Genomic DNA, 57,671 nt, shown 5'->3' with positions numbered 1-57,671 from the left:
AGGGGCAGATCGCGGACCAGGTGCGTGCGGAACCGCGGGTCGACCGCGCCCAGCGTGCGCAGCGGCTGCACGAGCACGCGCACGTCGCCGCCGCACATCAGGCCGATCGACATGCCGTCATCGTCGGGGTAGCCGAAGGAGTGCAGCTCGGTCGCGCCGGACTCCAGGCACGTGAGCGCAGCATCGACGACGGCACCCTCGACGCAGCCGCCCGAGATGGACCCGATCGTGCGGCCGTCGTCGCGCACCGCCATAGACGTGCCGGCAGGGCGCGGGACGGATCCGGACACCTCGACGATCGTCGCGATCGCCCAGCGGTCCGGCTCGGTGAAGCACTCGCCGTATTCGTGAATGCGATCCAGCATGGGGCACCTCCCTCATCCAGGTGCCGGCCATCGGCTCCTGATCAGGCGGTGCATCGGGATGGTGCGGGAGGGGCCTGCACGGGGAGGAACTCCGGGTCACGATCCACGACGTCGCCGCCTGGGATGCCCGGTAGATGGTTCACTGTCGTAACCCGCCTAGGCCTGCGATGATTCTACGTCCCCGAGGCCCATCGTGCAAGACAAAAGTCCGCAATGCGGATTCAAGTTTCCGCTGTACGAACTTCGGCGATGCCTGGGGTCGGCGCGCCCGCCCGCTCGCACGGTGCGGTGTCGAACCTCGACCTCTGCGAACTGTGCGCCCGCGGTGCGGTGCGGTCAGATCCGCCGACCGCTGATGCTCATGGCGCAGCCGAAGAAGTGCCGGCGCACCTCGATGCGCAGGCCGGCCTCCGCACGGAACGCCTCGACGGCACGGGAACCGTCGCCGAAGCCGGCGAGATAGCGGTGCAGCATCCGGTACTCCGTCGGGTTCGAGAGCAGCAGGATCCCTGCAAGCGGCACGATGCAGCGCAGGTACGTCCGGTAGAGCATCCGCAGCGGTCCGCAGTCGGGCTCGGTGACATCGATGAAGGCGAAGGATCCGCCCGGCTGCAGCACTCGCGCGACCTCGGACGCCAGGCGCTCCAGCTGTGCGGCGTCGAACGTCTTCAGACCGTACGCGCTGACCACGACATCGACGGAGGCGTCCTTCGTCGACCCCGCCAGGGCGTCCTCCTGCCGCAGCCGCACACGCCCCCCGAAGCGGCCGCGACTGCGCGCCTCCGCCTGCGCCATCATCTGCGCCGAGAAGTCGACCGCGGTGATCTCCGCCTGCGGGAGCCGGCGCTCGATCTCGGCCCAGGTCTCGCCCCGTCCGCTCATCAGGTCGAGTACGCGACGGGGGGATCCGCTGGCGTGTACCAGGCCGAGCAGCTGTCGTCGCCACAGCGTCGAGAATCCCAGGGACAGGGCGATGTTCATCCGGTCGTAGGAGGCGGCCATGCGGTCGAACAGCTGGCGCACGTCCTCGGGATCGAAGAGCGGATCGGCGGGCGCGGGGCTGGTCGTCGCGCTCGTGGTGCTCTCCAGGATCTCGGTCATGGGTTGACGATACAACAGGAACTGAACATGTTCAATAATGACGAGGGTCGATTACACCCCTAGGGGTGAAGACAGCCGCCCGACCGATGAATAGCGTTGAGAGCGTTCAAGGCAGCGACTGGATCGTCTGACCGATCCCTCACGAGGAAGCGAGAGTGGAGATGAATCCTCTCCCGGTCGGAGATTCGAAGGCGTTGCGGGTCGCTCTGGTGAACGACTACGAAGTCGTCGTCCGCGGACTCGCCGCGATGCTGCACGCCTATCAGGACGTCGTCCAGGTCGTCGAGCTGGATCTGAACAAACCGGTCGCGGAAGTCGTCGACGTCGCCCTGTACGACACCTTCGCGTCGACGCAGGGTGACCGCGCCGATGTCCACGACCTCGCGGCGAATCCGCGAGTCGGGCGAGTCGTGGTGTACTCGTGGAACCTCGATGACGTGTTGATCAATGCCGCGATCACCAACGGTGCCGGCGGCTACGTGTCCAAGGGCGTCCCCGCGAGCCAGCTGGTCACCGCCCTGCAGCAGATCTGCGCCGGGGGCCCGCAGGTCTGGGTGGGCACGCAGGGGAGGCCCGCGATCACGGTGGGCGACTGGCCCGGCCGCGAGGAAGGGCTCACCGCCCGGGAATCCGAAGTCCTGGCGCTCATCACCCAGGGCCTGTCGAACGCGAAGATCGCCGACCGCACCCACCTGTCGATCAACTCGGTCAAGACATACATCCGATCCGCGTATCGGCGCATCGGTGCGACGTCCCGCACGGAAGCGGTCCTCTGGGGTGTGGAGCACGGCTTCCGGCCCGACCGGATGCGAGTCCGCCACCCGGAGGTCCCGTCATCGGACGACGGTGCCGAAGACGACGGGAGCGTCGCATGATGACGGCCGAGCTGCTCGAGCTGCACCAGATCACCGGGACGGAGTGGGTCATCCTCGACCGCCGCTACCCGGCTGATGACCCGCGGGCGACGGTCGCGAGCATCCTGCGGGCGGCCGACGGCGAGTGCGAGGTCACCTGGCTGGTCGACGTCGCGCTGCCCACCAGGTACGTCTGCCCGGCGAACGTCGTCGAAGACCTTCGCCGTGCGGTCACGCGCAGCGCGAAGCCGATCCCGATCCCTCATTTCGCGCCGGTCGGGATGCACCCTGCGCGGCGCTCGGGATAGGCGCCACGTGGGAACCATCTACTACGGCGGGTCGGCATCCCCGATCCACATCGAGGACCGCGCCCTTGCGCATCTCAAGATCGTGATCGCGACCAAGCTGCGCCGGGGCGAGAGCTTCACCGTGTCCTGGCCGCACTCGGAGGATCAGCCACCGGGGCGCAGCACGATCTGGTTGAACCCGGCTGTCGAGCTGAGGTTCGTCTTCGAGGAGCCCGAAGCACCCGAGCTGAGCCGGGACTATCTCGCGCAGCTGGCGAACTCCGCGAACTCATCGGGCGGCATACAGCTCACCGCCGAGGATGTCGGTCTCTGCGTGTGCTCGTCGCACCCGTGACGAAAGGAAGGGCGCCTGTCGATGATCTGCCGGTCGGATCCGGTGGCGCACGTGCCGGCGGGGAGACCGAGGGGAAGGCATCCGAGACGGCTAGCGTGGACGGAGGAGGACCCATGATCACCGACACCGTTCTGCGAACCCGACTCGACGAGATCTTCGCCGCCCGGGATCGCGGCCACATGGAGCCGACCATCGCGGCGTTCCTCGAGATCCTCGAGGAACATCCCGATGACCCTGCCGTGCTCTACGAGGTCGGCGGCGCCTATGACACCGACGGCCAGGAGGAGGTCGCGCTCGGCTACTACCGCCGGGCGATGGGGGCTGGTCTGGAGGGACGCTGGCTGCGGCAGTGCTATCTGCAATACGGCAGCACGCTGCGCAATCTCGGCCGCCTCGATGAGAGCCTGGCGGCGTTCGACGAGGGCATCGCGCTTTTCCCCGAATCGGAGTCGCTCGGCATCTTCCGCGCACTCACCCTGCACGCGATGGGCCGGCCCAGTGCCGCACTCGGCGCCGTGCTCACCGTGGTCGCCGACCGTTTCCCGACCGCGGAGGTGCAGCGCTACGAGGCGGCGCTCCGCGGCAACGCGGGCTACCTCGCGTCGCTCGACGACTGACCTCGTCGACCGCGGTGCTGGGCCGCGCGCTCTCAGTCCGTCGCGGCCGCCGCGTCGATGAGCTGCAGGATCCGGGCCGCGACGCTCACCGCGATCACCGCGGGCTGCTTGCCGGCGACCTCGGGGATCCCGATCGGGGTGGTCACCCGCGCGACATCCTCATCGGTCTGGCCCAGCTCGTGCAGCTTCTTCCTGAACCGCGCCCACTTCGAGGCGGATCCGATGAGGCCGACGGACCCGGGGCCCGGGGTGCGCAGCGCCTGATCGACGATCGCCAGGTCCTCGACATGGTCGTGCGTCATGACCAGGACGTGCGCGCCGGGCGTGAGGTCCGCCAGTGCGGCCTCAGGGACGGGGGCGTGCACGACGCGCACCCGCGCCACGGCGTCGCCCAGCGGACCCCGCTCTCCGGGGATCCCGATCCGCTCCTCGGCCAGCATCTCGGCGCGCGAGTCGACGAGCATGAGCTCCAGCTCGTGCCGGGCGAGGATGCGTGCGAGCTCGAGGCCGACGTGGCCGAGGCCGAACACGGCGACGGTCGGGGTGACCCGGATCGGCTCCAGCAGCATGGTGACCTCTCCTCCGCAGCATTGCACCCCGTACTCCGTCACGGCCTTGTCGCTCAGCGTGAGCGCGAGCAGCTCGGGCTCCGCGGATCCGTCGGCGAGCATGCGTCGCGCCTGGTCGATCGCGGTCTGCTCGAGGTTGCCGCCCCCGACCGTGCCGTGCACGGCATCGGGGGAGACCACCATCTTCGCGCCGCCGTTGCGCGGGGCGTGGCCGCGGACGGTCGCCAAGGTCACGATCACGGCGGGGATCCGCCGCGACCGCAGATCCTGGAGCGCGTCCAGCCAGTCCATGGTGTTCCTTCTCTTCGAGTCGTCCCCCTGAGCACGAGCCATGAGTCGTTCTCAGGGGGACGACTCGGAAGTGGGGGTCAGTCGCCGGCGGCGGCGACCAGGGGGCGCTCCGCGGCGGGCGTGGGGGCGGGCGCGGCGCCAGCCTCGGCGGACGCCGCCTCCTGTGCGGCGCGGACGGCCCAGAACACGGCCTCCGGCGTCGCGGGGGAGCCCAGGTCGACCGAGTGCCCGGCCGGACCGAAGGCCGCCACGGCGTCGCGGATCGCCTCGCGGGCGCTGAAGGCCAGCATGAACGGGGGCTCGCCCACGGCCTTGGATCCGTAGACGGCGCCCTCCTCTCGCGCGTTCTCGAACAGCCGCACGTGGAACTCCTCCGGCATCTCGGAGAAGCTCGGCAGCTTGTACGTCGACGCCGACTGGGTCTGCAGCCGGCCGCGGTGCGGGCCGTCGCTCTCATCCCAGCGCAGCTCCTCGAGCGTCAGCCAGCCCACGCCCTGCACGTAGGCGCCCTCGATCTGGCCGATGTCGAGCATCGGCGAGAGCGAGTCGCCCACGTCGTGCACGATGTCGACGCGGCGCACCCGGTAGGCGCCGGTGAACTCGTCCACCTCGACCTCGGTCGCCGCCGCACCGTACGCGAAGTACTTGAACGGGGACCCCTGCATGATCTCCGGATTCCAGTGCAGGCCCTCGGTGCGGTAGTAACCGGCCGCGAAGAGCTGCACGCGCTGGAAGTACGCCGCCTTGACGACCTCGCCCCAGGACACGCGATTCACCGGCGCGCCGAGCGCGGTCACGAAGCCGCCGCCGAAGCGCACGTCGCGCTCGTCGACGCCGAGCATGCGTCCGGCGACCTTCGCGAGCCGGTCGCGGATCTGCTCGCACGCGTTCTTCACCGCGCCGCCGTTCAGGTCGGCGCCCGAGGACGCGGCGGTGGCCGACGTGTTCGGCACCTTGTCGGTGCGGGTCGGGGCAAGACRCACCTGCTTCAGATCGACGCCGAGCGCGGTCGCGGCGACCTGCAGCATCTTCGTGTGCAGGCCCTGGCCCATCTCGGTGCCGCCGTGGTTGATCAGGACCGAGCCGTCCTTGTAGATGTGCACGAGGGCGCCGGCCTGGTTGAACGCCGCGAAGTTGAACGAGATGCCGAACTTGATCGGCGTGATCGACAGGGCGCGCTTGACGTGCGGGCTGGTCTCGTTGAACCGAGCGATCTGCTCGCGGCGGGCGGTCACGTCCGCCTCGTCCGAGAGCTGGCCCCAGATCGTCTCGAGGCGGTCCGCGTCCTTCACGAGCTGGCCGTAGGGCGTGGTCTGCCCGGGCTTGTAGAAGTTCTTGCGGCGCAGCTCGAGGGGATCGATGCCGAGGACCGGGGCGACCCTTCCCAGGATGTCCTCGATGAGGAAGACGCCCTGGGGGCCGCCGAACCCGCGGTAGGCGGTGTTCGAGGTCTTGTTGGTCTTCACGATCTGCCCGTAGGCGTGCACGTTGGGGATCCAGTACGAGTTGTCCAGGTGGCAGAGGGCTCGGCCGAGCACSGGCTCGGACAGGTCGATCGACCAGCCGCCGTCGCAGGTGAGGGTCGTGTCGAGCGCCTGCAGCAGGCCGTTCTCGTCGAAGCCSACCTTCCACGCGATGTGGAACGGGTGCCGCTTGCCGGTCATGGTGATGTCCTGCGTGCGGTTCAGGCGCAGTCGCACCGGGCGGCCGGTGAGCTTGGCGCCGAGGGCCGCGATCGCCGCGAATCCGTGCGGCTGCATCTCCTTGCCGCCGAACCCGCCGCCCATGCGCAGGCACTGCACCGTGATCTCGTTCGCGGGGATCCCGAGCACGTGCGAGACCAGGTCCTGGGTCTCGGTGGGGTGCTGGGTGGAGCACTGGATGAAGTACTGCCCCTCGGAGTCGCGGATCGCGAACGACGCGTGCGTCTCGAGGTAGAAGTGCTCCTGGCCGCCGAACTCCGTGACGCCCTCGAAGACGTGGGCGGATGCGGCGAGGCCCGCGGCGGCGTCGCCGCGCTGCACCGTGCGCGGGGTGCCCTGGAACGACTGCGCCTCGAGCGCGTCCTGGACCGTGATGAGGGACGGCAGCGGCTCGTACTCCACGGTCACCCGTTCGGCGCCGAGGCGCGCGGCCTCCTGCGTCTCGCCGAGCACCCACACCAGGGCGTGGCCGTAGAACATGGCCTCGCTCGGGAACAGCGGCTCGTCGTTGCGGATGCCGGCGTCGTTGAGGCCCGGCACGTCGTCGGCGGTGAGCACCCGCACCACGCCGGGCACGTCGTACGCGCCGGACACGTCGATCGTGACCTTGGCGTGCGCGTTCGTGGACTGCACCGGCCAGGCCGTCAGCACGCCGTGCGTCTGCTCCGCGATGTCGTCGGTGTACATCGCCGCGCCCGTGACGTGCAGGGCGGCGCTCTCGTGCGCGGCCCGCAGGCCGACGACGGGGTTCTCCGGGCGGTCGGCGAGAGTGCTCATGCCGACACCTCCTTCGACTCGATGACGGTCGCGCTGTAGAGCTTGAGCAGCGCGGTGTTGAGCATGAGCGAGCGGTACTCGCTGCTGGCGCGGTGGTCGGACATCGGGGTGCCCTCGCCGCGCAGGATCTCGGCGGCCGCCTTCACCGTGGCGATGTTCCAGGGCTTGCCGATCAGCGCGTCCTCCGTGGCGCGGGCACGCAGCGGGGTGGCGGCGACRCCGCCCAGGCCGATGGTCGCAGCAGTCACGAKSCCGCCGTCGATGTCGAGCGCGAACGCGACCGCGACGCTGGAGATGTCATCGAAGCGACGCTTGGCGATCTTGTGGAACGCGGTCGTGCTGGCCAGATGCAGCGGGATCCGGACGGCCTTGATGAGCTCATCGGGGCGCTTGACGGTCTGCCGGTAGCCGGTGAAGTAGTCGGCCAGGTCGACTTCGCGCTCTCCGCCGACCGACGCGAGCACGACGCTCGCACGCAGGGCGAGCAGGGCCGGCGGGGTGTCGCCGATCGGGGATCCGGTGCCGAGATTGCCGCCGATGGTGCCGCGGTTGCGGATGAGTCGCGAGGCGAACTGCGGGAACAGCTGTGCGAGCAGCGGGATCCGGCCGTCGAGGCGCTTCTCCACCTCGGAGAGCGGAAGGGCTGCGCCGATCTCGACGTAGCCTTCGGCGCCGGCGGCGACCCCGTCGGCGATGGTCAGGATGCGCAGCTCCGGCAGTTGCTCGATCGCGACGACGAGCGGGGCGCGGCGGCCGCGGATGTTGACCTCGACGCCGTAGTCGGTGGAACCGGCGACGAGCAGCGCGTCCTTTTCGTCGTGCAGGATCTGCAGAGCCTCGGGGAGCGTCGCAGGGCGGACGAAGCGGGATCCGTCGACCTCGGCGTCAGTCGCGACCGGCTCCGGGGCGGGCTGCGCGAGTCGCTGCTGCAGCGGGTCGTCCGCGTCGGGAGTGCCGAGCGTGTAGGCCGCGTCGCGGATCGGACGGTAGCCGGTGCAGCGGCACAGGTTGCCGCTGAGCGCGTGCAGGTCGAAGCCGTTCGGGCCGTGCTCGGGATCGTGGACCGGGCAGGCTTCATCGTCGGCGCCGATCGTTGAGCCGGTCGAAGCGTCGTCCGCGGGAGTGCGATCGGCGCGGTAGTACTCGCCCGCCATGCTACAGGCGAAGCCCGGGGTGCAGTAGCCGCACTGGGATCCGCCGGCCTCGGCCAGCTTCGCCTGCACGGGATGCAGGTCGTCGGGCGATCCGAGACCTTCGGCCGTGATGAACTCCTGGCCGTCGAGCGCGTAGACGGGCACCAGGCAGGCGTTGACCGGAGTCCAGGCGGTGCCGCCGTCGACGGTGGGGGTGGCCAGCAGCATCGCGCAGGCGCCGCACTCGCCCTCCGCACAGCCCTCCTTGCTGCCGGAGAGACCGTTGTCGCGCAGCCAGTCCAGAGCGGTGGCGTGCGCGGGCGTTCCGGCGAGCGGACGCTGCTTGCCGTTGACGGTGACGGCGATATCGGTCATGCGAATCTCCTCGAATCCGGCGACAGTGTGCGATGCGGCTCAGGCCGTGCCGACTCTCTGTGAGACGGAGCCTAGGCCTGGAGACTGCCCTGTGGGGGCATTCTCCTGTTCAGGAGCGCAACGCTGTGTGGTCAGGCGTCGTCGCCTTGGCCTTACCGCCAGTAGATTCGCGCTGTTTCCGATATACGGAAACCGTGTTCCGAAAACATCGACAGCCTAAGACGACGGATCGGCATCCGTCAAGGCGCGGCGCGCCGAAGCGCGACGACCCGTTGGCGCTCAGATCGCGTTCGTCACGGCCGAGATGTCGGCCACGACCTCGCGCAGCACCGGGATCGCCTGCTCGGCGAAGTCCTCGCCGACGCGCGACATCGGACCAGAGATCGAGACCGCGGTGAGCACCGGCATGTTCGGCACCGCCATCGCGAAGCAGCGCACGCCGACCTCGTGCTCGCCATCATCGACCGCGTAGCCGCGCTCGCGGCTCAGCGCGAGGTCCGCGAGCAGTGCGTCGATCGTCTCGAGCGAGCGCGGAGTGGAATGCGGCATGCCCGCGCGGGCGATGATCTCGCGCACCTGGTCGTCGTCGAGCTGCGCGAGGATCGCCTTGCCGACGCTCGTGGAGTGCAGCGGCGCACGGCCGCCCACCTCGGTGAACATGCGCATCGCATGCGGGGACGGAGCCTGCGAGACGTAGACAACACTGTCGCCGTCGATCGTGGCCAGGTTCGCGGTCTCGCCGAGGCGCGCGACGAGCGACTTGAGCTGCGGCATAGCCATCAGGCCGAACTGGCGGTTCGCGACCTCGCCCAGGCGCACGAGCTTGGGTCCCAGGGCGTAGCGGCGGTTGGCGAGCTGGCGCGCGTAGCCCTCCGCGACCAGGGTGCGCAGGAGGCGGTGGATCGTGGGCAGCGGCAACTCGGCGGCGGTCGACAGCTGGCTGATCGTGGCATCGCCACCGGCATCGGCGATGAGCTCGAGCAGATCGAAGACGCGCGAGACCGACTTGACGCCGGTGGAACTCTCAGCGGCCATGCGGATCCTCTCCTTCGAGATCCGGGCGCGATTATCCGCATGCCGGAAAGATGATTCCCGAGCAGAGTATCCCACGCGATGCGCTCAGGCGGTGAGGGTCACACCCCACTGCACCCTCCAGGTCTCACCGGGCGCGAGACGGCGCAGACCGCGGCCCGAGTTGAACGCCTCGGCGGGGGCGGACATCGGCTCGAGGGCGACCACGAGCTCTTGTCCCGGATAGCTCGTGCTCGTGTACGCCTGCAGGTAGTCCAGCCCCGGGCCCTGCCAGAGCGTGACCACGCGACCGTCGGGGGCGGTCAACGTGCTGCGCACGCGCCCATCCTCTTCACGATGGAGCGTGGCGAAGCCGGTGTCGAGCTGCACGTCGGCGAGGCGCCGGGGCGCGCGCAGGTCGGTGCCGTCGGACACGGGAGATTCGCCGATCGGCAGCAGCCGGTCGTCGGTCTCGAAGAACGTCTCGGCGGGGATGCGCAGGAGGAGCTGTTTGGGATCCGCTCCCGAGACGGTGAGAAAGGGGTGCGTTCCCAGTGCGACCGGGGCCGGAGCCTCGGAGCGGTTCACGATCGTGTGCTCGGCGGTGACGCCGTCGGGGCCGAGTGTGTAACGCACACTCGTCTCCAGCAGGTAGGGATAGCCGATCTGCGGCACCACGTTCGCGCGCAGCAGCACGCTCGCGTCGCTCTGCTCGGCGATCTCGTAGGCCGTGTAGCGCAGCAGTCCGTGGATCGCGTTGTTCAGCTTCGGCTCGGTGATCGCGAGCGCGCGGGTCTCGTCGCCGTCGACCCAGATGCCGTCGCGGATCCGGTTGGGCCACGGGACGAGAACGACACCGGAGCAGGAGGGAGCCGGACGGTCATCGGGGTAGGGCGGGACGACCGTGGTGTCGCCGACGACGAGGTGCCGGAGGGAAGCGCCGACCTGCGAGATCTGCGCGCGGACGCCGTCCGCCTCGAGGTGGACCTGGACGCCGGTCGGAGTGGTCATGCCGCCATCGTAGAGCGGCAGGGGCGCCGGGCGGGTTCCCAGGTGAATCCGGTAGAGTGGAAGCGTCGGCTTCGGGCAACCGCAGCCCCACGGGATCCCCGTCGGGCGCGGATGTGTGCGAACGTGTGAGCCCAGGGGCCGATGGTGAGTTCGGCGGACATCGCCGAGCGCTTCATCCATCACATGAATGGCCCCCGGCCGACGACTGCCCGGGTTTCCCCGCGCCCTACGAGGGCGGCGGGGTGCTGTTCTCGTGCGAGAACCAGACAAAGGACATACCCGTGCCCAAGAACCACAAGCCCAAGGGTGGACGCCCCTCGGCGAACTTCGAGCCGCGTTACGCGAAGAAGACCTCCTTCCACGATCGCCACAACCAGGGGCGCCCCGCCCGCGACGGCGAGTCCGGCCGCGGCGGATTCGATCGCGATGCCCGTCCGGCCCGCGACGACCGGCGCGTGGACTCGCGTCCCGGCAGCCGCTCCCCGAGCCACCGCGGCTACCGCCCCGAGCCGGCGGCGGGCGAGCGTGCGCCGAAGCAGCGTTGGTCTGCGCAGGAGCGCGCCGGCCGCGACGAGTCGCGCTCGATCCGCAACCGCGCCGAATCGGGACGCATCGACGCACCGCACCGCCGGGATGACCGCCCCCGCTTCGACCGGGACGACCGTTCCCGTCGCGACGACCGCCCGCGGTACGACGATCGCGCCGGCCGGACCGAGCGTCCGCGGTTCGACCGCGACGAGCGTCCGCAGCCTGATGACCGTCCGCGGTTCGACCGGAATGACCGTCCCCGGTACGACGACCGTGCCGGGCGGACCGAGCGTCCGCGTTTCGACCGGAACGACCGTCCGCAGCGTGATGACCGTCCGCGGTTTGACCGGAGCGATCGTCCGCAGCGTGATGACCGTCCGCGGTTTGACCGGAGCGATCGTCCGCAGCGTGATGACCGTCCGCGTTTCGACCGGAGCGATCGTCCGCAGCGGGACGACCGCCCACGCTATGACCGCGACGACCGCACTCGCAGCGACCGCCCGCAGCGCGACGACCGCGCGGGTCGCCCGTCGTTCGACCGCCCGCGGTTCGACCGTGATGACCGCGCCCGCCGGGACGATCGGGCCGAGCGCCCGCGCTTCGACCGCACCGAGCGCCCGAGCCGCGACGATCGTCCGCGTCGGGACGACCGCCCTCGCCGTACCGACGGACCGAGCCGCAGCGACTGGAACCGCACCGCGGATCGCGGTCCGAAGCACGAGCAGGTCGAGGATGTGGTGCACGAGCGCCTCGAGGCGCAGACCGTGAAGGCCGAAGAAGTCGCGGACGTGACCTTCGGCGATCTCGGACTCGGATCGAACATCGTCGAGGTGCTGACGAACATGGGCGCGGCGACGCCGTTCCCGATCCAGGCGGCCTCCATTCCCGCCGTGCTCGAGGGGCGCGACGTGCTCGCCCGCGGGCGCACCGGATCCGGCAAGACCATCGCATTCGGCGCTCCTCTCGTGGAGAGCATCCTGAAGGCGCAGAAGGGCAAGAAGCGCGAGTTCGGTCGTGCGCCGCAGGCGATCATCCTCGCTCCGACGCGTGAGCTCGCGCTGCAGATCGACCGCACCGTGCAGCCGATCGCGCGCAGCGTCGGCCTGTTCACCACGCAGATCTACGGCGGCGTGCCCCAGGCGCGCCAGGTCGGCGCGCTGAAGAAGGGCGTCGACATCGTGATCGGCACGCCCGGCCGCATCGAGGACCTGATCAACCAGGGCAAGCTCGACCTCTCCGACGTGCGGATCGCCGTGCTCGACGAGGCCGACCACATGTGCGAGCTCGGGTTCGTCGAGCCGGTGCAGCGGATCCTCCGCGCGACGGGGGAGGGCAGCCAGAAGCTGCTGTTCTCGGCCACGCTGGACCGCGARGTCGCCGCGCTCGTGGACGAGTTCCTCGTGGACCCGGCCGTGTTCGAGGTGGCCGGTGAGACGCAGGACTCCGGCACGATCGAGCACCGCGTGCTCGTGATCGAGCACCGGGACAAGGCGGAGATCCTCGCCTCGCTGGTCGACCGCGACGGACGCACGCTCGTCTTCTCTCGCACTCGCGCCTTCGCTGAGCAGCTCGCCGAGCAGTTCGAGGATGCCGGGATCCCCGCGGTCTCGCTGCACGGCGACCTGAACCAGGCCAAGCGCACGCGCAACCTGCAGAAGCTCACCTCCGGCCGGGTGAACGTGCTCGTGGCGACCGACGTCGCCGCGCGCGGCATCCACGTCGACGACATCGACCTGGTCGTGCAGGCCGATGCGCCCGACGAGTACAAGACGTACCTGCACCGCTCCGGCCGCACCGGCCGTGCCGGCAACGCAGGACGCGTCGTGACCCTGATCACCCGCCCGCGCGGTCGCCGCATGACCGAACTGCTGAACCGTGCCGAGATCGATGCTCCCTTCGAGGAGGCGCGCCTCGGCGACGACGTCATCGAGGAGATCGCCGGTCGCATGCCGTCGGCGGCAGGCCTCACGTCCTGAGCGCCGCGCGGCCGCGCGCCGCGCCATCACATGCAAGGGCCGGGAGCACCGGGTCCGGATGATTCCGGAGCCGCACTCCCGGCCCTTCCGTGCACCCGGGGGCCCAGCCGGGGAACGTGTCAGAGCGCGAGTGCCCAGTCGTTGCTGAGCAGCTCCTCGCCACGGAACGGGAACCGCCGGGTCGCGCGCAGCGTGAACCCCGCACGGCGGCAGAGCGCGTTCGAGGGCTCATTGTCGACGGAGGGGTAGGCGTGGATCTCGTCGTGCCGGCCGTCGTCGCGGACGATGGCGAGGAGCTCCTGGAGCGCCAGCCCCGCGAAGCCGCGGCCCTGGTATGCGGGGAGCACTCCCCAGCCGGTCTCCCAGACGACCTCACCGCCCTCGAGGGTCTCCCAGTAGCCGATCGTTCCCACGGATTCGGATCCGTCGACGATCACGAGCATGCGCCCGGGCAGGTCGTCCTTCAGGTAACGGAGATGCCGCTGCTCCAGTTCCTCCGCGCTCTCGGTCGCGACGAGGTGCGCCGTCATCGCGGGCGTGTTGAAGGCGTCGAGCAACGGCCGGTCCTCGGGCTGCCAGGGGCGAAGCGTGACCATCCCGCGACGCTACTCGCAACCTCCGACACCACGGAACGAGCGGCCCGAGGGGCGGGTCGTCGGAGGAGATCGGCGACGAAATCGAAACCTGAGAATTCGGACAAAATATTCTGCAGGATCCCGGGATCCTCGGTGGGCTCCCAGGGACAGTGATGCAGGATCGTTACCTTGTACGCCCGACCCGAGGCGTTGACGTCGCTACCCGAGCGGCGCTGAAGACTTCAAGGATCGTTACTTCGTCATGTCAAGAAACCCGTTCTTCCGCTCTGCCCGCAGTAAGACCGTCGCCATCGTGAGCGCGACGGCCGTGCTCGGCGCCCTCGTCGTCGGCGGTGCCGTGCTCGTCGCCCCGACCGTCGCCGCCGCCTCTCCGGCCCTGGCGCAGGTCGACGAYGTGACCGCCTACAACCAGCRGGYGCAGGTGCGYGCGGCKCTCGAYACCGCCAAGACCGCGATGRCSGACGCSGCCWCCGTGAACGCCGATGTGAAGGCCTCGGGCCTCGATCTCGGCCAGGCGCGCAAGCTCGTCGACGCGACCGGCCTGACTTCGGCGCACGAGGTGCTGTCGGACGCGGCATCGCACAAGGGCTCTGTGCACACCGCGCTCGCCGTGGCCGTCGCCGACTACTCCGAGAAGGTCGAGTCGCAGGTCGCCGAGGTCCGCACCAACCTGAACAACGCCGTCGCACAGAAGCAGGCGGCGGATGCCGCGGCTGCTGCGGCCGCCGCTGCCGCTCAGGCCGCCGCCGAGGCGCAGGCCGCGGCGAACACTCCGGACGGCGCCCGCGCCGCCGCGCAGCAGATCATGGCCAGTGACTACGGCTGGGGCGATGACCAGTTCCAGTGCCTGAACTCGCTGTGGAACAAGGAGTCCGGCTGGAACTATCAGGCCTACAACCCGTCCGGCGCGACCGGCATCCCGCAGGCGCTGCCCGGGGGCAAGATGGCCAGCGCGGGCGATGACTGGGAGACCAACGCCACCACGCAGATCAAGTGGGGCCTCGGCTACATCTCCAGCGTCTACGGCACCCCGTGCTCGGCCTGGGGTCACTCGCAGGCCACGAATTGGTACTGAGCCCGGTTCCACCTGCCGGTTCGGTACGGCCCTGAGTTCGCCGCGGCTCTGACCATGGCGCCGCTCTGAGCCGGCGCCGTGGTCAGAACAGGGTCGATAACGGCTCCGGGGCGCGCACTGCGCGCTCCGGAGCCGTTCTGCTGCCCCGCGCCGGGCGATCGTCGGAGTGCAGCGCCTCCAGCCCGTGCATCCGGATCAGTGGCTTGACTCGCCGTGCGAGCCACCGGCGATAGTCCTTCGGCGCCTCGGCCGCGGATCCGCGATACAGCACACGGTAGGACGACAGCAGATCGGGCCGGTGCTGCGACAGCCACTGCAGGAACCAGGGCTTCACGCCCTGCCTCAGGTGCAGTGCCCCGTAGATGACGTGGTCGGCGCCGGACTCCTTGATGCGTCGCAGTGCGTCGTCGATCGCGTTCACCGAGTCGGTGAGGTGCGGCAGGATCGGCATCAGGAACACCCCGACCCGGAATCCGGCATCGCTGAGCGCACGCACCGTGTCGAGCCGCGCCTGCGTGGACGGCGCCCCGTGCTCGATCGCCTCGCGCAACGTCTCATCGAACATCGCGATCGACAGCTGCACGTCCACAGGCACCCGGGCGGCGGCCTCCACGAGCACCGGGATGTCGCGGCGGATCAGTGTGCCTTTGGTGAGCACCGAGAACGGCGTCCCGGAATCGGCCAGTGCGCGGATGATCCCCGGCATCAGCCGGTAACGCCCCTCCGCGCGCTGGTATGGATCSGTGTTCGTGCCGAGCGCGACCGTCTCGTGCTTCCAGGATCCGCGGCGCAGCTCCTTCTCGAGCGTCTCSACCACGTTCACCTTGACCACGATCTGCGAGTCGAARTCSCGYCCCGCGTCCARRTCGAGATAGGTGTGCGTCCCMCGGGCGAAGCAGTAGACGCACGCATGACTGCATCCCCGGTACGGGTTGACGGTCCAGTCGAACGGCATCTTCGAGGGGCCGGGTACATGGTTCAGCGCCGACTTCGCGAGAACTTCGTGGAACGTCATGCCCGCGAACTCCGGCGTCGTCACGGTGCGGAGGAACCCCGTGCGGTTCTCCATGCCGGGCAGCGCCTGCGCGTCCGTCTCGTCGACCCTTTGCCCTTGCCACCTCATAGCAATATTCGAACATAACAACGATAAAGAGTCAAGAAGAGATCGTCAAAAACTTCGAATGTCGCGGATGTCCAGGTCCGCCGGTGAGAATGGACCCGTGGCAGACCCGCGGCACCCGACTCGCGCGCGCCGCATGGATCCGCGAGTGACGTTCCGGCTGTTCGTCATCCTCGGGCTGGCGGTCGCGCTGATCGGTGCGCTCTGGGCGCTTGCGGACGGCTCGGCCAAGGCCGGCCCTGGTGGGCACGCCGCGGCGGATCCGAAGCCGGCCGGGATCACGATGCCCGAGGCTGCCACGAGTCTCCCGTCCGTGCAGCTGCACGCGACGCCGGCGGCGAACCCCTGCGCGCAAGCTGGCGTGCAGCAGGCGCTGGCGTCCGGCGGCGACGACGCCGTGGTGACGGCATTCGGCGGCGGCGCGGCGTTCCGGGACGCGGTCGCCGCAGGCAACGCCCCGTGCATCGACCTGGCCGACCCGAGCCGGGACTGGGTCGTGGTGAACAAGACCCGGCCGCTCAACCCGGTGACCTACGCGCCGACTTCCCTCGGTGATCCTGCGCTCTCCGTCGACGGAGCGGGATCGCTGCGCTCCGACACGGCGCACGCCCTGGACCAGCTCTCCGCCGCGGCGGATGCGGCAGGCGTCGGCTCGATCGCGCTCGCCAGCGGCTATCGCTCGTACGACACCCAGGTGCAGACGTACTCGGGGCAGATCGCTCAATTCGGCCAGGCGCAGGGCGATGCCCTCTCCGCCCGCCCCGGCCACAGCGAGCATCAGACCGGCCTCGCCGCCGATGTGGTCTCGTGCGCGGGTGGCTGCGGCGACATCGACTCCTTCGGCAGCACGTCGGCCGGCGCGTGGGTCGCCGCGAACGGCTGGCAGTACGGCTTCATCGTCCGCTACGTCGCCGGCCAGACACCGGTGACCGGATACGATCCCGAGCCCTGGCACCTCCGCTACATCGGCGTACCCCTCGCGACGGCGTATCACGACGGGGGCTACGTCACGCTCGAGCAGTTCTTCGGGCTCGCCGCAGCTCCCGCGTACCTGGGCTGATCGGCATCGTCGGTCTGCGTTGCCGCGCCTGTTCGCGCGTCGGCGAAGGCGGGCCTCCAGCGCCCCTCGGCGCCGCTGGAGCGATCGCACAAATCGTGACACCGAGTCTCACCATCAGTGGGATGCATTCCCACAATTTGCGCCGAGATCCGCGATTTTCCGCATAGGATCGCGAGAGCGAAGACGCACACACGATCTGGAGGAGCGCGATGGAACGCGACATCTACGACGAGGACCACGAGGCATTCCGCGACCTGGTCAAGGACTTCATCAAGCGCCACGTCACGAACGAGGCCATCGAGCGCTGGGAGGCGGCCGGCGAGATCGACCGCGCGACCATGCTCGCGGCGGGCGAGGCTGGACTGATCGGGCTCTCCGTGCCCGAGGAGTTCGGCGGCGCCGGGATGCTGCAGGACTACCGCTTCCGCACCATCGTGATGGAAGAGGTCATCGCGGCCGGTGCGGGATCGCTCGCCGGCGCGTTCGGGATCCAGGACGATCTGGCCGTCCCCTACCTCGTGCACATGGGCACACCGGAGCAGAAGGCGAAGTGGCTGCCGCGCATGGCGACCGGCGAGGTGCTCGGTGCGCTCGCGATGACCGATCCGGGTGCCGGCTCCGACCTGCGCGGCATCAAGACCAATGCGAAGAGGGTCGACGGCGGCTACATCCTCAACGGCGCCAAGACGTTCATCTCGTCGGGGACCACGGCGGACATCGTCGTGACCTTCGTCAAGACCGGTGAGGGCAACCGTCCCGACGCCTTCAGCCTGCTGATCGTCGAGAAGGGCATGGAGGGCTTCGACCAGGGCAAGAAGCTCAGCAAGATGGGCTTCCACGGCTGGGACACGGCAGAGCTCAGCTTCACCGACGTGTTCATCCCCGAGGAGAACCTCATCAGCGGCAAGGAGGGGCAGGGTTTCATCCAGCTGATGATGAACCTGCCGCTCGAGCGCCTGTCGATCGGCGTCGCCGCGGCGGCTGCGGCTGAGGCGGCGACGAACTGGACCATCGCCTACACGAAGGATCGCGAGGCGTTCGGAGAGCGCATCGCCGACTTCCAGAACACCCGCTTCCGCCTCGCCGACATGGTCACCACCACCGAGGTGATGTGGGCGTACGTCGACCGCGCACTGCTCGCCTACAAGGACAGCAAGCTGTCGGCCGAGGACGCCGCGAAGGTCAAGTTCTGGACGACCGAGCGCGAGTGGGAGGTGCTCGACATGGGCGTGCAGTTGCACGGCGGCTACGGCTACATCATGGAGTACCCGATCGCGAAGGCCTTCACCGACGCCCGCGTGCACCGCATCTACGGCGGCACCAACGAGATCATGCGCGATCTCGTCGGACGTCAGATCGCTGGCAAGCGCTGATCGCCTGACGCGTGAAAGGAACGCCCTCGGATCTCCGGATCCGGGGGCGTTCTTTCGGTGATCGTCCTGCACAGGCGGGGCGCGCGCGGAGTTCCGCACCGGTTGCGCGAACAGGCCCGCAGGCGCAGTGCCGTCTCGCCAGGCTGGGCGGCATGAATCCTGAATCACTGCGCGAGCAGGTGCTCGAAAGCGACGATGACCTTCGCGATGCGCTGGAGCTGCTGCTCCAGCAGGCGAACCAGCGGCAGATGTGGCTGCTCTTCATCGACGGGAGAGGCCGGCTCGGCGAGCCCATCATGCCCATGGCCGACTACCCGAGCGATCCGCTCGAGACCGTGGTCGTGGAAGACCTCGGCGAGATCGGCCAGGCGCAGCTGCTCGCGCATCGAATGGGCCTGCTCTGGGAGCTCACCGGCAACGCCGCGGTCGTGCTGGTGTGGGAGCGGCCGGGCGGCGACGTCGTGGGTGGCGAGGAGGATGACGTCCGGATCTGGGCGCGGGCGATGCGACGTCGGGCGGCGGCGCTCGGGCTTCCGCTGCGGGCGCAGTTCTTCTTGCATGATCGCGGCGTGCGCCAGCTGCATGCCGATGACTGGGTCTGAGCGCGAGTCTCGACGGTCGGTATCGACGCCCCCGGATCCTCGGATCCGAGGGCGTTCTCCGTCTCTCGACCGGTGTCCTTCAGCCGTCGAAGGCTGGTTGAAAAAGATTGGTATTCAGTGTTGCTATGTACCGGTACTCAGTGTTACTGTCTACCGGTAGTCAACATCACTGAGTAGAAGAAGGAGGCGATCGCGATGGCGAGTCAGATGACCGAGATGCTCAAGGGCACTCTCGAGGGGATCGTCCTGGCGATCCTGGCCGAGCGATCGGCTTATGGATACGAGATCACCACGCGGCTGCGGGACGGAGGCTTCTCCGACATCGCGGAGGGCACGGTCTACGCGCTGCTGGTGCGGATCGAGCAGAGGGGCCTCGTGGATGTCGAGAAGGTCCCGTCCGAAAAGGGTCCGCCGCGCAAGGTGTACTCGCTCAACACGCAGGGGCGGGATCAGCTCGCCGAGTTCTGGAGGACCTGGAGCTTCCTCGCAGAGCACATCGAACAGCTCCGCCACACCGACAGCAGCACGACCGACACGAATGAAGGAGCCTGACATGGCCGCCAAGTGGATCGAAGCCCTCACCGGGTCCCTCGAACAGAAGAAGCAGTACCGCCAGTACAAGGCCCGCATCGAGGCCCTTCCCGAGCCCTACGGCACGGTCGCCAAGGCCACGGACCGCTACCTGATGATTGCCGGCGGCATCACCGACGGCGACGTCATGGTGACGATGCTCAGCGACCTCGCCGACCTCTGGGAGCGCGCGGCGGCCGACGGCACGCCGGTGCGCGACATCGTGGGCCACGACCCGGCCGAGTTCGCCGAGACGTTCGCCCGCGCTTACAACGGCAAGGTGTGGCTCGACAAGGAGCGCACCCGCCTCAACAAGGCGGTCGACGACGCCGCCCGGAAGGAGAAGTGACCATGACCACCCTCACCGCCCCCGCGATCCGCGTGCAGGGCGTCACCAAGGCGTTCAAGGACCTGCAGGTCCTGCGCGGCGTCGACTTCGAGGTCGAGCGSGGCAGCATCTTCGCCCTGCTCGGCTCGAACGGCGCCGGCAAGACCACGCTGGTGCGGATCCTGTCGACGCTGCTGAAGGCCGATGGCGGATCCGCGACCGTGCACGGCGTCGACGTCGCCTCGGCACCGAACGACGTGCGCGACGCGATCAGCCTCACCGGCCAGTTCGCCGCGGTCGATGAGATCCTCACCGGCCGCGAGAACCTCGTGCTCGTCGCGAAGCTGCGGCACCTGAAGGATCCGGGATCCGTGGCCGACGATCTGCTCGCCAGGTTCTCGCTCACCGACGCCGGCGGACGCCGTGCGGGCACCTACTCCGGCGGCATGCGGCGCCGGCTCGACATCGCGATGAGCCTGATCGGCAATCCGCCGGTGATCTTCCTCGACGAGCCGACCACGGGCCTCGACCCGCAGGCGCGGATCGAGGTCTGGGACACCGTCAAGGAGCTCGCGAAGGGCGGCACCACCGTGCTGCTCACCACGCAGTACCTCGACGAGGCGGAGCAGCTGGCCGACCGGATCGCGATCCTGCACGAGGGCACCATCATCCAGAACGGCACGCTCGCCGAGCTCAAGCGCCTCCTGCCGCAGGCGAAGGTCGAGTACGTCGAGAAGCAGCCCACTCTCGAGGAGGTCTTCCTCGCCCTGGTCGGCCCGTCCGCGGGCCCGGCCCCTGAGCCCGTCGAAGGGCCTGACACCAAGAAGGAGGCAGTGAAATGACCAGCCACGTCCTCAGCGACACCGGCACGCTCACCGGCCGTTCGCTCAAGCACATCCTGCGCAGCCCCGACACGATCATCACCACCGCAGTGACCCCGATCGCGCTCATGCTGCTGTTCGTCTATGTCCTCGGCGGGGCGATCCACACCGGATCCGACCAGTCGTACATCGACTACATGCTGCCGGGCATCCTGCTCATCACGATCGCCTCCGGCATCGCGTACACCTCGTACCGGCTGTTCCTCGACCTGCAGGGCGGCATCTTCGAGCGGTTCCAGTCCATGCCGATCGCGCGTTCGAGCGTGCTCTGGGCACACGTGCTCACCTCGCTGGTCGCCAACATCGTCTCGGTGGCGATCGTGGTCGGCGTCGCGTTCGCGATGGGCTTCCGCACCGGCGCATCCGTCGGGGCGTGGCTGGCGATCGCCGGCATCCTCATCCTGTTCACCCTCTCGCTGACCTGGCTGGCCGTGATCGCGGGCCTGAGCGCCAAGACGGTGGACGGCGCGAGCGCGTTCAGCTACCCGCTCATCTTCCTGCCGTTCATCAGCTCGGCGTTCGTGCCCACCTCATCGATGCCGGGTCCGGTGGCCTGGTTCGCCGAGTACCAGCCGGTGACGTCGATCGTGAACACCATCCGCGCGCTTTTCAACGAGCAGCCGGTGGGATCCAGCATCTGGATCGCCCTCGCCTGGATGGTCGGGATCCTCGTGGTCGCCTACGGCTTCGCGATCGCCATCTATCGGAAGAAGATCAGCTGAGCGCGCTCGTCTCATGAGCTCGTCGCCGGTCCGAACCGGATCGAACCGCCTTCGGCGCCCCGTGCGCCCGGAGGCGGTTCGAGGCGGTTCGGGCGGGATCAGCCCAGCGGTTCCGCCGCCGTCTCGCGCGCCGCGCGGGAGGCGGGAGAGGACGAGCCGATCCGCCAGTAGCCGCAGAAGCTGACCTGACCCTTGTCGACGCCGCGCTCGCCGACCAGAAGCTTGCGCGCACCGGAAGCCAGCGCCTGCTCGCCCGCGGCATAGGCGTGGAACGGCGCCTCGGGGAGAGCCAGATTGCGCAGTGCCGCCAGAGCGAGCACGCCGGGCCGGTCGGAGGGCGCGCGCACGAACCACTGCACGTCGATGCCGTCGGGATGCGGGAAGTCCAGCGCGTCCTCCGCGGACGGCGCCTCGAGCAGCACGGATCCGGTCGCATCCGTGGGCAGCGACGCGCAGATCCCGGCGATCGCGGGCAGAGCAGTCTCATCGCCGACGAGCACCACCCGGTCCGTGCCGCGCTCGGGGTTGAAGGTGAGGCCCTCATCGATCACGAGCACGTGCTCGCCCGGACGGCAGGTCTCGGCCCACCGTGAGGCCGGGCCCGCGGTGCCGTCGGCGGCGGAGCCGTGCAGCACGAAGTCCACGTCGAGCTCTGCCCCGGCCTCGGCCGCGGCAGGGCGGAACGCGCGCACGCTGTAGTTGCGCATGACCGGGCGCACGCCGTCGGGGATCCGGAGGAACTTCAGGTACCCCAGGGTGTGGTTGGCCTTGGCCGGCACTCGGCTCAGCGCCGCCTCGCCGCCGACAGGCAGGAAGAGCCGGAACCACTGGTCGAAGCCCATCGGCGTGAACCGTTCGATCTCGCCGCCGCCGAGGGTGACGCGGATCCAGTGCGGGGCGAGCCGCTCGGTCCGCAGCACGGTGAGGGGGACGAGCCCGGCCGAGGCCGGCTTGACCATCTTGCTGTATGCCATCGGAAACCTTTCATCTGTGTTTCGAAGTGCACAAATGGCTCCGAAATCGCGGTGCATGGAGCCATTTGCGCGCTTTGAATCCGGATCACGTCAGGATCAGGAGAGCCGCGGTGGCGGCGAGCATCAGGACCAGGAAGACGACGTCGCGCGCGCGGAACGGCACCTCGTGCCGCTCGGTGCGGGTGGGATGCGCGCCGAAGGCGCGCGAGTCCATGGCCAGCGCCACTCGCTCGGCATGCCGGATCGCGCTCGCCAGCAGCGGCACGATGTACCCCCAGCCGCGCGCGATCCGGGCGAACGGCCCGCGCCCGCCGTGCGTGCCGCGCACCCGGTGCGCCGCACGGATCACGCTCAGCTCGTAGCCGAAGCGCGGCACGAACCGATACGCCGCGAGCGCCGTGTAGCCGATCCGGTACGGGATCCGCAGCTGCTGCACGCCCGCACGCACCACGTCCGGCCCGGTCGTGGTGAGGCCGGAGATGAGCGAGAGCGCGAGGATCGCCGCCAGCCGCAGTCCCGTCGCGAACCCGGCCTCGAGCGCGCCGGCGTGCAGCTGCCATGCGCCGATCTGCAGCACGGCGGGGGTCGCGGCGACCTGTGCCGGATCCGTCCACAGCGCCATGGACAGCCCCAGCACGAGGATCCCCGCGGGGATCGCGAGCAGCAGCACCGCCCAGATCCGCGCGGTCAGTCGCGCGCCCGTCAACAGCACCATGTAGGCGAGCACCAGGAATGCGACCGGCGTCGCGAGGTCCCGCACGAACAGCAGCAGCGCCATCGCGGGCAGCAACGCTCCGAGCTTGGCGAGCGGGTTCAGGCCGTGCAGCCAGGCGCGCGCCGGTGCCGACGGCTGCTCGGCGTATGGATCCGGCGGGTTCGGAGGCGTGTCCGCGACGCCCGCGGTGACAGGCGGATTCGGGTCCGGGAGCACGTCGTCCCGCGGATCAGCACGTGACGCAGGAGATGACGAAGTGTCGGAGCCGAGGCTTGCGTCGGATACCCGATGCGCCCGCCTCGCGTCCAGCGGGCGCGAGGCAGTGCCGGTCTCGTCGGCCACGACCGATGAGACAGCGCGCTCGTCGTTGAGCAGTCCGCGCAGCGCTGGCGGGACCGCCGCGTACGCCGTCGGGAGCGGGATCAGGCCATCGCGCACGAGCGCCGGGGTGGGGCCGGCGGCGGCGACCGCACCGTCTTCGACGAGCACCGTATGGGTCGTGTGCCGCACCACCAGGTCGAGGTCGTGCGTCACGAGCACGATCGTCGTGCCGTCGGCGCGCAGCTCTCGGAACAGAGCGAGCAGCTCGTCGGTGCGGCGCAGATCCTGTCCGAACGTCGGCTCGTCGAGCACGAGGATGCGGGGGCGCGTGATGAGCGCGGTTCCCACCGAGAGCCGGCGCTTCTCGCCGCCCGAGAGCAGGTACGGGTGCGTGGCGGCCTTGTCTGCGAGGCCGAACCGATCGAGCATCGCCCCGATGCGCTCGGCGATCTCCGCGGGTGGGGTACGGCGCAGCCGAAGGCCGTGCGCCAGCTCGTCGAACACCGTGTGCGCGATGAACTGGTGCTCCGGGTTCTGGAATACGAAGCCGACGTGCGCGGCCAGCGTGCGTGGTGACGCGGTCGCCGGGTCGATACCCAGGAGCCGGACGGTCCCGCGCGGCGGTGGCACCACTCCGGCCAGCGCCTGCACGAGCGTCGTCTTGCCCGCGCCGTTCGGCCCGATCACCGCCGTGATCGACGCGGGCGCGATGTCGAGGTCGATCCCACGCAGGATCGGCGTTCGCCTGCGGACGACGTCCAGGCCGCGCACGGCGATGACCGGCTTCGGTGCATCAGCCGGACGAAACTCAGTCGATTCGGTCGGTTCCGCGTCGAAGAGGGCGCCAGCGGCCCGAATCGACTGAGTTTCGAACAGCGATGCGTCCACACCCACGCCGCGAAGGGCGCCCGCGAGCTCCGTCGCTGTGAGCGGAAGCGGGGCGATCGGATCCACCCTGAGCGACCGCAGCCGGTCGTTCAGCCGCCGCGCGGCGAGGGCGGCCGTCGGCAGGCGCACGCCGAGCGCCACCAGCTCGTCGGCGTGCTCGCGCAGAATCGACGCGGCGGGGCCGTCGAAGGCGACCCTTCCGTCGTCGTCGAGCACGATGGCGCGCGTCGCGAAGCCGGGCTCGACCGTGCTCCGCGGGCTCAGGAACCACTCCGCGTCGAGGTCGTGCTCGACGAGGACGATCGCGCGCGTCGGCCCGGCGAGGCTCGCAAGCGCCGCATGCACCTCGGCGGTGCCGGACGGGTCGAGGTTCGCCGTGGGCTCGTCCAGGATGAGCACCGGGGCGGACGTCGCGAGTGCGGCGGCGATCGCCAGACGCTGCTTCCCTCCGCCGGACAGCCGGTCGGGATTCTCGTCGCGGCGCTCCCACAGGCCCATGCGGCGGAGGGCGTGCTCGGTGCGTTCCAGCACCTCGTCCACGGGCAGGCACAGATTCTCGAGCGCGAACGCCGTTTCGTCCAGGACGGATCCGGTGACGATCTGCGCATCCGGATCCTGGAACACGGTGCTGACATCCCGGCTCAGCTCTGCGACGGGCGTGGTGGCGGTCTCATGGCCGCGGACCGCGACGGTGCCGGTGATCTCGGCGTCGAGCGAGTGCGGGATCAGCCCGCCGAGCGCGAGCGCGAGCGTGGACTTGCCGGATCCGGACGGGCCCAGGAGGAGTACGACCTCGCCGGCGTTCACATCGAACGAGACGTCGCGGACCGCGGGATCGCCCGCGCCGCGATGCGTGACCGTGAGATCGCGCACGCGCAGAAGCGGGGCGGAGGGCATGGGGTTCCGTTCGGGAAGGGCTGCTTAGGCAAGCCTAACCTAGTGGGGCTGGAACCCTCGGGGTGCAGGGCGTCGGCCAGCGACGTCGGCGAAAGGTCGACGCCGTGCGGGGGCGCTCGCGAGGGGGCGCGCTCAGTGCGGGGCGACGCCGGCGCGACGCAGCGAGATGCCGATGCGCAGGCCGATCGCGGTCCAGGCGATCGGGCCGAGCACTGCCAGCGGGAGGTAGATGATCCGCGCCCAGAGCGGCAGCTTCTCCAGGTCGACGACGAACCACACCACGACCGCGATGATCACGCCGATGATCACCGCCGAGACGAAGAACCTCCAGGCGCCCCAGGCGCGATACCGGGTGAGGGCGGCGACGCCCTCCTGGATGAGACCGAACAGCAGCGCGGTGCCGAGGAAGCGCGGGAACCAGATCGGGTTGAAGGCGCTCGCGACGAGCGCGGCGAGCACATGCGTGAGGAGTGCGACCAGCGGCCGGCGCAGCACCTCCTGCGCGATGATCCCCGGCAGCACATGCGAGCCCAGAACCAGGCCGTAGGCGAACGGCGCGCCGGCGATCACGGGGATCGTCACCCAGCCGGCGGCGGCGCCGAGCAGGCCCGTGGCGACCCCGATGGCGGCGCAGACGAGCAGGATCCGCGTGGGCAGCGGGGAGCGGGCGGGCACCCGTCCAGCGTACCGGCGCTCCCGGGCGGATCGGTCGGGAGCGATCCCCGGTCAGATCCTCCGGCGCCGTGGCATGAGGTGCACGGGCGGGATCGGCGGAGCAGGCACCCGCTCGTCGCCGTGACCGGCGACGTGACCGAACCGGTCGGATCCGGCTTCCCAGTCCTCGCGCGCCTGCGCGATCTCCTCGTGGCTGCGGGCGGCGAAGTTCCACCACATCACGAGGTCCTGTTCGAAGGGCTCGCCGCCGAGGAGGAAGAGCAGCGCCCCGCTCTCGCTCGACACGGTGACGTCCTCGCGGGAGTCGCCGAGGAACAGCACGTCGTCCGTGGAGAGCGCGGTCTCGGCCAGGTCGGATCCGGAGACACGGGCGTCGCCCTCGACGAGCAGCAGACCGTGCTCCCAGGCCGGATCGAACGGCAGCACGACGGATGTGCCGCGCTCGAGGCGGATCTCCGCGCCCACGATCGGCGTATAGGCCGTCGCGGGGGAGTCGACGCCYGCATAGGAGCCCATCACCACGGTGACGTCGGCGTCGGATCCGGTCTCGGCGGGAAGCGTTAGACCCGGCAGCGACAGGTGCTGTTCGAAGCCGGGCGCACCGGTGGCGGCGCCGTCGGGCAGCACCACCCAGAGCTGCAGCGCGTCGAGCGGGCCGGCCTCCTCGCCCACCGAGTACTCCGAATGCGCGATGCCGTGCCCGGCCGTCATGAGATTGAGCTGCCCGCGGCGCAGCACGACATCGCTGTCGATCGTGTCGCGGTGCCGGATCTCGCCGACGAGCGGCCAGGTCACGGTCTGCAGGCCGATGTGCGGATGCGGTTCCACACGCATGCGCACCTCGGCGGGGCCGAACCGGTCGAGGAAGCACCAGGCGCCGATCGTCGGTACATCTTTGCTGGGCAGCACACGCAGCACGTTCATCGCACGCACGCCACCGAGCGGAACCTCGCGCGCCTCGAGCACCGCTGCGCGCGGCCCGTGCAGGCTCATGCGGATCCGTCCGGGGCCGTCGGGAATCGCACCTTCGCGCCAGGGACCTCGTGCGTGCGGAGGTACTTGTTGATGTAGGGGCAGTACGGCACGATCGTGTCGCCCGTGGCCACCGCGTCGGCCAGCGCGCCCGCGGCGAGCTGCGCGGCGAGGCCCTGACCCTGGAACTCCGGATCCACCTCGGTGTGGATGAACAGGATCATCCCCGGGCGCCGCTGGAACTCGGCGAACCCGGCGAGCGCGCCGTCGCTGGTGATCTCGTAGCGCGACTCGGCCTCGTTCAAGCTCACGGCGATCTCGGGCATCGTGCTCCTTCGTGCGGTGTCGTGCGTCCAACATATGCCCGGACGGAGACACCCGGGGCGGGCGGAGTCGTCGTCCAGCGCCACCGGCTCGCAATTTCGAAGGATAAATGCATCTCGACAGGAAGAATCGCGGATCCGGATCCTGCGGAATTGCATTCATCCTTTCGAGTTGAGGGCAGGGCGGGCTGGAACCCGGGGGGGCGGGCGCAGTTGGGGGCCGGGCGAGACCTGTGGACAGCGGCCTCCGGTGTCGGCCCCGCTCGTTACGCTGGATGCATGCCCCAGAACGATCCGCGCGACCCCTATGCGGATCTGCCGTGGTCCGATGCGCCCCTGGATGACCCCTACGCCGACATGCCGTTCAGCGACGAACCCTGGGATGCGGCGCCCCCGCCCGAGGAGGGCGATTGGGCGGGAACGCCGGGCGCCGTTCCGCAGGGGAGCTTTCCCGCGCCCGCTGCTGTTCGACAGGCTCAGCGACCGGCGACGCCGGCGCCGAGCCGGTACGCCACGGCTCTGGCCGCGCTCACCGCGGTCTACGGCTACGACGCGTTCCGCGGAGACCAGGCCGCGATCATCGACCAGGTCGTCGGCGGCGGCGACGCCGTGGTGCTCATGCCCACCGGCGGTGGCAAGAGCCTCTGCTACCAGATCCCCGCGCTCGTCCGCGAGGGCACGGGCCTGGTGGTCAGCCCGCTCATCGCGCTCATGCACGACCAGGTCGACGCTCTGCGCGCCAACGGCGTGCGCGCCGCGTACCTGAACTCGACGCAGACGGCGGCCGATCGGGCAGAGGTCGAGCGCGCGTACCTCGCGGGCGACCTCGACCTCGTCTACGTCGCGCCCGAGCGGCTCTCGAACGCGCAGACCCTGGGGCTCCTGCAGCGCGGATCCCTCAGCGTCATCGCGATCGACGAGGCGCATTGCGTGTCGCAGTGGGGGCACGACTTCCGGCCGGACTACCTCGCCCTCGGCGGCCTCGCCGAGCGCTTCCCGGGCGTTCCCCGCATCGCGCTCACGGCCACCGCCACCCGCGAGACGCACCGCGAGATCACCGAGCGGCTGCACCTGCCGCAGGCGAAGCACTTCGTCGCGAGCTTCGACCGACCCAACATCCAGTACCGGATCGAGCCCAAGGTCGACGTTCGCAAGCAGCTGGTCTCGTTCATCCGCACGCAGCCCGAGGGATCCGCCGGCATCGTCTACGCGCTCAGCCGCTCCTCGGTCGAGCAGACGGCCGAATACCTCAGCGCGCAGGGTCTGGACGCGATTCCGTACCACGCAGGGCTCGACGCCGGCACACGCGCGGCGCACCAGTCCCGGTTCCTCCGTGAGGACGGCGTGATCGTCGTCGCCACGATCGCGTTCGGCATGGGCATCGACAAGCCCGATGTGCGCTTCGTCGCGCACGTCGACCTGCCCAAGTCCGTCGAGGGCTATTACCAGGAGACCGGTCGCGCCGGTCGCGACGGCGAGCCCTCGGTCGCGTGGATGGCCTACGGCCTCGGCGACGTGGTGCAGCAGCGCCGCTTCATCCAGCAGGGCGAGGGTGACCGCGCGATCAAGCAGCGGCAGAACCAGCACCTCGACGCGATGCTCGCGCTGTGCGAGACCGTCGACTGCCGGCGGCAGAACCTGCTCGGCTACTTCGGGCAGGACTCCGGGCCGTGCGGCAACTGCGACACCTGCCTCACCCCACCCGACAGCTGGGACGGACTCGTCCCCGCACAGAAGCTGCTCTCCACGATCGTGCGGCTGCAGCGCGAGCGCCGTCAGTCGTTCGGCGCCGGGCATCTCATCGATATCCTCCGGGGCGCCTCCACGGAGAAGGTCCGCAAGTTCCGGCACGACGAGCTCGCCACCTACGGGATCGGATCCGATCTCGCCGATGCGCAGTGGCGCTCCGTCGTGCGGCAGCTTCTCGCACAGGGCCTCATGCAGGCGCAGGGCGAGTACGGCACGCTCGCGGTCAACGAGGCGAGCGGCGGGGTACTGGCCGGGACGACGCCGGTGAAGCTGCGCCACGACGTGGTCACCCGTGCCGGGTCCTCCGGGGGCGGGCGCTCCGCGAAGAGGAGCGCCGCGGAGGCGCTCGCCGAGGGCGACCGCGACTTGTTCGAGGCGCTGCGCGCATGGCGGGCGCAGACCGCTCGCGAGCAGGGCGTGCCCGCGTACGTCGTGTTCGGCGACGCCACGCTGCGCGCGCTCGCCGAGCACCGCCCCGCGAAGGCCGCGGATCTGGTCGGCATCAGCGGTATCGGCGAGAAGAAGCGCGAAGCATACGGCGAGGCCGTGCTCGAGGTCATCGCGGCCGAGGGCTGATCCTCACCGCCGGCCGCCGCTGCACCGACCATCTCGGATCCCAGACGAGCGGCTCGACACGGGGCGATCGGATCCGCTTGCGGAGTGGCACGATGGGAGTCCGGCAGGGCCCGCACCACGGATCCTGCCCGCACCACACGTCGCGGTCGTCGCCGATCGCGACGGCTCGCCGCATCCCGGCGGGACCCCAGCAGCCGGTTCGAAGACGACCTCAGCGATCCGGGCCGCCGTTGCCCGCGCCGCCCTCGGCGCTCCCGCCGGAAGGGAATCCGCCGATGACCAGCACGATCGACACCGCGCACGCACCAGGCATGCCGGCGAGCACCTGGCGGCTGCGCAGCGACGCCTGGGAGTTCCTGCGCTTCGCGGTCAAGCGCCTCGCGGTCGAATCCGACGCCCGTGACGCCGTCGCCAACCGCGACGAGATCCGGCGCTCGCTGCGGGCGCTCGAGACGATCGAGCTGTACTGGGCCGGTTTCGGGCAGCGCTACGTGCGACACATCCGGGAGCTGATCGAGCAGGGCGACGCGGCCACCGCCCTGGAGCGCATCGGGCGGGTGGTGCATCGCCTGCGCGGCACGTCCGTGCCGGGCGGGACCGATCCGGTGCTCGACGAGGCCGATCTCGCCGAGCAGCAGGACGATGCCGATCCGCGCACGCGGTTCGAGGTGCTGCTCATCGACGAGACCACCCCGGCGGATCGTGACGCGATCCTGTCCGAGGGGCGACGACTGCGCACCGATGCGGACGACTTCATCTACGACTTCGTGATCGTGCCGTCGGCGGACGACGCGATCGCGGCGCTGCTCACGAACCCGAACATCCTCGCCTGCATCGTGCGGCCGGGGTTCAGCGATCGCAGCCACCAGGTGCTCAGCGGTGACCTTCAGGAGACGATCGCGCTCGCGCACGAGCAGGCGGCGATCGCGCCCGCCGCGGCGCGCAGCTCGATCCCCTCGGTGCAGCGGGTGCTGCGTCTCGCCGACACGCTGCACGCCCTGCGGCCGGAGGTCGATCTGTACCTGGTCGCCGGCGCGCACATCGAGGATCTGGCGGGAGCTCTCACGCATCGGTTCCGCCGGGTGTTCCGGCGCGAGGATCAGCTCGAGCTGCATCTGTCGCTGCTGCGCCGGGTCTCGCACCTCTACGACGCGCCGTTCTTCGCGGCGATCCAGAACCACGCCCGCCGCCCGGTCGGGGTGTTCCACGCCCTGCCGGTGGGACGAGGCGGATCCGTCGTCACCTCGAAGTGGATCCGTGATCTCGCCGACTTCTACGGCATGAATCTCCTGCTCGCCGAGACCTCGGCGACATCCGGAGGATTGGACTCGCTGCTCGCACCGACCGGCGCGATCAAGAAGGCGCAGGATCTGGCGGCGCGGGCGTTCGGGGCGCAGCGCACCTTCCTCGTCACCAACGGCACGTCCACGGCGAACAAGATCGTGCACCAGGCGCTGGTGGAGCCGGACGACGTGGTGCTCGTCGACCGCAACTGCCACAAGTCGCACCACCATGCGCTCATGCTGACCGGCGGACGCACCGCGTATCTCGAGGCGTATCCCCTCGACGACTTCGCGTTCTACGGTGCGGTGCCGCTGGAGCGGATCAAGCGGCTGCTCCTCGACTACCGTGCTGCAGGCCGGCTGCACGAGGTGCACATGATCACACTGACGAACTGCACGTTCGACGGCATCGTGTACGACCCGGCTCGGGTGATGTCGGAGTGCCTCGCGATCAAGCCCGACCTGGTGTTCCTGTGGGACGAGGCGTGGTTCGCGTTCGCGGCGTTCCACCCGGTGACCCGGCAGCGCACGGCGATGGCCTCGGCCAAGCGCCTCGAAGAGCGGCTGCGCTCGACCGCGCACGCGGCGGCGTACCGCGCGCAGCGTGCGCGGCTGTTCGACGCGGAGACCGGCGAACCGCAGGACGACGAGGCGTGGATGCGGGAGGAGCTGATCCCCTCGCCCGACGCGCGGATCAGGGTCTACGCGACCCAGTCGACGCACAAGACGCTGACCGCGCTCCGCCAGGGATCCATGATCCACGTCTACGACCAGGACTGGGCGCTCGAAGCGGAGTACGCCTTCCACGAGGCGTTCATGACGCACACCTCGACCTCGCCGAACTACCAGATCCTCGCCTCGCTCGACCTCGGCCGACGCCAGGTCGAGCTCGAGGGCTTCGAGCTCGTGCAGCGCCAGCTCGACCTCGCGACCAGCCTCGCCCAGTCCGTCGCTCGGCACCCGCTGCTGCGTCGCACCTTCCGCGTGCTCACGATGCGCGATCTGATCCCGCCGGAGCACCGTCGCACCACCCGGCCGATGCCGCTGCGCGACGGTCTCGCCGCGATGTGGCGGGCCTGGCGCGATGACGAGTTCGTGATCGACCCCAGCCGGGTCACGATCGAGATCACGCGCACGGGCGTCGACGGCGACACCTTCAAGCACACGCACCTCATGGATCAGTACGGGATCCAGGTCAACAAGACGAGCCGCAACACGGTGCTGTTCATGACGAACATCGGCACCTCCCGCAGCGCGATCGCCTACCTGATCGAAGTTCTGGTGAAGCTCGCCGAGCGGTTCGAGCGAGATCGTGCGACGCAAGGCCTTCCCGAAGTTCGCGCCGAGGACGATCCGATGCCGCCGCTGCCGGACTTCAGCGCGTTCGCGCCGGCCTATGCGCACCCCTCGGGCCTGCCGGACGGCGATCTGCGCGGCGCGTTCTACGACGGGCAGCGGCGCGGTCTGATCGAGTACGCGACGCCCGACGATCTGCGCGAACGGGTCGCGCGAGGGGAGCAGCCGGTCTCGGCGGGCTTCGTGACGCCGTACCCTCCCGGATTCCCCGTGCTCGTGCCGGGCCAGATCGTCACCGCGGAGGTGCTCGAGTTCATGGCCGCGCTCGACACGCGGGAGATCCACGGCTTTGACGCGGCTCGCGGCTACCGGCTGATCCGCTGACCGCCGATCCGCCGGGAACGGCGTCGGCGGGTCGTGACCTGTGGAGTCGCCACAACCGCCTGGATCCTCGTCGGCGGCATCTGTTAGCAGAAGTCCACAGCCGCCTTCGCCCCACGTTGTGCCAGACCTACCATGAAGACATCCCCGAAACCTCACGAGAGGATCCTCATGGTCGACGCCGCCCTTCGGACGAACGCCGCGAACAGCGCTGACAACAGCTCGGACGACTCCACGTCGCGCATCGACGTCGACGCGGTCGGCGACCTGCTGCTGGGCACCTGGGCGGACACCCGCCGCGAAGCGCGCGAGATGATCAAGGACCCCGCGTTCTGGCGCGATGACTCGCTCGGCAAGGACGAGCACCGCGAGCGTGTGCTGAGCCAGATGCACCTCCTGGTGCAGAACAAGGCCGTGCACCGCGCCTTCCCGAAGCGCCTCGGCGGCGAGGAGAACAACGGCGGCAACATCGCCGGGTTCGAGGAGCTGGTGTCCGCCGACCCCAGCCTGCAGATCAAGTCGGGTGTGCAGTGGGGCCTGTTCGGATCCGCGGTGCTGCAGCTCGGCACCGCCGAGCACCACGACGCGTGGCTCCCGGGCATCATGAGCCTCGAGATCCCTGGCGCCTTCGCGATGACCGAGATCGGGCACGGATCCGACGTCGCCTCGATCGGCACCACGGCGACCTACGACCCGGCGACTGAGGAATTCGTGATCAACACGCCGTTCCGTGCGGCGACCAAGGAGTTCCTCGGCAACGCGGCGCTGCACGGCATCGCCGCGACCGTGTTCGCACAGCTGATCACGAACGGCGTGAACCATGGCGTGCACTGCTTCTACGTGCCGCTGCGCGGCGAGGATGGAGTGGATCTGCCCGGCATCGGCCGCGAGGACGACGGCCTCAAGGGCGGCCTGAACGGCATCGACAACGGCCGGCTCAGCTTCGACCACGTGCGGATCCCGCGCACCAACCTGCTGAACCGCTACGGCGACGTCGCGGCCGACGGCACCTACTCCAGCGCCATCGACAGCCCCGGCCGCCGCTTCTTCACGATGCTCGGCACACTGGTGCAGGGCCGCGTCTCGCTCGACGGCGCCGCTTCGTGGGCCTCGGCGCTCGGCCTGGACATCGCGATCACCTACGCCACCCAGCGCCGCCAGTTCAACGGCGCCAGCGGCGAGGAGACCACGCTGCTCGACTACGGCAAGCACCAGCGCCGCCTGCTGCCGCGCCTCGCGACCACCTACGCGCAGCTGTTCGCGCACGACGAGTTCCTGCAGAAGTTCGACGGGGTCTTCTCCGGGCGCACCGACACCCCGCAGGACCGCGAGGACCTGGAGACCCTGGCCGCGGCGCTCAAGCCGCTGTCGACCTGGCACGCCCTGGACACCCTGCAGGAATGCCGCGAGGCCTGCGGCGGCGCCGGCTTCATGTTCGAGAACCGCTTCGTGGGGCTGCGCGCCGACCTCGACATCTACGTCACCTTCGAGGGCGACAACAACATCCTGCTGCAGCTCGTCGGCAAGCGCCTGCTCACCGACTTCGCCCGGCAGTTCAAGGGCGCCGACGCCAAGACGCTCGCGAAGTACGCCGTCGGCCAGACCGCGGGCCGGGTGTTCCACGGCGCGGGGCTCCGCCAGTTCGGGCAGGCCGTCGCGGATCTCGGATCCACGGCCCGCTCGGTCGAGAACGGCCTGCGCGCCGAGCAGCAGCACGAGCTGCTCACCGACCGCGTSCAGCAGATGGTSGCCGACATCGCCGGSCGKCTGCGTGCGGCCGGCAAGGACAAGGTGCTCGGCGAGAAGCTGTTCAACGAGAACCAGGCMGAGCTCATCGAGGCGGCCAGGGCGCACGGCGAGCTGCTGCAGTGGGAGGCGTTCACCGACGCTCTGGGCCGCATCGAGGATGAGGACAGCAAGGCGGTGCTCACCTGGCTGCGTGACCTGTTCGGCCTGCAGCTCGTCGAGAAGCACCTCGCCTGGTACCTCATCAACGGCCGCCTCTCAGCACAGCGCGCGGCCTCGGTCTCCCGCTACATCGACCGGCTCTGCGCACGCCTGCGTCCGCACGCGCTCGACCTGGTGAACGCGTTCGGCTACGAGCCCGAGCACCTGCGCGCCCCCCTCGCCTCCGGCGCTGAGCAGATCCGCCAGGACGAGGCCCGCGCGTACTACGCCGAGCTCAAGGCCTCGGGCGAGGCGCCCGTCGACGAGAAGGCGCTGAAGAAGGCGCGCCAGCTGTAAGCCCGGCGCACGCAGAAGAGGTCCGGATCCCGGGAGGGGAACCGGACCTCTTCGCATGACTTCTCGGCGTCAGGCCCCAGCGACGCGCTGCGCCAGGTGGTCCGCGAGCGGAGCGTCGGTGCCGAGCACCACGCGCACGGTCGCGCCGTCGTGGTCGCGGACGCCCTGGCGCTGGCCGCGCAGGTCGAACACGGTCTGACCGCGGCCGGGGCCGCCGGTCGTGTCGACCACGGCGGGAACCGCGGGCGCGACCGTGGGGAGCACGTGGCCGACCGCGATCGCCGCAGCAAGCGGGTCATGCAGGGCGCTGCACCGGCGGCCGTAGGTCGCGCGGTAGAACTCCATGTAGAAGTCGAGCATCGCGGCGACGGCGCGCGCGACGGGGGATCCGGATGCGGCGAGCTGCTCGCGGTGCGACTCCTCGAACACGTTCTCCATGGTCACGTCCAGCGGCACGACCACGACCGGCCAGCCCGCAGCGAACACCGTGTCGGCGGCCTCGGGATCGTTGCCGATGTTCGCCTCGGCGACCGCGGTGATGTTGCCCGGTACGAGCGCCGCCCCGCCCATGAGCGTGACCCGGGCAACACGGGAGGGAAGGGTCGGATCCTGCTCGAGGGCGGCGGCGAGGTTGGTCAGCGGGCCGACCGCGAGCACCTCCAGGGATCCGGCGTGTTCGTGCGAGAGCCGGATGAGCAGCTCCGCCGCCGTGACGTCCTCGACTGCGCGGGCGGGTTCGGGCAGGGCCACTCCGCCGACGCCGTCGTCGCCGTGTACGTGCGGCGCCCCGCCGTCGTACTCGTGGGTGAGGAAGTCGTGCCGCCCCACAGCCACCGGAACATCGTCGCGCTCGGCGAGGGCGAGCAGGCCCAGGGTGTTGCGCGCCGCCTGCGCGGCGGTGGTGTTGCCGCTGACCGTGCCGATGCCGCGGAGCGCGATCTCGGGCGACGCCAGCAGATACGCCAGGGCGAGCGAGTCGTCGATGCCGGTGTCGCAGTCGAAGTACAGCGGGGCAGGGGTGTCGGTCATCGGATCCTCCTCGGGATGCGGATGCGGGGCGGGTGGAGAGAGTCAGTCGGTCTTGGCGATCAGGAACAGGCTCGCGACGAGGGCGAGCACGCTGATCCCCACCGAGATCCACAGTGCCAGGACGACGTTGCCGGACACGACGAACGGCGCAACGATCGCGATGCCGAGGCTCGCTCCGAAGCCGAACGCGGCGCCGTTCATGCTCGGCAGGATCGCCGGAGCCTCGCTCGGCGACTGCAGCACTCCGAGGCCGTTCGCGGTGGTGAGCACGACCCCGTTGTAGGCGACTCCGAGCACCGTGAACATGGCGAACACCGTCCACGGGCTGAACGGGAACAGCGCGACCACGACGAGCGCCGCGATCGAGAGCACCAGGCCGATCCGCAGCATCGGGATCCACCCGAAGCGGCCCGCGAGCCAACCCGAGAGCGGGGCGGCGGCGAGGCCGATCAGCGCTGGTGGGGTGAGGTACAGCAGGGCGGAGGTCGATGCGTTCAGGCCGTAGCCGACGGTCTGGTTCTGGCTGAGGATCACGATCGTGAAGTTGATCACGGCGAACACGCTCGACAGGGTCAGCACGGTGACGGCGAGCACCGGCCACACCTCGCGCGAGCGCAGGTGCTGCACGGCGACGAGCGGGGTAAGGCGGCGCTTCTCGATGGCGACAAAGGCGAGCAGCGCCACGACGGTGCCGGCGAGGAAGAGCAGCGTGAGCGGGGCGAGCCAGCCCTGGCGGGATCCGGTCGAGACGAAGTAGGTGAGGCAGATCAGGCCGAGCGAGAGCGCGCCAGCGCCCCACCAGTCCATGCGCCCCGTCGAAGACGGCTCGCCATCGCGCGGCACGGCGAGGGCGACGCACGCGATCGCGACCACGGCGACCACCAGGATCACGACGAACAGCGAACGGAATCCGAAGGCGTCGGCGAGGAGGCCTCCGATCCAGCCGTCCACTCCGCCCACGCCGCCGTTGATCGCGGTGAGGATCCCGAGCACGGTCGGGAAGACGGCCGCCGGGAGGGTCTCGGCGAGGATCACGTAGGAGATCTGGAACGCGGCGCTGGAGGCTCCCTGCAGCACCCGGCCCAGCAGCAGCACCGGCAGGTTCGGCGAGACAAGGCAGAGCACCGTGCCGAGCACGATGAGCGCGAGCACGATCAGCAGTGCGCGCTTGCGGCCGATGAAGTCGCTCCAGCGCGCCAGCACGATCCCGCCGACGGCGCCGGCGAGGAAGAACAGCGAGGACACCTGCGAGACGGCGTCCATCGGTGCACCCAGTTGCTTCGCGATGTCGGGCAGGGCGGGGCTGATCATGCTCGAGTTCAGCTGGAACGCGACGACCGTGAGGATCAGGGTCGCCACGAGCAGGACGGATCGGCCGCCGCGGATCGGCTCCGGACGGTCGAGCGCCGCAGGCGCGGGAGAGAGCTGCACAGTGACTCCTTTGTCGGGGCGAGGGCTCGGTGTGGTCGACCCTCAGGTTATATGATGTTATACCTCTCAGGTAGAACATCTGCAAGCGTGACAGGTTCATGCTTGAATGAACGGCGAGCACGGCCCGATCGCGGCCGGAGACGCGCGGTGGAGGAGATCCGATGACGGACGTCGAACAGTTCCTGGCCCGGCCGCTGACCGCCCCGGTGGGCCAGCCGCTGCGCGTCGCCGTGTACTCGCGCTTGGCCGACGGCATCAGGTCCGGCGTCTTCTCCCTGGGGTCGGCGCTGCCACGGGAGACCGAGCTCTGCGTATCACTCGGGGTGTCGCGCACGGTCGTCCGCGAGGCCCTCATGCTGCTCGAGGAGGACGGCCTCATCACCACCCGGCGCGGAATCGGCCGCTTCGTCGCGGAGGACCTGCCCAGGGTCGGCCTGGAAGAGCTGCGACCCCTCGAGGCAGCGCTCGCCGAGGGCGGCGAGGACATCAGCGTCCGCCAGCTCGAGTTCGTCGTGCAGCCCACCACCGACTACGTGTCGGGGCACCTTGGTCTCGACGACGCGGCGAACACCTGGTTCCGCGAGAGCGTGATCGAGCGAGGCGGCGAGCCGATCGCGATCCTGCAGGAGCACCTGCCCGCGGGCCGCTATCTCACCGACGCGAGTCCGCAGATCGCGGCCGTCGTCGAAGAGGCGGCGGCGGATCCGTCGAGCCTCATGACCGCCCTCGCCGCGCGCGGTGCCGTCTTCGGATCCGGCGTATGCGGGATCACCGTGAACGTGGTGGGCCGCTCGCGCGGCGCGCTGCTGGGGCTCAAGCCCGGCGATCCCGTGCTCATCCTCACGCAGACCGCCTCGACCGGCAGCGTCCCCGTCTACCTCGCCAAGTGCATCGTGTCAGGCAGGGCCGGCATGCTGTCGGTCGTGCAGACCGCGCAGTGACCGGGCGCCCCCTCCTCGCGATCCTCGCCCTTCCGGAACTGGAGTCCTCATGACCGCGCCTCTCGCGCTCGCCGTCGTCGGCAGCATCAACGTCGATCTCACGGCCCGTACGGCCCGCCTCCCGGAGCCGGGCGAGACCATCGGCGGAGGGCGGCTGTCCCGCGAGGCCGGAGGGAAGGGGGCCAATCAGGCCGCTGCGGCCGCGCGCCTCGGCGCCGCGGTGCGGATGGTCGGCGCGGTCGGCCCCGATGCCGACGGCGCCTGGATGATCGACGAGCTGGCCGCGGCCGGCGTCGACACGAACGCTGTGCGCCGCGGGGAGGAGTCCACCGGAGTGGCGCTCATCGTCGTGGACGCGGCGGGCGAGAACCAGATCGCCGTGTGCGAGGGCGCCAACGGCGAGGTGAGCCTGGACGGTGTCGTCTTCGGATCCGACGAGGCGGTGCTCGCGCAGCTGGAGATCTCGATGGACGTGATCGTCGCGCTCTCCGCGGCCGCACGCGGGTACCTCGCCGTCAATGCGGCTCCGGCGCTCGAACTCCCCGCCGCCGTGATCGGGCGTGCCGACCTCATCATCGTGAACGAGACCGAGTACGCGCTGCTGCCCGCGCTGCGCACCGCCCGCCGAGTCGCCGTGACCTATGGCGGCGAGGGCGCGAAGCTGTTCGAGCGCGGTGAGCTCGTCGCCGAGGCGCCCGCGGTGAAGACCACGGTCGTGAACAGTGTCGGCGCCGGCGATGCGTTCTGCGCCGCCCTCACGATCGGGCTCGCCTCCGGCGTCGACCCGCAGCGCGCCCTGTCGGCGGCCTGCGCGGTGGGTGCCGCTGCCGTCGCGGATCCGCGGTCGCAGCCGCTGCTCGCCGCACTCGGGGAGTACCTGCCTGCGGAGTGAGTCCGAGTGTCGGCGCCCGCGCCTACCCTGGATCCATGACGACGCCCCTCGCCGATGACCGTCCGCGCTGCGCATGGGCGGGGGACGACCCCGAGTACCGCCGCTACCACGACGAGGAATGGGGCCGGCCGCTGCACGGCGACCGCGCGCTGTTCGAGAAGATGTCGCTGGAGGGGTTCCAGGCGGGGCTGAGCTGGATCACGATCCTGCGTAAGCGCCCGCGGTTCCGTGAGGTGTTCGCGGGCTTCGATCCCGCCGTGGTCGCCGATTTCGGTGAGGATGACATCGCCCGGCTCATGGCCGACGCCGGCATCATCCGTAATCGCGCGAAGATCGAGGCGACGATCGGCAACGCTGCCCTCGTGCGGGAGATGGCCGACGGCGAACTCGACGCGCTGATGTGGTCGTTCGCCCCGTCCGCCGCCCGCGCGCGCCCTCGGCTCATGTCCGAGATCCCCGCCGTGACCCCCGAGTCGGAGGCGATGAGCAAGACCCTCCGCAAGCGCGGGTTCCGCTTCGTCGGCCCCACCACGATGTACGCGCTCATGCAGTCGGCCGGCATGGTCGACGACCACCTCGAGGGGTGCTGGCGCGCGGCATGAGAGCCGCTGCCGCGGCGCGGGTCAGGAAGCGGGATCCGCTGCAGCGTCCGGCTTGCGGTACGCCTGGCGCATGTGGTCGCTGGTGAGGAAGTCGGCGACGCCGATCATGATGAGACTGAACACGATCTGCTCGGTCACCATCCAGGCCGGATACAGTCCGGGGATCGCCGCCATCACGAGCGTGATGACCGGGAAGATCTGGGCGAACAGCCGCAGCCGCTGATACGCCCAGCGCCATCCCAGCGCCGCGCGCCAGGCGAAGTAGAAGAGTGTGACGGTCATCGCGAGCACGATGAGCGCGCGCATCCACACGGCGAACGGCACCGCGCCGATCGAGCCCGCCTGCGCGGCGATCACGACGGCGACGATGACCGCGGCGATGCCGATGAGCAGCTCCACGGCGAGCAGCCAGAACACCCAGCGGAACGCGCGGACCGTGCGGTGATGGTCGCGGTCCGATTCGACGATCTTCTCGTGCGCGTTGCGGCCGCCGGCCAAGCGGTCCACGCGCAGCAGCAGCGGCTCCACGCGGCGCAGCACAGGGTCGAGGAACATGCCTCGAGCGTACGGTCCCGGCCTATGCGGACAGCCGGATCCAGGCCTGTCGGCGAGGAAATCGATCGAAGGATGGATGGGGATTCCTCCCCATCGCGCCTCCCAGGATCCCGACATACACTCTTACAGTCCCCTGACAGTTACGCATGGGACAGCTGTGCTTGACGTTCGGGGGGAAAACCGTGGTGAAGTCGTTCGCGTGGTTGCGGATGCGACCGAAGACCCTCGCGTCCGCCGCCGGAGTGACCGCCGCGGCGGTCGCCGTCGCCGGCATGGCGTTCGCCTACGAGGGCAATCCCACCGCCGAGGTCGATCTGCACGACGGCGGCGTCTGGCTCACCAAGACCTCCAGTCTGCTGGTCGGCCACTTCAACAACGAGTCCCGCGTGCTCGACGGCGGCCTGCGCACCGGCAGTGAGAACTACGACGTGCTGCAGTCCGGCGGCACCGTGCTCGTCGACGACCGCTCCGCCTCCACTCTGACCAGCATCGACCCGGCGCGCGTCGTGCTCAGCGACGCCGTGCTCATCCCCGGTGGAGCGAAGTCGGTGCTCGGCGGCACCACCGTCGCGATCCTCGACCCCAAAGAGGGCAAGCTCTGGGTGCGCGCAGCCTCGTCCCTGAGCGGGTTCAAGGCCGCAGGCACGAAGCCCTCCGCCACTCTCGGCGCCGGCGCCGACGTCACCGTGGGCAAGGACGGCACGGTCTACGCCGTCTCCGCCAAGGACCGCAGCATCGTCACCGTGCACGTCGACGGGCAGGGCGACGCGCAGCCGCCGTCCACTGAGAAGATCGACCTGGCAGACAAGGCGAAGCCCACGATCACCGTCGTCGGCAGCACCCCCGTCGTGCTCGACGCCGACGCCAAGACCGTGTTCGCGGGCGGGCACCGCACCGAGCTCAGCGGCTCCGAGGTGAAGAACCTCGATGCCGCCGTGTTGCAGCAGCCGTCGGCCGAGAACGGCTCCGCGGTGCTCGCGACCGCCGACGCCCTGATCTCCGTGCCGCTGGACGGATCCGCGCCCTCGGTGCAGGATGCCGGCGGCACCGGGGCTCCCGCGGCGCCCGTCTTCCTGAACGGCTGCACCTACGGTGCCTGGGGCGGATCCGCGAAGTTCGTCCGCGACTGCATCGGATCCGGCAATGATCTGACCTCCTCGATCGAGGGCGCAGAGAGCAGCACCACCCTCGTGTTCCGCGTCAACCGCGACGTCGTCGTGCTGAACGACACCGCGAGCGGTGCGGCCTGGATGGCCACCGACAACCTGCAGCGCGTGGACAACTGGCAGGACATCGTGCCGCCGGAGGGCGACACCGAGAAGCAGGACGAGACCAGCGACGACCAGGTCGAGACGACGCTGCCCAAGCGCACGCCCGAGAACACGGTGCCGATCGCGCACGACGACGACTTCGGCGTGCGCCCCGGCCGCACCACGCTGCTGCCCGTGCTCKACAACGACACGGACGCCGACGGTGACGTGCTGGTCGCCTCGCTCGCGCAGGAGCAGCCGTCGCTCGGCGATGTGCAGCCCATCAACAACGGCGGGGCCCTGCAGATCGCGGTGCCCGACAGCGCGACGGGATCCGCGTCGTTCCAGTACCAGGCCGACGACGGCCGCGGCGGCAAGGCCACGGCGAACGTCGCGGTCAGCGTGCACGACTGGAGCGTGAACGCCGCCCCCAAGCAGAAGCGCACGCCCGGCCTGCTCGTCGAGGCGGGCGGTGCGGTCACCTACAACGCGCTGCCCGACTGGATCGACCCCGATGGCGATGACGTGTACCTGAAGGAAGTCGAAGCCGCCCCGGGCGACGAGGTGGATTACACGCCGGACGGCCAGCTCACCTACCGGGCCGTCGCCAGCCTGCCCGGCCGCAAGGAGATCCGGATCCAGGTCGCCGACGCGATGGGAGAGCTCACCAGCGGCGTCATCCGCCTCGACATCCGGCCGGCCGGCACCACGGCGCCGAAGACCAACGCCGACCACTACCAGACCCGTGCCGGCGAGCAGGTCACGGTGTCGCCGCTGCTGAACGACTCCAGCTCCGGCAAGGAGCAGCTGCGCCTCACCCGGGTCGACGAGACGCCGGGCGCCGTGATCACGCCGAACTTCGGCGAGGGCACCTTCACGTTCCAGGCGGAGCTGCCCGGCACCTATTACATGCAGTACCTGGTGAGTRCCGGCCCGAATGCGGTGCCGGGCCTCGTCCGCGTCGATGTGCTGGACAAGACCGCCGAGGCGGCGCCGCCGATCGCGGTGCGCGACGTCGCCCTGCTGCCGAGCGGCGGCGACGTGCTCGTGGGCGTGCTGAACAACGACGAGGACCCCGCCGGCGGCATCCTCGTCGTGCAGTCGGTCACCGTTCCCCCGCACAGCGGCGTGGCGGTGTCGGTGCTGAACCATGAGACGCTGCGGATCACGGATCAGGGCAACCTCGACCAGGAGGTGCGGATCAAGTACCGCATCTCGAACGGATCCAAGTCCGCCGACGGCGACGTGATCGTGATCCCGATCCCGGCACCCGCCAAGCTGGATCCGCCGACCGCGAACGACGACACGGCTGTCGTGCGCGCCGGTGACGTCGTGACGATCCCCGTGCTGGACAACGACAAGCACGCGCCCGGCACGACCCTGCACGTGGCGCCGAAGCTGATCGAGCCGCTGGTCGATCCGAAATTCGGCGAGGCGTTCGTGTCGCAGGACACCGTGCGCTTCCGCGCCGGTGACACCCCGCGCACCGTTTACGCGACCTACGAGGCGGTGGACTCGAACGGACAGAAGGCCGCCGGGTACATCACGATCCAGGTCCTGCCCGTGGACGAGAAGACCAACACCGCGCCCCGCCCGCACGACCTCACCGTGCGCGCACTGAGCGGCACCAGCGTGCGCATCGCCGTGCCGCTGGACGGCCTGGACTCCGAGGGCGACTCGGTCGAGCTCGTGGGTCTCGACTCCGCGCCGAAGCAGGGCAAGGTCACCGAGGTCGGTGCGAACTTCCTCACCTACCAGGCCTTCGACAAGGCCAGCGGCATCGACAGCTTCACGTACAAGGTGCGCGACCGGCTCGGCAAGGAGGCGACCGCGACGGTCCGCGTCGGCATCGCTCCCGGGGCGAACATCAACCAGGCCCCGTACGCCGTGAAGGACTCGATCGTCATGCGGCCCGGTCGCACGGTCGCCGTGGCCGTGCTGACGAACGACTCGGATCCCGACGGCGACACGATCGGCCTGGTCAAGAACGGCATCGAGACCGCCGCGGGCGTCGATGGGCTGAAGGCCACCGTCTCCGGTGACCGCGTGCTCATCACTGCGCCGAACCGGGCGCTGCAGACTTCGGTGCAGTACACCGTGGCCGACTCGAAGGGTGCGACGGCCACCGCGCCGGTGCAGATCACGGTCGCCGAGGACGTGCCGCTCGTGGCGCCGATCGCGCGCGACGATCGCATCCAGGCCTCCGACGTGAAGGGCGAGAGCCTGCAGGTCGAGGTGCCGGTGCTGGACAACGACGAGGATCCGGACGGCACGGTCGACGCCCTGAAGCTCGGCGTCTCCGACGCCACCGCGAAGGTGCTCCCGAACCGCAAGATCCAGGTCACCGTCACGGACAAGCGCCAGCTGGTGCAGTACTCGATCACCGATCAGGACGATCAGACCGCCTCGGCGTTCATCTTCGTGCCTGCGCTCTCCGAGCTCGCGCCGGCCCTCCGCTCGACCAAGCCGGTCGAGGTSAAGAGCGGCGAGACCATCGASMTCCCGCTCTCGAAGTACGTCGCCGTCGCCGGCGGCGGAGAGGTGCGGATCACCGAGGCAGGCAAGGTCAGTGCCGTCAACAGCAACGGCTCCCCGCTGCTGAAGGACGAGCACACCCTCGTGTACACCTCGAAGCAGGGCTACTTCGGTGACGACGCACTGACCTTCGAGGTGACCGACGGCACCGGCCCCGACGACCCCAAGGGRCGCAAGRSCACGCTSAGCCTGCCGATCAMGGTGCTGCCGCCGGACAACCAGCCGCCCGCGTTCACCAACGCGCAGGTGTCGGTCGCACCGGGTGAGGAGGCGCAGAAGGTCGACCTCGCKGCGCTGACSAAGGATCCGGATCCGGGCGACGCGAAGAAGATCAGCTACAAGATCACGAAGCAGCCGGAGAACGGCATCAAGGCGAACCTGGACGGTTCGACCCTGAAGGTCGAGGCCGACTCGTCCACTGCCAAGGGCAGCGGTTCGACGGTGCAGCTGAGCATCACCGACGGCAAGTCGGAACCGGTCACCGGCACGGTCTCCGTGACGGTCGCCGCGTCCACCCGCCCGCTGCCGGTCGCGAACGAGGACACGGTGCCGCAGGCCGATCAGGGCAAGTCGGTCACGATCCCCGTGCTGGAGAACGACGTCAACCCGTTCCCGGACAAGCCGCTGAAGATCCGCTCCGTSAGCGTGCAGACSGGKRACGCGAACGCSTCCGTGCAGGGCGACAAGATCGTGGTCACGCCCGACGCCAAGTTCGTCGGGCAGGTCGTAGCGACCTACCGGGTGCAGGACGCGACGAAGGATCCGGACCGCGAGGTCGACGGCCGCATCATCGTCACGGTGCAGGGTGTTCCCGACGCACCGGGCGCTCCGCAGGTGACCAGCGTGCAGGACCGCACCGTGGTGCTGAACTGGAGCCCGCCGTCGAACAACGGCGCCGAGATCACCGGCTACACCGTGCGTGCGTCGAGCGGCGGCAGCTACACCAAGCAGTGCGCGTCGACGACGTGCACGCTGGACGGGCTGACGAACAACGTCGAGTACACGTTCGCGGTGACCGCCACGAACCGTGTGGGCGAGGGCAAGCCGTCGCCGACGTCGGCCGTGGCGCGTCCGGACGCCCGTCCGGACACCCCGAACCCGCCGACGCTGAAGTTCGGCGACAAGTCGCTGGACGTGTCGTGGACCACGCCGACGACCCCGGGATCCCCGGTGTCGTCGTACAACCTGGAGATCTCGCCCGCTCCGCCCAGCGGCGTGGCGACGAAGACCGGCGTCACGGGCAACAGCCTGAAGTGGGACGGACTGGAGAACGGCGCGAACTACCAGGTCCGCGTGCAGGCCGTGAACCGCGCCCCGGAGCCCTCGAGCTGGTCGGGCTGGTCCGCCTCGGAGATCCCGGCAGGCCCGCCGACGGCGCCCGGCACCCCGCAGGCGCAGAGCGCGCCGTCGGTGGGCAGCCAGTCGCAGATGACCGTGACCTGGACCGCCGCCGGCCCCAACGGCGACGCGATCTCGAGCTACGACCTGCAGGTGCTCCGCGGGGGATCGCTCGTGAACACCGTCAAGGTCGCCGGCACTCTGAACTCCCAGACAGTGACCGTGGACAACTCTTCCTCGGACTACACCTTCCAGGTGCGCGGTAACAACAAGGCCGGCGCGGGCGCCTGGTCTGGTGCGTCGAGCCCACGGCGCGCGTTCGGAACCCCAGGCCCCGTCACGATCACCTCCGCCAAGGAGGGTGACAACAACATCGCGGTGAGCTACCCACCGGCCGACGGCAACGGTGCGAGCGGGTCCGAGGTCCACTACGAGTACTCGACGGGTGGCGGATGGAGCCGCAACTGGGACGGCACGAACATCCCGGCGGCGAACAACGGCACATACACGGTGTCGGTGCGCGCGTACTCCGTGGTCGGCGGTCAGGAGTCCCAGCCGGGCGCCGCGGGCTCGAAGGGCGGGCTGCAGCCCTATGGCCCGGTGKGAAATCCGGGCGCCCGGGCCGTCAACAACGGCCAGAGCGTGACGCTGAGCTGGTCCGCCCCGGCGCGGAACGGACGCGACGTCTCCATCAAGATCAGCGTCGACGGCGGCGGCTGGCAATCCGCGGCGGACAATGGCTCGACCACTGTCGGCAACGGCTATGACCAGACGCACTCGATCAAGGTGCAGGCCTTCGACACAGCTGGGCAGTCCTCGAACATCGCCCAGGACTCCGCCAAGACCGACAGCCCGCCGCCGCCGCGCGTCTGGGTCACCCAGGGTGCCGCCGCCGGCAGCAACTGCGTGAACGGCTGCCGCCTGATGGTCGTGAACTGGCAGAACCTGAAGATCGGCAGTTACAACGTGACCTGCCACTCCAGCGTGGACGGCCAGATCGGCGGCAACCACACCGTCAACTTCGACGGCTCGGGCAGCCAGCAGCTCTCCTGCTGGAAGGGCCGCGACGGCGTGGACGTCTGGGTCGACATCGTGGGCTGGGGCGACGGCGTGGACACCGAGAAGAGCTTCTGGCCGAAACCGTAGCCGGGCGCCGTCCCGGCCACGCAGCACTGCAGACGAACACAGATCAGAGGAACGACAAGAGATGACGATGACCCCCGAACAGGCCGCCTGGTTCCAGGGCACCTTCAGCCGTCTGGCCGACAACGTCGACCGCGCGGTGCAGGGCAAGCGCGACGTGGTGAGCCTGGTGCTCGCCTCGATGCTGGCCGAGGGCCACGTGCTCCTGGAGGACGCCCCCGGCACCGGCAAGACGAGCCTCGCGAAGGCGCTCGCGGCGACGGTGCAGGGCACGAGCACCCGGATCCAGTTCACGCCCGACCTGTTGCCGTCCGACGTGACCGGCGTGACCATCTACGACCAGAACTCGCACACSTTCGAGTTCCAYCGCGGTCCGGTGTTCGCCTCGATCGTGCTCGCGGACGAGATCAACCGCGCCTCGCCGAAGACGCAGTCGGCGCTGCTCGAGGTCATGGAGGAGTCCCGCGTCACGGTCGACGGCGTCCCGCATGAGGCGGGCCGCCCGTTCCTGGTCATCGCCACGCAGAACCCGATCGAGCAGGCGGGCACCTACAAGCTGCCCGAGGCGCAGCTGGACCGCTTCCTCATCAAGACCTCGATCGGCTACCCCGACCTCGAGGTCACGGCGTCGATCCTTGCAGGCGCCGCCGACCGCAACCCGTCCGCCAAGCTCGCCCCGGTCATCACCACGAGCGCCGTCGCAGACATGGCCGACCTCGCCGCCGCGGTGCATGTGGAGCCGGCTGTGCTGCGCTACATCGCGGAGCTCGTCGAGGCGACCCGCGACGACACGGCGATCCGCCTCGGCGTCTCGGTGCGCGGCGCCCTGGCCATGGTCCGCATCGCGAAGGTGTGGGCGGCCGCGCACGGACGGCATTACGTGCTGCCCGACGATGTGAAGGCGCTCGCGCGCCCGGTGTGGCTGCACCGCCTTCTGCTCGACCCCGAGGCCGAGTTCGCCGGCACCACCGCCGAGACCGTGATCGCCCGCGTGGTGGAGAAGGTCGCCGCTCCCCAGGCGCGCGCCGCCGCCTGAGCGGAACACCGGTCCCTGAACTCGTCGCAGGGACGCACCGAGAGAACAGGTCCCTTCGCTCCCCAAGCCCCCTCCCACCGATGCTCCGCATCGGCGGGAGCCTCCGGGCTCGGGGCCCCGGCTCAGGGACCGCCCGAGGACAGAGAGCACTCATGACCACGACCGCCCAGGCGCGCGGCACCGACCGCCCGGCCGGCTCCGACCGCGAGGCCGGCTGGCGCGACATCGCCGCACTGGTGCTCGCGCGCATCGGCACACGGCTGCGTCTGATCGCGTCCGCCGTGCGCCCCCTGGCCTGGGTGCTCGCGGCGATCGCGCTGGGGTGCCTCGTGATCGCCCTGCCGCTGGGCTGGATCGAGGTCGTCGTGATCGCGCTCGTGATCGTCGTGGTGCTCGCCCTGTGCGCGGTGTTCCTGATCGGGCGCACCGCCTACGACGTCACCCTCGACCTCGCCCGCACCCGGGTCGTCGTCGGGGAGCGCGCCGTGGGTGCGCTCACCCTGGCCAACCGTGGCTCCCGGGCGATCCTGCCCTCCCGCGTGGTGCTGCCGGTCGGCGCCGGGCGCGGTGAGTTCGGCATCAAGCGGCTGGCTCCGGGGGAGGAGGCGGAGGAGCTCTTCGCGATCCCCACCCACCGCCGCGGCGTCGTCTCGGTCGGCCCCGTCAGCGTCGTGCGCGGCGACCCGCTCGGGCTGTTCGAGCGGGCGCACCGCCGCGACGACCCGATCGACCTGTTCGTGCATCCGCGCACGATCGTCTTCGACGGGCAGTCGCTCGGATTCCTGCGCGACCTCGAGGGGCTTCCGGCCTCGGATCTGTCCCGCGACGACGTCTCCTTCCACGCGCTGAACGAGTACCAGCCCGGCGACGACCTGCGCCGCGTGCACTGGCGCTCGTCCGCCCGCACCGGCGTGCTCATGGTGCGACAGTACGAGGAGACCCGTCGCTCGCACTTCGTGATCGGGCTGAGCCGCAACGCTGCCGAGTACGCGGAGCCGGACGAGTTCGAGCTGGCGATCTCGCTGGCCGGATCCGTCGGCCTGCGTGCGATCCGCGACTCGCAGCGCGTCGACCTGCGCGTGCAGGGCCGGGCGCTCCCCTCCGGCACGGGCAAGCAGCTGCTCGACTCCCTCGCCGGCGTCGAGGAGGGGCGCGCCAAGGACGGCGGGCTGGCCGCACTGGCCGGCACGGTCGCCGCGCACATGCCGCTCTCCAGCGTCGTCGTGCTCGTCGGCGGCAGCCGCACCTCCCCGGAGGAACTGCGCGCCGCGTGCGCCCGCCTGCCGTTCGGCTCTCGCGTGCTGGCCATCGTCGCCGACCTCGGCGAGGCGCCCTCGCTGCGCCGCATCGGCGAGGCCGACGTCATCACCGTCGGGGCGCTCGAGCAGCTGCCCCTCGCCCTCGGGAAGGTGCTCGCATGACCGCACCCGCAGAGACCCGCTCCGGCCGCCGGGCGAAGACCCCGAAGGCGCCCCGGACCCCGAAGACGTCCCCGGCTCCGAAAGCCCCGCGCGCGCGGCTCTCCCCGCGCCGCGTGCTGATCGACCTCGTGGCGGTCGCCCTGCTCATCGGCGTCGGCATCGTGGGCTGGTGGCCGTCCTTCGCGGGCGGTTCCTACCTGCCCGCCGCGATCGGCGGTCTGGTGCTGGGCCTGGGCGTCGCGCTGCTGTGCGCCTGGCGCGGGTGGGGCATCCTGCCCACCGCCGGGCTCACGCTGCTCGTCTATTTCGTCTTCGGGGGCGCGCTCGCCCTCCCGCAGACGACGCTSYTCGGCGTCGTGCCMACSGGSGAGACCCTSGGCGCGCTGTCGGCCGGMGCSGTCACGAGCTGGAAGGCSATGCTCACCACGGTCGCTCCGGTCGCGGTCGGCGACGGCTACGCCCTGGTGCCGTTCCTGTCCGCTCTCGTGGCGAGCGTGGTCGCCGCCGCGCTCGCGCTGCGGCTGCGTCGCGTCGCGTGGGCGCTCATCCCCGCCGCGGTGCATCTCATGCTCGTGATCGCGATGGGCGTGCCGGATCCGGCGGCYCCSRTCGCMCAGGGCGTCGTGTTCGCCCTCGTCGCGGTGGCATGGCTCGCACTGCGCGGCCTCGGCGAGTCCGCCGACGCGGCCGTGTCGGTCGCGGCCGACGGATCCCACTCCTCCGCGCTGCGCCGTCGCCGCATCCTGGCCGGCACCGCCGTGCTCATCGTGGCGGGCCTGGCAGGCACCGGCGTCGCCGCCGCGACCACCCTCGCCGAACCCCGGCACGTGTTCCGCGACGTGGTGCTGCCGCCGTTCGACGTGCACCAGTACGCGAGTCCGCTGCAGTCGTACCGCGGGTACGTGAAGGACCACCGCAAGGACACCCTGTTCACCGTGAAGGGCCTGCCGGAGGGCGCCAGGATCCGGGTCGGCACGATGGACGCGTACAACGGCGTCGTCTACGACGTGTCGGACAAGGGCATCGGCTCGTCCGGCGCGTTCAGCCCGATCCGCGACAACATGTCGGCCGACGCGACCGGCTCGCCCGCGACGCTGGACATCAGACTGGACCAGTACACCGGCGTCTGGGTGCCCGATGCCGGCGAGGTGAGCAAGATCACGTTCGCCGGATCCGACGCCGACGCGCTGCGGCGCGGCACCTTCTACAACGAGTCCACCGGCACGGCCGTCGCCACCACGAAGCTGAAGAAGGGCGGCACGTACACCGTCGACACGACGATCCCGAAGACCTGGACCGACAAGCAGCTCGAGGGCCTCGACTTCGGTGCGGTCGCCATGCCGAAGCAGGCCGAGGCGCCCGAGAAGCTCGCCTCGCTCGCCTCGGACACCGTGGCCGACGCGAAGACCCCGATCGCCCAGGTGCGGGCGCTGGTGAAGAAGTTCTCCGAGGAGGGCTTCTTCAGCCATGGCCTGGACGGCGAGGCGCTGAGCCGCGCCGGCCACACCGAGGAGCGCATCTCCACGCTGATCGGCGGAGAGCAGATGATCGGCGACGACGAGCAGTACGCCGTCGCGATGGCGCTCGCGGCGCGCTCGCTGGGTATTCCGGTGCGCGTCGTGATGGGCTTCTACCCGGACAAGGGCCAGAAGGGCACGTTCTCCGCCAACGGTGACAACCTGCACGCCTGGGTCGAGGTCAACTTCGAGAAGGCCGGCTGGGTGGCCTTCGACCCGACCCCGCCGAAGGACAAGGTCCCGCAGGACCAGATCACGAAGCCGAAGGTCGTGCCCAAGCCGCAGGTGCTGCAGCCGCCGCCCCCGCCGCAGGAGCCGGTGGACCTGCCGCCGAGCGTGCCGGACCAGCGCGGCAACCAGGACGGCCCGGACAACCTGTGGAGCATCCTCGGCACGATCCTGGCGATCGGCGGCAGCCTGCTGCTGGTGCTGGCCATCCTCGCCGCGCCCTTCATCGTGATCGGCGCGTGGAAGGCCGCCCGCCGGCGCAAGCGCCGTGCGGCCGCGCTCGCCGCCGACCGCATCAGCGGCGGCTGGGACGAGCTCACCGACCGCGCGGTGGACTACGGCGCCCGCATCCCCGCCGGCGGCACCAGGGCCGAGGAGGCGCAGACCGTGGCGACCGCGCTCACCGTGCCCGCCGTCACCGCGCTCGCCGATCATGCCGACGCGCAGGTGTTCGGTCCGACCGAGCCGACTGCGGAGGACGTCGACGCGTTCTGGCGCGAGGTCGACGGCATCGTCGCGGGCCTGAGCAGCCAGGCGAGCTGGCGCCGACGCATGCTCGCACGCCTCAGCCTGCGCTCGCTGCTCGGCGACACGCGTCTGTCCGCCGGCGTGCAGGGCCTGCGCGATGCGGCGGCCGAGCGGATCCGGCGCCCCAGGAGCGGCTCTGGCGCCGTGGGCGGCGGAACTGGCACGATCGAGAGCACTGCAGCAAAGAGCACGGCAGCGAAGACGGGCGGCACCCGAACCGCCCGCCCCGGATCCGAGAGCGAGACCCCATGACGAACGCCCCGAGCGGGTCAGGTGCGGCCAACGCGCCTGTCGCACCGATCCCGCGGCGCGCGATCGCCTATGTCATCGACGCCGCGATCGGAGGGGTCCTCTGGATCGTCGGCGTGGTGGTGTCCTACGTCATCGCCGGATCCGGTGCGGACGGCCTGTCCGCTATGTTCGCCGCCCTGGCGACCGGCCTGGGCATCACGGCATTCGTGCTGCTCGCCTGGTTCCTCGTCTACAGCTTCCTGCAGGGATCGGGCGGATCCATCGGCATGCGGATCATGAAGCTGCGGCTCGTGCGCGACGGCAGCGAGGCGCCCCTGGGCTTCGGTCGCGCGCTGCTGCGCAACGTCGTGTTCGGACTGAGCACTGCGATCGTGGTCGGCTACTTCACGCCGCTGTTCGATGGATCCGGCCGGTTCCAGGGCTGGCACGACCGCGCCGCCGGTGCGCTCATGCGCGATGTGCGCGGCGCGACGGCCCCGGTGTCCGCGGCAAGCGCTCCCGGCGCGGTTCCGGCCGCGCCGCCCGTCCCGGTCGCCCCGTTCGGGCAGCCCGGTGCCGCCCACGCACCGGCCGCCCCCGCGTCCTTCGCCCCGCCGCAGCCCGACGCCCTGTTCCCAGTGCGGGAACCCGGCGCACTGTTCCCGCCGTCGGTGGATCCGGTCGGCCCGCAGGACGGGCACACCGGATTCACTCTGCCGCCCGCACCGAATGCCGCACCGACACCCGCCGCCGGACCGGCTGCCGCGGGAGCCGCTGCCGTCGCCCCTGCCGGGGTGGCCGAGGTCGACCCGCACGACGCCACCGTGCTGTCGCCCGCCGCGCAGGCTGCGGCGGCCGCCGCGCACGAAGGCGCCATGATCACCGTGGTGCCGGGGGTCAGCCCGTCCGTGCCCGCACCCACGGCCGCCCCCGTCTCCGGGCCCGAGACGGTGGCTCCCGCGCGGCCTCCAGTGCCGGCGGCTCCGCCCGCCTCGGTTGAGGCCGCGATGGCGCTTCCCCCGGTGGCGCAGCCCGCCGACGACGAGGACCTCGAGGAGACCCGGATCTCGATCCCCGGGCATCGGCTGCAGTTCGTCTGGGACGACGGCGCCCGCGCCACGGTCTCCGGGCGCACGCTGTTCGGACGCAATCCCGCCCCGGAGGCCGGCGCGATCGTCGTGGTCGTGCGGGACGAGACGCTCTCGCTGTCCAAGACGCACTTCGAGGCGGCGGCCGAAGCGGCCGGCGGCTGGGTCATGGACCGGCATTCCACCAACGGCATGACGATCGTGCGCGACGGCGTGCGGATCGCCTGCCCGCCCGGCGAGCGGGTGCGCATCCGCCTCGGCGACGCCATCGAGATCGGCGACCGGATCGTGACCGTCGGAGGCTACGCGTGATCGCGCCCATCGTCGCCCGCGCGGGCGCATCCACGCACACGGGGCTGCGCCGTGCCCTCAACGAGGACGCGCTCTTCGCACAGGCGCCGCTGTTCCTCGTCGCCGACGGCATGGGCGGGCACCAGGCCGGCGACGTGGCCAGCGGCACCGTGATCGAGGGCTTCGCCGCCCTGCAGGGCCGCCCTGCGCTCACGATCGACGACGTCAGCTTCACACTCGCCCGCGTACGCGCGGCAGTCGACGCCATCGCCGGTGTTCCCCTCTCGAACGGGGGGATCTCGAAGGCGGGCACCACGCTCAGCGGCGTGACGATCGCGGCGGTCGACGGCGTCGGGTACTGGCTCGCGATGAACATCGGCGACTCGCGCACGTACCGGCTCTCCGGCGGCGTGCTGGAGCAGATCTCCGTCGACCACTCTGTGGTGCAGGAACTCATCGACTCCGGCGAGCTGCTCGCGACGGACGCCCCGAAGGATCGCCGACGCAACATCATCACTCGCGCCATCGGGGCCGGCAGCACGGGGGAGGCCGACTACTGGATGATCCCCGCTCGCGTCGGCGACCGGATCCTGGTCTGCTCGGACGGCCTGAGCAGCGAGGTGGGGGACGACGAGATCCGCACTCTGCTCACGGTGCACGAGGACCCGCAGTCCGCCGCCGATCGCCTGGTCGAGCGTGCGCTCGAGCACGGCGGGCGCGACAACGTGACCGCGGTCGTCGTGGATGCGATCCACGTCAGCACCCGTCCGGGGAGCGACGGCACGACCGGGATCGACGACGAGGACATCGACTCCGACACGCGACCGCGTGCCGAGGCCATGGGAGGGATGCGCTGATGAACACCGTCTACCGCGCAGGGTCATGGTTCGCTCTGATCGGCCCGGAGGCCGTGGTGGCGCTGCCGCCGGACTCCGGGGTCGCTCTCGTGGAGCGCCTGTGGGAGCAGATCGCCGCCCCCGAGGTCGCCTTCTCCGACGTGGTCGACGCGCTCACCGCGGCCGGAGGGGGATCCTTCTCCGCCATCCCGCCGTTCGCCGCCGTCGTGCGGGAGGGCGAGMACGCGCGCATCGCCGTGCGCGGACGCGTCATCGCCCGGGTGCTCACGGCCGAGGACGAGCGCGAGATCACCGGTGCCGAGGTCACCACGTGGAGCGAGCGGTTCGTGCCCGCGATGACCGGGTTCGAGTTCCGTGTCGAGGACGGCGGTGCGGATCCGGCTCTGCCGATCGTCGCCGGCGTGGTCCGGGCTGCGAGCATCGCGGTCGGCGCCGCCGCCGAGCCCGCTCCGGTCGCCGAGGTGCGCGAAGAGGCCCCCGTCGCGCTCCCGAGCGTCGCCCCCGAGGAGGACGCGGTCGGCAAGGCCGCCGAAGAGGCCAACCTTGAGGATTCGGTTCCCGAGGCTTCCGAAATGGCCGGCCCGGAGGTTCCTGCCGCGGTGCCTGGCGCCTCCGAAGAACTCCCCGAGGAGGATGCGCTCCCGGACGTGCTCGGCGAAGAGCCGGCGTCAGAGCTGGAGCCGGAGCCAGAGCCGGAACCGTTGGCGGAGCCGGAGTCAGAAACGGAATCCGGGCCCGAAGCTGGTCCCGAGGCCCCCTTGCCGGTCCCCGATGCTCAGGAAGCGACCTCTGCGGACGAGATCGTTTCGACCAGCTCAGCGATCGGGATCACGACGCAGGACCCCGCGCCGTCGGCGGCCGATCTCGACGATGTCGACGACACCGTGCTGAGCACGCCCGCGGCGCTCGAGACGATGCTGCCCCCGGCGGACACCATCGCCGCACCCCTCGGCGGACACACGCTCGACTTCTCGCCGGTTCCGGTCGCGGCGCAGATCGCGCAGGCGGTCGCCGACGACGACGGCGACCACGACGGCGCCACGATCTCTCTCGCCCAGGCCCGCGCGATGCGCGGCGACCTCGCGGCCGGCCTTCCGGCGCCCGCAGAACCCGCGACGCCCGCGGGGGGCTTCCCGGAGCCGGTCTCGGCCGTGCCGACATCGGCCGTGCCGGTCTCGTCGGGCCCGGTCTCCTCGGTGCCCGGCATCACCGAGGACCCGGGCGCCGCGCGGACGGCCGACTCCGTGACGGGTCCGCGGATCCGGCTGTCCTCCGGGCAGGTCGTCGCCCTCGATCGCACGGTGGTGATCGGCCGCCGCCCGCGCGCGACCCGTTCCAGCGGCGCGACGCTGCCGCACCTCGTCGCCGTGGACAGCCCGCAGCAGGACATCTCGCGCAGCCATCTCGAGATCCGGCCGGAGGCGGACGCGGTCGTCGTGCTCGACCTGCACACAACGAACGGATCCACCCTGCTGCGTCCCGGGACGGATCCGGTGCGGCTGCACCCCGGCGAGCAGACGATCGTCGTCACCGCAGACGTGATCGATCTCGGCGACGGCATCACGGTCGCCTTCGAGGAGTTGCCGTGAGTCGTCCGCCGTCCCCGCCGCCCCAGCTGGACGGGTTCGAGTACGTCGAACCGCTCGGCACCGGCGGCTTCGCCGACGTCTTCCTCTACGAGCAGCAGCAGCCGCGCCGCCGTGTCGCGGTCAAGGTGCTGCTCGCCGACCGGCTGGCATCGGGTGCGGCGCAGGAGTTCGCCGACGAGGCCAACGTCATGGCGATGCTCTCCACGCACCCGGCCATCGTCACGATCTACCAGACCGGCGTGGCCTCCGACGGCCGGCCGTACCTGGTCATGGAGTACTGCCCCCGGCCCAATCTGCAGCAGCGCGCCCGCAAGGAGCCGTTCAGCGTCGCCGAGGCGCTGCGCGTCGGCGTGCAGGTCGCGGGTGCGGTGGAGACGGCGCATCGCGCCGGCGTGCTGCACCGCGACATCAAGCCGGCGAACATCCTGGTCACGGCCTACAACCGGCCCGCGCTGACCGACTTCGGCATCGCGTCGACCACGGGCGCGGTGAACGAGGCCGCGGGCATGTCGATCCCGTGGTCGCCGCCGGAGTCGTTCGGCGACCCGCCGCGGGGCGGGGTGCGCTCCGACGTGTACGCGCTCGCCGCGACGCTGTACACGCTGCTCACCGGCCGCAGCCCGTTCGAGAAGCCGGGCCAGCGCAACAGCGGCGCCGACCTCATCGCGCGCATCGAATCCGAGCCGCTGCCGCCGCTCGGCCGTGCCGATGTGCCGGAGAGCCTCGGCCGCCTGCTCGAGCGCGGCATGGCGAAGAACCCCGACGACCGCTTCGGCAGCGCGGTGGCGTTCGCGCGCGCACTGCAGAAGATCCAGATCGAGCTGAGCCATTCCGTCACGCCGATCGACATCGTCGACGACCACCAGCCCGAGCCAGACCACGACGATGACGACGACGGCCTGACCCGGGTGCGCGAGGTCGTCAGCATCGACCCCAGCCACACCGCCACCCGGCCCTCGGCGACGACGAGTCCCGTGCTGCCGCCCGCAGGCGTGCCGGCCCCGGGCCCGCGCTTCGACGCCGTCCCGGCGGCGGATCCGTCCGTCACCGATCAGACCGTGATCCGGGCGCCGCAGGACGCTCCCGCGGCCCCGGCTCCCGCCCCGATCGCGCCTCCGGCCTCCGTGCCGGCTCMGGAACAGGGCGACGACGCCCCGACCATGCTGCGTGCTCCGCGCACGGTCAGCCCGCTCGCCGGCGCCCCCGTCGTGCAGGATGCCGGCCCCGAGCTCGTGTCCGGGATCCCCGCGGCTCCCGCTCACAGCGCGACCGGCGCCCCGGCCACCGAGGTCCCCGATGCGCCGAGATCCCGCAAGGGCCTGCTCTGGGGTCTTGTCACCGTCGTGGCCGCGATCGTCCTCATCGGCGGATCCGTCATGACGGTGAACATGCTCAACGCGAATCCGCCCACGCCGAAGCCGAGTCAGTCCACCGACGTGAACCCCGTGGACCCGCTCGGAGACATGGCAGCGGCGCCGAAGGATGTGGCCGGCACACCGGACGGCGGTGGCGGCGTGCGCTTCACCTGGAGCAACCCGAAGCCGCAGACCGGCGACTCCTACCTCGTGACGGTGATCACGCTCGCCGGCGACGGCGACACCACGAAGGTCGAGAAGCCGGAGATCACCGTCCCGGCGCAGGCCGGCGGCCAGACATGCGTCGACGTCGTACTGCGCAGGGAGAACGGCTCCGGATCATCGCCGGTGCGGGGGTGCACGAAGTGATGTCTCAAGATCCCGAGGTCACGCAGGATCCGTCCCGCGCGCGTATGACGGTCGAGTTCGCGGGCGAGTACTTCCCGCTCCAGCAGGGCGGCCGCTTCGTCGTGGGACGCGAGGGCGACCTGTCCATCGACGACAACCTGTTCCTGCACCGGCACTTCCTGGAGATCGCCGAATCCGGCGGCCTCTGGTGGCTGGCCAACATCGGTGCGCGGCTGCAGGCGACCGTGACGGATGCGACCGGCGGCGTGCAGGCCTGGCTCGCGCCGGGCGCGCGCCTGCCCCTGGTGTTCGCGACCACGAGCGTCGTGTTCTCGGCGGGGCCGACGACCTACGAGTTCACGATCCACTCCTCTGAGCCGACCTTCCGCGAGACCCGGCGCGAGCGCGAGGTCGACGGCGATTCCACGATCGGCGAGGTTCCGCTCACGCTCAGCCAGAAGCAGCTGCTGCTCGCACTCGCCGAGCCGCTGCTGCGCCGCGACGGCACCGGCATGAGCGCCATCCCATCCAGCGCCGACGCCGCCGCGCGCCTGGGCTGGACGGTGACGCGGTTCAACCGCAAGCTCGACAACGTCTGCGACAAGTTCGACCGSATCGGYGTGCCMGGSATGMGGGGCGGYGCGGGCGGATCCGCSACGAACCGGCGCGCGCGCCTSGTCGAGCACGTGATCGCCTCGCGCCTGGTCGCCAAGGCCGACCTCGCGCTGCTCGACGTCGCCGAGGCGGATCCGACCGACGCGGAGTGATCCGGCCCGGATCCGGCGCCTCGCGGGCATGGGGAGTCCTCCCCATCGACGGGGTTGTGGTGGGGTTGTTAGGTTCTTCTTGTCGGGCCGGTGGGGTCCGGTCCAATCGATTACCGGAGGTGGAT

General features: G+C 70.4%; 45 protein-coding genes and 1 pseudogene (1 of these 46 running past the window's edge). 28 read left to right on the top strand and 18 right to left on the bottom strand.

Annotated features, from left to right (window positions below; all coding sequences use genetic code 11):
• On the bottom strand, nucleotides 1-365 hold the beginning of the coding sequence (locus AC1DMN_RS08660) for an XdhC family protein (RefSeq protein WP_477229742.1). Its footprint begins 949 nt before the window's first position; 365 of the gene's 1,314 nt are visible here — the first part of the coding sequence; it begins with the start codon at nucleotides 363-365; its stop codon lies beyond the left edge, outside the window.
• Nucleotides 366-701: 336 nt separating this feature from the next.
• A complete protein-coding gene (locus AC1DMN_RS08655; RefSeq protein ID WP_441977344.1) occupies nucleotides 702-1,466 on the bottom strand; it encodes a class I SAM-dependent methyltransferase in 765 nt (254 codons plus the stop codon).
• A gap of 161 nt (nucleotides 1,467-1,627) precedes the next feature.
• Here AC1DMN_RS08655 and AC1DMN_RS08650 point away from each other — a divergent pair, with 161 nt between their 5' ends.
• From AC1DMN_RS08650 to AC1DMN_RS08635, 4 genes are all read left to right on the top strand, one after another.
• Complete coding sequence (locus AC1DMN_RS08650; RefSeq protein WP_440733122.1) at nucleotides 1,628-2,341, top strand: response regulator transcription factor; 714 nt, start codon at nucleotides 1,628-1,630, stop codon at nucleotides 2,339-2,341.
• Nucleotides 2,338-2,628 (top strand): hypothetical protein, encoded by a 291-nt coding sequence (locus tag AC1DMN_RS08645; protein ID WP_440733123.1) that lies wholly within the window; start codon nucleotides 2,338-2,340, stop codon nucleotides 2,626-2,628. Before AC1DMN_RS08650 ends, AC1DMN_RS08645 begins: the two co-directional genes overlap by 4 nt.
• 7 nt (nucleotides 2,629-2,635) lie before the next feature.
• Nucleotides 2,636-2,962: a DUF7882 family protein gene (locus tag AC1DMN_RS08640; RefSeq protein WP_440733124.1), complete on the top strand. Its 327-nt coding sequence runs from the start codon at nucleotides 2,636-2,638 to the stop codon at nucleotides 2,960-2,962.
• Between the two features lie 113 nt (nucleotides 2,963-3,075).
• On the top strand, nucleotides 3,076-3,579 hold the full coding sequence (locus tag AC1DMN_RS08635; RefSeq protein WP_440733125.1) for a tetratricopeptide repeat protein: 504 nt from the start codon (nucleotides 3,076-3,078) through the stop codon (nucleotides 3,577-3,579).
• Nucleotides 3,580-3,611: 32 nt separating this feature from the next.
• On the opposite strand, the gene xdhC is transcribed toward AC1DMN_RS08635, so the two are convergent.
• The 5 genes from xdhC to AC1DMN_RS08610 form a co-directional block, all read right to left on the bottom strand.
• Nucleotides 3,612-4,439 (bottom strand): xanthine dehydrogenase accessory protein XdhC, encoded by an 828-nt coding sequence (gene xdhC / locus AC1DMN_RS08630; RefSeq protein ID WP_477229741.1) that lies wholly within the window; start codon nucleotides 4,437-4,439, stop codon nucleotides 3,612-3,614.
• Nucleotides 4,440-4,516: 77 nt separating this feature from the next.
• Nucleotides 4,517-6,919, bottom strand: coding sequence for a xanthine dehydrogenase molybdopterin binding subunit (gene xdhB / locus AC1DMN_RS08625; RefSeq protein ID WP_477384098.1), 2,403 nt, complete (start codon nucleotides 6,917-6,919; stop codon nucleotides 4,517-4,519).
• Nucleotides 6,916-8,427 (bottom strand): xanthine dehydrogenase small subunit, encoded by a 1,512-nt coding sequence (locus tag AC1DMN_RS08620; protein ID WP_477384096.1) that lies wholly within the window; start codon nucleotides 8,425-8,427, stop codon nucleotides 6,916-6,918. The genes xdhB and AC1DMN_RS08620 overlap by 4 nt, the downstream gene beginning before the upstream one ends.
• A 279-nt stretch (nucleotides 8,428-8,706) precedes the next feature.
• A complete protein-coding gene (locus AC1DMN_RS08615) occupies nucleotides 8,707-9,462 on the bottom strand; it encodes an IclR family transcriptional regulator (RefSeq protein ID WP_440733129.1) in 756 nt (251 codons plus the stop codon).
• Between the two features lie 84 nt (nucleotides 9,463-9,546).
• Entirely contained in the window at nucleotides 9,547-10,449 is a 903-nt protein-coding gene (locus AC1DMN_RS08610; RefSeq protein ID WP_441977340.1) for an aldose 1-epimerase family protein, read from the bottom strand.
• Between the two features lie 281 nt (nucleotides 10,450-10,730).
• Between AC1DMN_RS08610 and AC1DMN_RS08605 the strand changes: the two genes are divergently transcribed.
• Complete coding sequence (locus AC1DMN_RS08605) at nucleotides 10,731-12,953, top strand: DEAD/DEAH box helicase (RefSeq protein ID WP_477229738.1); 2,223 nt, start codon at nucleotides 10,731-10,733, stop codon at nucleotides 12,951-12,953.
• A 119-nt stretch (nucleotides 12,954-13,072) separates the two neighbouring features.
• On the opposite strand, the gene AC1DMN_RS08600 is transcribed toward AC1DMN_RS08605, so the two are convergent.
• A complete protein-coding gene (locus AC1DMN_RS08600; protein WP_441977338.1) occupies nucleotides 13,073-13,549 on the bottom strand; it encodes a GNAT family N-acetyltransferase in 477 nt (158 codons plus the stop codon).
• 241 nt (nucleotides 13,550-13,790) lie between these two features.
• Here AC1DMN_RS08600 and AC1DMN_RS08595 point away from each other — a divergent pair, with 241 nt between their 5' ends.
• Nucleotides 13,791-14,624 carry an aggregation-promoting factor C-terminal-like domain-containing protein gene (locus AC1DMN_RS08595; RefSeq protein ID WP_477384094.1) on the top strand — a complete coding sequence of 278 codons (834 nt, stop codon included), beginning with the start codon at nucleotides 13,791-13,793 and terminating at the stop codon, nucleotides 14,622-14,624.
• Between the two features lie 82 nt (nucleotides 14,625-14,706).
• On the opposite strand, the gene AC1DMN_RS08590 is transcribed toward AC1DMN_RS08595, so the two are convergent.
• Nucleotides 14,707-15,747: an Rv2578c family radical SAM protein gene (locus tag AC1DMN_RS08590; RefSeq protein ID WP_477229737.1), complete on the bottom strand. Its 1,041-nt coding sequence runs from the start codon at nucleotides 15,745-15,747 to the stop codon at nucleotides 14,707-14,709.
• A 97-nt stretch (nucleotides 15,748-15,844) separates the two neighbouring features.
• Here AC1DMN_RS08590 and AC1DMN_RS08585 point away from each other — a divergent pair, with 97 nt between their 5' ends.
• The 7 genes from AC1DMN_RS08585 to AC1DMN_RS08555 all read left to right on the top strand — a co-directional run bounded on the left by AC1DMN_RS08585 (nucleotide 15,845) and on the right by AC1DMN_RS08555 (nucleotide 21,280).
• Complete coding sequence (locus AC1DMN_RS08585) at nucleotides 15,845-16,804, top strand: M15 family metallopeptidase (protein WP_441977336.1); 960 nt, start codon at nucleotides 15,845-15,847, stop codon at nucleotides 16,802-16,804.
• Between the two features lie 209 nt (nucleotides 16,805-17,013).
• A complete protein-coding gene (locus tag AC1DMN_RS08580) occupies nucleotides 17,014-18,177 on the top strand; it encodes an acyl-CoA dehydrogenase family protein (protein ID WP_441977335.1) in 1,164 nt (387 codons plus the stop codon).
• 152 nt (nucleotides 18,178-18,329) lie between these two features.
• Nucleotides 18,330-18,779, top strand: a complete 450-nt coding sequence (locus tag AC1DMN_RS08575; protein WP_477229736.1) for a hypothetical protein — start codon at nucleotides 18,330-18,332, stop codon at nucleotides 18,777-18,779.
• Nucleotides 18,780-18,974: 195 nt separating this feature from the next.
• Nucleotides 18,975-19,331, top strand: coding sequence for a PadR family transcriptional regulator (locus AC1DMN_RS08570; protein ID WP_440733138.1), 357 nt, complete (start codon nucleotides 18,975-18,977; stop codon nucleotides 19,329-19,331).
• 1 nt (nucleotide 19,332) lies between these two features.
• A complete protein-coding gene (locus AC1DMN_RS08565; RefSeq protein ID WP_477229735.1) occupies nucleotides 19,333-19,698 on the top strand; it encodes a DUF1048 domain-containing protein in 366 nt (121 codons plus the stop codon).
• Between the two features lie 2 nt (nucleotides 19,699-19,700).
• Nucleotides 19,701-20,519 (top strand): ABC transporter ATP-binding protein, encoded by an 819-nt coding sequence (locus AC1DMN_RS08560; protein ID WP_440733140.1) that lies wholly within the window; start codon nucleotides 19,701-19,703, stop codon nucleotides 20,517-20,519.
• Entirely contained in the window at nucleotides 20,516-21,280 is a 765-nt protein-coding gene (locus tag AC1DMN_RS08555) for an ABC transporter permease (RefSeq protein ID WP_477229734.1), read from the top strand. Before AC1DMN_RS08560 ends, AC1DMN_RS08555 begins: the two co-directional genes overlap by 4 nt.
• Nucleotides 21,281-21,378: 98 nt before the next feature.
• On the opposite strand, the gene AC1DMN_RS08550 is transcribed toward AC1DMN_RS08555, so the two are convergent.
• The 6 genes and pseudogenes from AC1DMN_RS08550 to AC1DMN_RS08525 all read right to left on the bottom strand — a co-directional run bounded on the left by AC1DMN_RS08550 (nucleotide 21,379) and on the right by AC1DMN_RS08525 (nucleotide 27,048).
• On the bottom strand, nucleotides 21,379-22,254 hold the full coding sequence (locus AC1DMN_RS08550) for a siderophore-interacting protein (protein WP_477229733.1): 876 nt from the start codon (nucleotides 22,252-22,254) through the stop codon (nucleotides 21,379-21,381).
• A gap of 85 nt (nucleotides 22,255-22,339) precedes the next feature.
• The gene (locus AC1DMN_RS08545) at nucleotides 22,340-23,080 is read right to left on the bottom strand and encodes an energy-coupling factor transporter transmembrane component T family protein (RefSeq protein ID WP_477230348.1); all 741 of its coding nucleotides are present in this window, start codon (nucleotides 23,078-23,080) and stop codon (nucleotides 22,340-22,342) included.
• Between the two features lie 516 nt (nucleotides 23,081-23,596).
• Nucleotides 23,597-25,075: pseudogene (locus AC1DMN_RS08540) on the bottom strand (ABC transporter ATP-binding protein); the annotation flags it as partial.
• A 132-nt stretch (nucleotides 25,076-25,207) separates the two neighbouring features.
• The gene (locus AC1DMN_RS08535; protein WP_477229732.1) at nucleotides 25,208-25,750 is read right to left on the bottom strand and encodes an ECF transporter S component; all 543 of its coding nucleotides are present in this window, start codon (nucleotides 25,748-25,750) and stop codon (nucleotides 25,208-25,210) included.
• A 51-nt stretch (nucleotides 25,751-25,801) separates the two neighbouring features.
• The gene (locus AC1DMN_RS08530) at nucleotides 25,802-26,743 is read right to left on the bottom strand and encodes a pirin family protein (protein ID WP_440733145.1); all 942 of its coding nucleotides are present in this window, start codon (nucleotides 26,741-26,743) and stop codon (nucleotides 25,802-25,804) included.
• Nucleotides 26,740-27,048 carry a GNAT family N-acetyltransferase gene (locus tag AC1DMN_RS08525; RefSeq protein WP_441977330.1) on the bottom strand — a complete coding sequence of 103 codons (309 nt, stop codon included), beginning with the start codon at nucleotides 27,046-27,048 and terminating at the stop codon, nucleotides 26,740-26,742. The genes AC1DMN_RS08530 and AC1DMN_RS08525 overlap by 4 nt, the downstream gene beginning before the upstream one ends.
• A 276-nt stretch (nucleotides 27,049-27,324) precedes the next feature.
• On the opposite strand from AC1DMN_RS08525, the gene recQ reads away from it, so the two are divergent.
• The 3 genes from recQ to AC1DMN_RS08510 all read left to right on the top strand — a co-directional run bounded on the left by recQ (nucleotide 27,325) and on the right by AC1DMN_RS08510 (nucleotide 34,574).
• Nucleotides 27,325-29,370 (top strand): DNA helicase RecQ, encoded by a 2,046-nt coding sequence (recQ, locus tag AC1DMN_RS08520; protein ID WP_477229731.1) that lies wholly within the window; start codon nucleotides 27,325-27,327, stop codon nucleotides 29,368-29,370.
• Nucleotides 29,371-29,645: 275 nt separating this feature from the next.
• Nucleotides 29,646-32,333, top strand: coding sequence for an aminotransferase class I/II-fold pyridoxal phosphate-dependent enzyme (locus AC1DMN_RS08515; RefSeq protein WP_477229730.1), 2,688 nt, complete (start codon nucleotides 29,646-29,648; stop codon nucleotides 32,331-32,333).
• Nucleotides 32,334-32,501: 168 nt separating this feature from the next.
• Entirely contained in the window at nucleotides 32,502-34,574 is a 2,073-nt protein-coding gene (locus tag AC1DMN_RS08510) for an acyl-CoA dehydrogenase family protein (RefSeq protein WP_441977327.1), read from the top strand.
• 69 nt (nucleotides 34,575-34,643) lie between these two features.
• Here AC1DMN_RS08510 and AC1DMN_RS08505 read toward each other — a convergent pair whose 3' ends face one another.
• Together AC1DMN_RS08505 and AC1DMN_RS08500 are read right to left on the bottom strand one after the other, a co-directional pair.
• The gene (locus AC1DMN_RS08505) at nucleotides 34,644-35,603 is read right to left on the bottom strand and encodes a nucleoside hydrolase (protein ID WP_477229729.1); all 960 of its coding nucleotides are present in this window, start codon (nucleotides 35,601-35,603) and stop codon (nucleotides 34,644-34,646) included.
• Nucleotides 35,604-35,645: 42 nt separating this feature from the next.
• Entirely contained in the window at nucleotides 35,646-37,034 is a 1,389-nt protein-coding gene (locus AC1DMN_RS08500) for an MFS transporter (RefSeq protein WP_440733153.1), read from the bottom strand.
• 161 nt (nucleotides 37,035-37,195) lie between these two features.
• Here AC1DMN_RS08500 and AC1DMN_RS08495 point away from each other — a divergent pair, with 161 nt between their 5' ends.
• From AC1DMN_RS08495 to AC1DMN_RS08485, 3 genes are read left to right on the top strand one after another with little or no spacing between them, the layout of a single operon-like run.
• Entirely contained in the window at nucleotides 37,196-37,975 is a 780-nt protein-coding gene (locus AC1DMN_RS08495; protein ID WP_477229728.1) for a GntR family transcriptional regulator, read from the top strand.
• A gap of 49 nt (nucleotides 37,976-38,024) precedes the next feature.
• Nucleotides 38,025-38,867 (top strand): PfkB family carbohydrate kinase, encoded by an 843-nt coding sequence (locus AC1DMN_RS08490; RefSeq protein ID WP_477229727.1) that lies wholly within the window; start codon nucleotides 38,025-38,027, stop codon nucleotides 38,865-38,867.
• 35 nt (nucleotides 38,868-38,902) lie between these two features.
• Nucleotides 38,903-39,469: a DNA-3-methyladenine glycosylase I gene (locus tag AC1DMN_RS08485; protein WP_440733156.1), complete on the top strand. Its 567-nt coding sequence runs from the start codon at nucleotides 38,903-38,905 to the stop codon at nucleotides 39,467-39,469.
• A 21-nt stretch (nucleotides 39,470-39,490) separates the two neighbouring features.
• On the opposite strand, the gene AC1DMN_RS08480 is transcribed toward AC1DMN_RS08485, so the two are convergent.
• Nucleotides 39,491-40,024, bottom strand: coding sequence for a hypothetical protein (locus AC1DMN_RS08480; protein WP_441977324.1), 534 nt, complete (start codon nucleotides 40,022-40,024; stop codon nucleotides 39,491-39,493).
• Between the two features lie 182 nt (nucleotides 40,025-40,206).
• Here AC1DMN_RS08480 and AC1DMN_RS08475 point away from each other — a divergent pair, with 182 nt between their 5' ends.
• From AC1DMN_RS08475 to AC1DMN_RS08435, 9 genes are all read left to right on the top strand, one after another.
• Nucleotides 40,207-46,293 carry an Ig-like domain-containing protein gene (locus AC1DMN_RS08475; RefSeq protein ID WP_477384092.1) on the top strand — a complete coding sequence of 2,029 codons (6,087 nt, stop codon included), beginning with the start codon at nucleotides 40,207-40,209 and terminating at the stop codon, nucleotides 46,291-46,293.
• A gap of 61 nt (nucleotides 46,294-46,354) precedes the next feature.
• Nucleotides 46,355-47,326 (top strand): AAA family ATPase, encoded by a 972-nt coding sequence (locus AC1DMN_RS08470; RefSeq protein WP_440733159.1) that lies wholly within the window; start codon nucleotides 46,355-46,357, stop codon nucleotides 47,324-47,326.
• Nucleotides 47,327-47,478: 152 nt separating this feature from the next.
• On the top strand, nucleotides 47,479-48,747 hold the full coding sequence (locus tag AC1DMN_RS08465) for a DUF58 domain-containing protein (protein WP_477229725.1): 1,269 nt from the start codon (nucleotides 47,479-47,481) through the stop codon (nucleotides 48,745-48,747).
• A complete protein-coding gene (locus tag AC1DMN_RS08460; protein WP_477384090.1) occupies nucleotides 48,744-51,272 on the top strand; it encodes a transglutaminase-like domain-containing protein in 2,529 nt (842 codons plus the stop codon). The genes AC1DMN_RS08465 and AC1DMN_RS08460 overlap by 4 nt, the downstream gene beginning before the upstream one ends.
• A complete protein-coding gene (locus AC1DMN_RS08455) occupies nucleotides 51,269-52,651 on the top strand; it encodes an RDD family protein (protein WP_477229723.1) in 1,383 nt (460 codons plus the stop codon). Before AC1DMN_RS08460 ends, AC1DMN_RS08455 begins: the two co-directional genes overlap by 4 nt.
• Nucleotides 52,648-53,487: a PP2C family protein-serine/threonine phosphatase gene (locus AC1DMN_RS08450; protein WP_477229722.1), complete on the top strand. Its 840-nt coding sequence runs from the start codon at nucleotides 52,648-52,650 to the stop codon at nucleotides 53,485-53,487. The genes AC1DMN_RS08455 and AC1DMN_RS08450 overlap by 4 nt, the downstream gene beginning before the upstream one ends.
• Complete coding sequence (locus AC1DMN_RS08445) at nucleotides 53,487-55,076, top strand: FHA domain-containing protein (RefSeq protein ID WP_477384088.1); 1,590 nt, start codon at nucleotides 53,487-53,489, stop codon at nucleotides 55,074-55,076. Before AC1DMN_RS08450 ends, AC1DMN_RS08445 begins: the two co-directional genes overlap by 1 nt.
• A complete protein-coding gene (locus AC1DMN_RS08440) occupies nucleotides 55,073-56,800 on the top strand; it encodes a serine/threonine-protein kinase (protein WP_477384086.1) in 1,728 nt (575 codons plus the stop codon). The genes AC1DMN_RS08445 and AC1DMN_RS08440 overlap by 4 nt, the downstream gene beginning before the upstream one ends.
• Nucleotides 56,800-57,546 carry a hypothetical protein gene (locus AC1DMN_RS08435; protein ID WP_440733166.1) on the top strand — a complete coding sequence of 249 codons (747 nt, stop codon included), beginning with the start codon at nucleotides 56,800-56,802 and terminating at the stop codon, nucleotides 57,544-57,546. The genes AC1DMN_RS08440 and AC1DMN_RS08435 overlap by 1 nt, the downstream gene beginning before the upstream one ends.
• The last annotated feature ends 125 nt before the right edge of the window (nucleotides 57,547-57,671 follow it).

This window comes from Microbacterium sp. 01T413_2 (assembly GCF_056398985.1).
Note: the sequence above shows the minus strand (reverse complement) of the source record. Positions and strands in the feature narration are given on the sequence as shown.

Bases quoted from the DNA above. Each gene is read 5' to 3' on its own strand.
- AC1DMN_RS08655 (WP_441977344.1), bottom strand. From the start codon at position 1,466: ATGACCGAGATCCTGGAGAGCACCACGAGCGCGACGACCAGCCCCGCG.
- AC1DMN_RS08650 (WP_440733122.1), top strand. From the start codon at position 1,628: ATGAATCCTCTCCCGGTCGGAGATTCGAAGGCGTTGCGGGTCGCTCTG.
- AC1DMN_RS08645 (WP_440733123.1), top strand. From the start codon at position 2,338: ATGATGACGGCCGAGCTGCTCGAGCTGCACCAGATCACCGGGACGGAG.
- AC1DMN_RS08635 (WP_440733125.1), top strand. From the start codon at position 3,076: ATGATCACCGACACCGTTCTGCGAACCCGACTCGACGAGATCTTCGCC.
- xdhC (WP_477229741.1), bottom strand. From the start codon at position 4,439: ATGGACTGGCTGGACGCGCTCCAGGATCTGCGGTCGCGGCGGATCCCC.
- AC1DMN_RS08615 (WP_440733129.1), bottom strand. From the start codon at position 9,462: ATGGCCGCTGAGAGTTCCACCGGCGTCAAGTCGGTCTCGCGCGTCTTC.
- AC1DMN_RS08610 (WP_441977340.1), bottom strand. From the start codon at position 10,449: ATGACCACTCCGACCGGCGTCCAGGTCCACCTCGAGGCGGACGGCGTC.
- AC1DMN_RS08600 (WP_441977338.1), bottom strand. From the start codon at position 13,549: ATGGTCACGCTTCGCCCCTGGCAGCCCGAGGACCGGCCGTTGCTCGAC.
- AC1DMN_RS08580 (WP_441977335.1), top strand. From the start codon at position 17,014: ATGGAACGCGACATCTACGACGAGGACCACGAGGCATTCCGCGACCTG.
- AC1DMN_RS08575 (WP_477229736.1), top strand. From the start codon at position 18,330: ATGAATCCTGAATCACTGCGCGAGCAGGTGCTCGAAAGCGACGATGAC.
- AC1DMN_RS08570 (WP_440733138.1), top strand. From the start codon at position 18,975: ATGGCGAGTCAGATGACCGAGATGCTCAAGGGCACTCTCGAGGGGATC.
- AC1DMN_RS08565 (WP_477229735.1), top strand. From the start codon at position 19,333: ATGGCCGCCAAGTGGATCGAAGCCCTCACCGGGTCCCTCGAACAGAAG.
- AC1DMN_RS08555 (WP_477229734.1), top strand. From the start codon at position 20,516: ATGACCAGCCACGTCCTCAGCGACACCGGCACGCTCACCGGCCGTTCG.
- AC1DMN_RS08550 (WP_477229733.1), bottom strand. From the start codon at position 22,254: ATGGCATACAGCAAGATGGTCAAGCCGGCCTCGGCCGGGCTCGTCCCC.
- AC1DMN_RS08525 (WP_441977330.1), bottom strand. From the start codon at position 27,048: ATGCCCGAGATCGCCGTGAGCTTGAACGAGGCCGAGTCGCGCTACGAG.
- recQ (WP_477229731.1), top strand. From the start codon at position 27,325: ATGCCCCAGAACGATCCGCGCGACCCCTATGCGGATCTGCCGTGGTCC.
- AC1DMN_RS08515 (WP_477229730.1), top strand. From the start codon at position 29,646: ATGACCAGCACGATCGACACCGCGCACGCACCAGGCATGCCGGCGAGC.
- AC1DMN_RS08505 (WP_477229729.1), bottom strand. From the start codon at position 35,603: ATGACCGACACCCCTGCCCCGCTGTACTTCGACTGCGACACCGGCATC.
- AC1DMN_RS08495 (WP_477229728.1), top strand. From the start codon at position 37,196: ATGACGGACGTCGAACAGTTCCTGGCCCGGCCGCTGACCGCCCCGGTG.
- AC1DMN_RS08490 (WP_477229727.1), top strand. From the start codon at position 38,025: ATGACCGCGCCTCTCGCGCTCGCCGTCGTCGGCAGCATCAACGTCGAT.
- AC1DMN_RS08485 (WP_440733156.1), top strand. From the start codon at position 38,903: ATGACGACGCCCCTCGCCGATGACCGTCCGCGCTGCGCATGGGCGGGG.
- AC1DMN_RS08480 (WP_441977324.1), bottom strand. From the start codon at position 40,024: ATGTTCCTCGACCCTGTGCTGCGCCGCGTGGAGCCGCTGCTGCTGCGC.
- AC1DMN_RS08465 (WP_477229725.1), top strand. From the start codon at position 47,479: ATGACCACGACCGCCCAGGCGCGCGGCACCGACCGCCCGGCCGGCTCC.
- AC1DMN_RS08455 (WP_477229723.1), top strand. From the start codon at position 51,269: ATGACGAACGCCCCGAGCGGGTCAGGTGCGGCCAACGCGCCTGTCGCA.